Here is a 55,325-nt window from a genome sequence, read left to right on the forward strand (position 1 = left end):
CGCGCCCCCGCCCCCCCCCCCCCCGGGGGGGGGGCCCCCCCCCCCCCCCCGCCGGGGGGGGGGGGGGGGGGGGGGCGCCCCCCGGGGGGGGGGGGGGGGGGGGGGGGCCGCCCCCCCCCCCGCCTCCCGTCCGTCGATTCGTCCTTCGCTCACGGTCGTCTCCGCTCTGCGGGGCGGCCGACGATGGCGGCCCAGCGGTCGAGCTCGTCCTCGACGCGATCTGCGACTGCTGCGGGATCGTCGTGCTCCCACGAGCGGAGGACCCGCCAGCCCTCGGCCGTCAGGATGGCCTGGTTCCGGGCGTCGCGCTCCCGGTTCGCCAGCAGCTTCCGGCGCCACAGCTCGGCGTTCGCCTTCGGGAGCTGCACGTGTTCCTCGCAGTGGTGCCAGAAGCAGCCGTCGACGAAGACCGCGATCCGAGCACGAGGGAACACGAGGTCGGGGCGGACGCGGCACCGGCGGCTCACCTGCCGATCGACGAAGAACCGACGGCCACGGCGGTGCAGCTCCCGGCGCAGTGCGAGCTCGGGTGCCGTGTCACGCCTGCCGAAGCGGGCCATGTGGCGACGGCGTGCGTCGTCGGCTTCCCACTGTTCCACCGTGCGACGATCGCACGTCTTCACCGTCGTCGTGCGAACGACGACGTAGCGGTGGACGGTGCTCGGTGCCGGACATCCGGTGCAGGGGAGTGGACACCCCGCTCAGGCCGCTGCGGTGTCGAGCGTCGCGAGGTAGCGACGGACGCGGTCGAGGTTGCGGCGCAGCACCCCGAAGACGATCACACCGGTGACGATCAGCACCGCGACGAGGACGATGCGGAACCAGGACGAGGAGTCTGCAGACGCGAGGCCGATGACCTGCGACCCGATGAGCCCGCAGGAGAGGAGGGCGGACTGTGCCGTCGCCAGCGGAAGGATCGCTGCGAGCACGCGCGCTTGGTCCACAGCCGCCGGCTCGAGCTCGAGTGCGATCGACGCTCGCGACAGGATCGCTCCCTGGACCATGCGCTTCTCGCCGACGGTCAGTCCGGCCGTCGGCCCATTCGTCAGACTCCGCATCCGGAACTGCGACGCGAGGATCGTCAGTGTTGCTCCGAGACCACCGACCGCCATCGTGCCGCCCACGACGAGGAGGAGGACCTCGGCAGGCCGTTCGCCGAAGCTCAGCCAGAACCCGATGGCCGCTCCGGTCACGGCGCCGACCACGCCGACCCACGTCGCTCGGCGTGCGGAACGGCGGACGGCGTCGCGTAGTCCTGGGTCCACCAGCGCAACAGTACGGCGCGGCTGACGCGAGTGGTCGCTTGGGTACCATCGGCCGCGTGAGCAGCGACGTGACGCCTGGGCGCTACCGGCACTTCAAGGGTGGGGAGTACGAGGTGGTCCTCGTGGCGAAGGACGTCGAGACCGAGGAGCCGGTCGTCGTGTACCAGGCGCTGTACGGGGAGCGCGGGCACTGGGTGCGGTCACTCGCCGACTTCACGGCGCACGTGGCTCGGGACGAGTACGAGGGGCCGCGGTTCGTCTGTCTGGACTGAGCGTCAGCTCCGTCGATTCGCGGCGACGGCGCGGTGCTCGTGCTGGGTCTGGCGCCGCCGGACCACGAGCAGTTCGGCCGCGACGAGGGCGAGCGTGACGGCGACGAACCAGGCGGGGGTCGCATCGCCCGTCGACGCCGTCGCCAGCGCAGACCCATCGCCTGGCGTGGCGGTGATGAGACCGGGGACTGTGGTGGTCGCGCCGACGATCGCAGCGAGGGCCGTCGTCACGATCATCGCAGTGGCGAGTGTCACGACACTGCCCACCATCGATGCGACGACGACGAAGGTGAGGCGCAGTGGGTTCACGGGGGTCTCCTGGTGGTCAGTCTAGAGTCGTGGCCGTCGTCGGCATGGATCTCAGTTGTACAAGCTCACTCGTTGAACATCAAGACGCACGATCCGCCGTGCAGCCCTTGGTGGCCGTGCACCCACCGGCAACAATGGGGTCTGATGAGTCGGTACGTGGGAGAGGTGTTCGTCGTCCGTCGCGAGGGCGTTCTCGTCGCTGAGCCGACTGGTGGCGTCGCGCGACGAGATGCCGATGCTCCTCCGCAAACGTGGTTCGCGACCATCGACGAAGGAACGGAAGGCCTGTCGCTGGCCGGCAACGGCAGCGTCGCCGCTGAGATCGAGCTCGTGCAGCCTGTTCCCGACAGTGGGTCGATCGGGTGGGTCGTGCGGTTCCTGCAGGCGGCCCGGACCTCCGTGTCGGCCAGGGCGGTCGTGGCCGATCGGCGGGACGGCGCGATGGATCTCCTCGAGCTCATGCCCGAGGGGTGGCAGCCCTACGAGGTGCGAGCGGGCGAGCTCGACGCGCACGGGTGGGAGGCGTTCGTCGGCACGCTGTTCCCGGTGCCGGTCGAGGAGATCGACGCTGTGCTCGGGGCGGGTTGGGAGCAGCTCGTCCGGATCGAGCCGTGGCTCGTACCCCTCCAGACCGACGGCGGCAGTTCCGCGGCGACCTGAGCGATGACGGACGGGAGGCGCGGTGCCAGCTGGCACCGCGCCTCCCGTCCGTCACGTGGTTCCGTCAACCGCTCCGCAGTCGCAGTGAGCGCAGGCGCGGTCAGCTCATCCGCGTCGACGCGATTCCGCCGTCGACGTCGATGGTGCCGCCGGTGACGAACGCGGCCTGGTCGGAGACCACCCAGCGCACGGCGCGGGCGATGTCGACCGGCTGCACCGGGACGCCTGCAGGGGTGCCCTGCGTCATCGCGGCGAGGACGTCGGCCGAGTCGGCGTTGCCCGGGGTCGCCGTCGCTCCCGGGGCGACGGTGACGACCCGGATGCCGCGGTGGCCGTACTCGGCGGCCCAGGCGCGGGTGAGCTGTTCGACAGCGGCCTTCGTGGCGGGGTAGAGGGCCATGAAGGGGACGCCGACGCGGGCCATCCACGAGCCGATGTTGACGATGTGGCCGCTGCCGCGCTCTGCCATGCCGGGGGCGAGGGCCGCGACGAGGACGTGGGGTGCGCGGATGTTCGTGGCGAGGAGGGCATCGACGGTGTCGTCGTTGAGGGACTCGGTCGGGCCTCCCGGGTAGACGCCCGCGTTGTTGACGAGGTCGTCGACGTGGCCGCCGAGCTGGTCCCGGGCCTCGGCGGCGAGTGCGCGCACGACGTCGGGGCCCTGCGACAGGTCGGCGGTGAGGGCGACGGCGCGACCGCCCTGGCGCTCGATGTCCTCGGCGACGGCGCGGGTGCGCTGCTCGTCGCGGCCGTGGACAGCGACGGTCAGGCCGGCGGCGGCGAGTTCACGGGCGATGGCCTCGCCGATACCGCTCGAGGCGCCGGTGACGAGGGCGGTGCGGGGTTCGGTCTGGGCGGTGGGTGTGGTGGTCATGGGTCGATGGTCCGGTGCTCCGGGACCCCGCGGCTTGCCCGCTTCCGCGAGGTCCTTGCCGGATCCCGCAGCGGATCGTCAGGGGCGCTGTCGTGCGTGGTGTCGCCTCGGTAGGTTGGCGACGTGGACGACCGGATCGCGCAGCACCTCGACCGTGCAGCGGTAGTCGCGTCGGCGCACGCGGCGGTCCCCGGGAAGGACCGGCAGGACGCCATCGCCCGGGCAGGATCGGCGCACCACGCGGAGACCCTCGGGCTGACGGTGTCGAAGGTGCACGAGCAGACCGGGCTGTTCGACCGGCGCTACGAGCCGTCGTTGTCGGTCGTGCTGCGCGGGCGGAAGCGCTCGATCGTGGGGGACGACGACCAGGTGTGGGGGCGGGAGCGGTTCATCATCACGCCCGTCGACCTGCCCGTCGTCGCCGGGGTGGTGGACGCCGCGGGGGAGGACGGCTTCGTCGCTGTGGTGTGGAAGCTCGACCCTGCGGTGGTGGGGGAGGTCGTGGCGTCGATGACCGTGCCGGCTGCTGGGGCAGCAGCTGGTTCTGCGGCTGCTTCGGCTTCGTCGCGTGCGGGCGCGGTGTCGCCGTTGCCTCGGCTGGGGAGCTGGACGGAGCCGCTCGCGGACGCGTTCGCACGGCTGCTCGCACTGCTCGATGCGCCCGCGGACATCCCCGTGCTCTTCCCGCTCGTGTCGCGGGAGATCGTGCTGCGGTTGCTGCAGACCGAGCAGGCGCCGCGGATCACAGCAGCGCTCGACGGGACCGGGCCCTCGGTGGTCGCCGGAGCCACGACGCTGCTCACCGGGCGGATGGCCGAGGGGTGGTCGATGGAGCGGCTCGCGCGGGAGCTCCGGGTGAGCGAGTCGACGTTGTTCGCCCGGTTCAAGGAGGCGACGGGGATGACGCCGGCGCAGTACCTCAAGCGGACGCGATTGGGGGAGGCGCGGCGGCGGATGGTGGTGCACGGGGACACGGCGGCGCGGGCTGCGGCGGCGGTGGGGTTCCGGAGTGCGTCGCACTTCTCGCGGGACTACCGGGAGGCGTACGGGAGGCCGCCGGCGGCGGATGCGGTGATGGTGCGGGGGCAGTTGGCGGTGGCGGGGGCGGTCTGACCGCTTTCACTCGATCCGATCGGGGCTGCGTTGCGATCGCAGACAGTTGGTATATTACTCGTTCGCATTCTGTGTACCACTGCTACTTTTCTCGGGTCCGGTCATCCTGACCTCGAGAGAAGGAAAGAACACGATGCACATCCTCCGTCGCTCCGTCACCGCGCTGTCCCTCCCGGTCCTGCTGGCCGCACCACTGGTGGTGTCGCAGCCCGCCTCGGCAGCGACGCCGACCGAGGCCACCGGCCAGAGCACGATCGTCGACCCGGCGTTCAACCCCGCTGACGCGGTGCGGGTGGACGAGGACGGCAACCCGATCAGCCGCGGAAACCCGTGCCACGATCGTGCCTTCGCCGCGATCCCGACGATGCAGCTGTCCGTGCCGGGATGCGGCATCATCGGCGCCAGCAAGAACACCACGCTGACCTACAGCTGGTACCGCGACCGAGGGCAGGTCGGAGTGTGCGTGTGGGCGAAGGGCTTCAACTCGCGGGCTCAGACCACCTGGACCCAAGCCGGGTGTGGGACCGGCCGTCGCGGCGTCAGCGTCCACTGGGGCAACGTCTCCGCGACGAAGCAGATCAAGGGGATGACTGCGTCGGGTGTCGCCGGTGTGCAGTGGGGATGAGGAGGAGTGGAACCGGTCGGATCAGCGTGGTTCTGATCCTTCCCGCGCTCGCGGTCCTGTCCACAGCGGCCTGCGCGTCGCCAGCGACGGGATCGCCGACTCCCACTGCGAGTGCGACGCCGGTGGGGAGAGTCGAACCGGTCTCATGGCTCGACGACGTCGCTCGGGCCCTGGTCGACCAGGTGCCGTGCAACGACCGGGACGTGTACCGGGACGACCTGGTCTCCTGGGACACGATGCGTGGCTACGACTGCGTCGCAGGCACATCGACGACCTCGATCCGCGTCTACTCGCACAGCGAGGCCGTTGACCAACTGGTCGACGAGTGGTCCGACACTCTCGGCTCCGGGCGGGCCGGCAGACGAGGAGATCACTGGATCATCGTCGGGCCCGAGGAAGTGGTCTCCAAGATCTCGGCCCCTGCGGACGACCCCGAGATCGCATTCCTTGATCGTCACGGCGCTGAACCCACGCAGCGTGAGGAGTACCTCACCACCTGCGCGCGCTTCGCCGTCGACGAGATGTCGCGGCGGATCCGACGCGAGAAGACCGAGAAGGCTGATGCGCAGTACTACGAGCAGCTGTTTCCCTCGGTTGCTGGCGAGATCCGGTCGGTCGTTCCCGAGGACGAGATCGCCAAGGTACGAGCAGAGCGCGACGAGGACCGATGGCCCTCGATGCTCTCCCGGTTCGGACCGCAGGTGAAACACCTCTGCGCCGACGCGGCTCGGAGGCTCTCGCACTCCCCGACGAGTGTTGAGGAGCGCTGATGACCAGGGAAACCGGGTCACGGCTCGCGCTTGCCGCGGGCAGCATCGGGGTCGCGGTGCTCGCCGCCGAGGACCTGTGCAGGCTGACGGTCGGTGGCCTCTTCGTCGGATCGGTCCCACTCGTCGTCGCACTCGTGAGTGCCGTGCTGTTGAGCATCGGCCTGCTCACGCTGCGTCGCGGCAGTCGTGAGGTGCAACTGAGCACGGTTGTGCTGCTCCTGCACCTCGTCGTCCGTGTGGCCGGCCGGGGCCTCGTGGGCGCCTCCGAGGGAATCGTGGCCTGGGCGGTCACGGCGCTGGCGCTTGCCGTACCGCTCCTGGTGATCGTGGTCGGTGTCATCGCAGCGCGAACGATCAGACGTGCATCGTGGCGAGTGCTCGGCATCGGGCTCGTCGTCGGCGGCTTGCTCTGGCTCACGGGGAACTGGTACCCCATCCCGCTCCTGCTGCACGTCGTCGTCGAGTTCGTCTGCATCGCTCTGATCGCCGTCGTGCTGTGCCGGCCGGTCGGAGCCCGGGTTGCGGGAAGAGCGCGGCATCTGTGGGCGACGGCCGCGGTGCGGTGATCAGCGACGGACGGGAGGCGCGGTACCAGGGCGCAGCGTGCCTCCCGTCCGAGCCTGGTCAGTTCGTAGGCTCGCAGCGTGTCTGCGCACCGACCACCATTCGACCCGGCCGCACTGACGGTGCGGCAGCTCCTCGCCTCCTCGGTGGCGGTCATCGACGAACTGTTGCGGCGCGGGTTGATCCGGACACGGAACTCACCGCTCGGTGACCTCGCGGAGAGCCTGGCGCTCCGCGCCTACGGCGGGGAGCTCGCGCCGAACTCGGAGAAGAGCTTCGACCTGTGGACTGCCGACGGGCGGCGGCTGCAGGTGAAGGCACGACTTGTGCGGCCGGACGACAAGCGGTCGCAGACGTTCTCCGCGTTCCGGTCGTGGGACTTCGACGCGGCGCTGTTCCTGGTGTTCGACGCGTCGACCTACGACCTCGCGTGGGCACGCCAGGTCGGCCGGGCGGAGACGGAAGCACTCGGACGGCGTGTGGAGCACACGAACTCGTACGCGATCCTCGTGCGGCAGGTGCAGGGGGCTGGGGTCGACGTGACCGCCCAGGTCGCGGCCGCCTACGAGCGCATCGACGGTCCCGCCGACGATCGACCATTGGGTTGAACGCGGCGATAGTCCGGATCGTTCGGTCCCGACCAGCCGCGGAGATCAGCCTCGACTGGCGCCGAACACCCCGACCGCCTTCAGGGGATCGTGTCGTGTGCTCTGGAGCGCAACGCCGCCCGCGCCGCACGCAGCGCCGTCCGAGAAGTCGGTGCGTGCACGATGTTGAGCGGAGGATCCCAGTGTCGGATGACCCGCGATTCGACGTCCCCGAGGCGTATGCCCAGCCCCACAGGGAGCGCCCAGGTCGCGAGTTCGAGCCGGTCCTGCATCCACGTGGACAGGCGTCCCTCGTCCTCCGGATGCAGCGAGAAGCCCTTCGACGCGTCACTCGCAGTCTTGCCCCTCGGGACGGGCCGCAGCTCGAGTTCATCGGCGAGGAGCGCCGACAACGAGCGGCGGAGCGTCGACGAGCCGGACCGCACCTTCGCGCCGTCGACGCCGAAGTGGGCGCGGAGGTCACGGTCGCGCAGGCTCCGTTCTGCCTTGCCGATGTAGATCGGCGCTGCGCGGCCTTGCGAGCCGATGCCGAGCTGCTCGGTCGCGGCCCCGTCCGCCCAGATTGCGTAGAGCCCCGGCGCGTTCGGTACGTCCGCTGCGCCTGCCCGGCGAAGTTGCCCGTCCAGGACCTGGACCGCGTCCCCGACGGCTCGAGCGAGCACGTCCTCGGGCCGAGCGGCCGAGGGGAGCGCGCTCATTCTCCGTCGCTCTTCTTCTTGGACTTGAACAGCCCCGCGACTCGGCCTCCGACGGCGTCCGCGGCCCCCGCGACCTTGCCGCCGACGTTCTTCACCGCAGTGAGCGCCTGCGCCTCGTCCGGTTCGCCATCGCCGTCCCGGTCGACTCGGCGGAACACCCGCGTCGCACCACTCGCCGCGCTCGACACGCCGGAGCCGACGGCGCCCGCAGCCCCGCTGACCCACGTGCCGGTCGACCGAGCGGCGTCCTCGAGAGCGGCGAGGGCGCGGTTGTCGGACTCTTCGTCGTCACCGTCGGTCTTCACGGTCAGGGCGAGGTGATCCGGGAACTCCGCCGGCGGCTCGGGGAACGCAGTCTTCGCAGACTTGACCACGTCGCGTCCGAAGACGAAGCGCGCGACCCCACCAGTGACTGCGCCGACGCCGTACTCGATCGAGGCACGCTGCTTGCCCGTGAGCCCCTCTCGGACCGGATCGAGTTCACCGGTCTGGATCGTGCGCATCAGGCTCTGCGCGGCGCCGCCCGGGAGCGCATCCGACAACGTGGTCGCCCAATGCGACCAGTCGTCGCGACCAGCGGCGATCTTCTGGCCGGTCGAGACGGTGCCTTCGGATGTCACCTCGGCGACATCGGTCGCCATGGCTGCGATCTGCTGCTGGCTGACCCGCTCGTTGGTCAGGCCGAGGACGAGCGCCTGAGCCTGGTCCTTGTCGAGGTCCATGCCGTGCAGGTCAGCGACAGCGAGACCGAAGACGGCGGTGATCTCGAACTGCAGCTGCTGGTCACCGGCGGGGAGCAGTCGCGCCGCGGCGCCCTTGGCACCCGTGCGTGCCGCGTTCTTCGCGGCAGTCTTCAGGGCCACCTTCGTGCCCGTCTTCGCAGCCTGTGCGCCGGCGCTCTTCGCTCCGGCGACGGCAGGGCCGGCAATCGGGATCGACGCGATCGCGATGTCAGCGGCGATCGAGCCGACCGTGATCGCCGCACCAGCGGTGGTGATCGAGGTGACGTAGTGACGCTCGAGCATCTGCACGATCTCAGTCGGCGTCGCCGACGGGTTCCGTCGCCGGAGCCACTTCACGTACTGACGGGCGAGCGCGCGTCGGCCGGTGACGGCCTTGGCGATCTCCCGGGTCGCCTCCTCGGCTGGGACCTCTGCTTCGAGGGTCTCGTCAGGGGCGTCGATGTCGGTCATCGCGGGGTCCTTCGTCTTGAGCCGCGCTCGGGTACGCGGTGATGAAGCACATGGTTGCACGAACGAGAGACGTTACGGAGCCAGCCTTGAGTCATACGGCGCCGGCGCCGGCGCCCTCGTCAGCTCGCTCGGGAACCAGCTCCGAGACGTTGAGTCGCTCCCGCTCCTCTCGCAACACCTGCGCGATCAGCTTCGAGTCCGACACGTCCACCGCCTGCGCCGACGCCGAGGCCGTTTCGCTGACCGCCGCGAAGTCCTCGAACGTCTGCGCCTTCCGTGCAAGCATCCGCACCAGTGCGGCGTCGACGCCGTCCTCGGACAGCAACCGATGGACCTGCACCGACTGCAGCTGCCCCATCCGCCGCGACCGGGCGATTGCCTGCCATTCAGTGGTCGGCTTGAGCTGGGGCTCGCAGATCACGACGACCGATGCGGCCTGGATGTTGAGACCGACGCCGCCAGCCTCGATCTGCGCGACGAGCACCGCTCCTGGTTCGGCGGCGGCGAACTCGTCGACGAGGTCCTGGCGTGCCGCGGCGGGCGTGCTCCCGGTGAGGGGACCGAACACCGCGCCGCCGTCAGCAACGGCCTGGACAGCCGCGGCGAGGACGGAGCGGTAGTACGAGAAGACGAGCACCTTTCGGCCGTTGGCCCGCGCCTCGTCGACGATCTCCACGAGCGACTCGACCTTGCTCGACTGTGTGCCGCCGAGCATCGCGAGCTGACGCATCGCGTGGAAGTCGTCTGCGGCAACTGCGTCGGCGTACTGCGCTGCCTCGGTGTCCGTCAGGTCGGTCCACTCTTCGACCTCGACCAGCTCCGGGAGTTCGGTGAGCACGTCCTCCTGACGACGGCGCAGGTACACCGGCGCGATCTGCTTCCGGAACAGCATCGGGCTGTCGTCGGACTGGTCCACCACGAGGTCCGGTCGGATGTGGTCGATGAGCACCCGGAACTCGTCGACGCGGTTCTCGAGCGGTGTGCCCGACATCAGGATCGCTCGATCCGTTCGCCGGAGCAGCGCACGTGTGTTCATCGTGCGCTTCGCCTCGGGGTTCTTGACGTAGTGCGCCTCATCGACGATGACGGAGGCGAACCGCAGCTCCTCGGGCACACGGGTGCGGAGCCACTCGAGCGTCTCGTACGTCGTGACGCCGATGCCGCCCTCGTCCGTCCAGAGCCGCAGACCGAGCAGTCGAGCCGGACCGTGCAGCCGGAAGGCGCGGACGTCAGTGTGCCGCTCGGCCTCACGGACCCAGTTCGCGACGACGGCCGCCGGGCAGACCACGAGGAAGTGCGGAGTCCGACCGGGTGTCGTGCCGGCGACGTGTGCGATCGTCGCAAGTGCCTCGATGGTCTTGCCGAGGCCCATCTCGTCGCCGATGACGACCCGCTGCTGCACGAGCGCGAAGGCCGCCGCGAACCGCTGGTACCCGCGGAGTGACGCGGACAGCAGCGAGGTGTCGAGCGAGAAGCCCTCCACCTGTGCGATCAACTCGTCGCCCAGGTCGCCGCGGGCAGCAGCGCCCGCTGGCTTCGTCAGTCCGGCTTCGTCGAGCAGGGCGAAGAACGCGGCGGGCCGCTGCAGGAAGTCCTGCCACGGGTCGCCCGGTGTCGCCCGAGCACGCTCATCCACGCGCTGCGCACGGTGCCAGGCATCCTCGGCCGCCGCGAGGATCGTCTGACGGACTGCGGTCGGGTCCGCCGCGCGCTGGTCCGGGATGACGAGTGCGATCGATGCGCCGCGCTCGATCATCGTGGCCAGAGGTCGCAGTCCGTCGACGAGGTTCTGTTCGCGCGGGCCGACGACGGCCTTCGCGACCTCCCACTCGAGCAGGGCACGGACGAGCGCGAGCGACTGGTCGTCATGCCGTGCGGGGTCGATGCGGACGACCGCGTCCTCTCTCGCTGCCGCTTCCAGCGCGCGGGCGGCACCGTTGATTCGCGATGCCGTCGCCTCGCCGACCCCGGCGAACTGTCCGGGGAACACCGGGTTCCGCAGCACAGCACCGACGGTGCTCACCCCGGCGTCGCGCAGTGCTCCGAGACGCAGGCGGTCGCCGGTCGCATCGCGGAGCCGATCGATGTCCATGCGGTCGAGCTCGTACCGTGCTGCCGCTTCGCGGTCCGCTCGGCCCGCTTCGACGACGTCGGCGTGGGTGATGCGTTCGCGCGTGATCGCGTCAGCGAGTCGGGTCACGATCGCGGGAAGCTCCTCCATGCCGTCGAGTGCGAGTGGGGCGCCACCGCTCAGGTCGGGTGCGACCGTCGCCAGCGGCCCGCGTGGGTCGGTCAGCGCCTCCAGCGGCACGGCCGGCCTGGGGACGTGCCGGTCGTCGACGGACTGGAGGCGCTGCACGGCTCCGGTACGGTCCAACCACTCGAGCGTCTGGTCGAGGAACGCATCGCCTCGAGCGGCCGCTTCGCGGCGCTCACGGCCCGAGAACAGGGCGGTGAAGCCGGTTCCACGGCGCGCGTCTTCGAGAGCCTTCGGGACGTCATCAGACAGCACGCGCACGACCGAGCTCGCCTCGGCGTCGACCCGCGGCAACATCTGCCGGCGAACCAGGTCAGCTGCGAGGTCGGCATCCGACGGAACGAGCGGGACGAGATCGGCTCGAACGTCGTCGACGTGGACGGACGCTCGCCGTTGGCGGAGCGCCACGACGGCAGCATCGGCGGCTGCCTGCACGGCGGTCCGGTGTTCCGTGACGCCGATGGCTGCCTGGCTCAGGGCGTCGATCCGGTTGCGTGCTGCCTTGTCGGCCATGGCGTGCTCCGAGGTGTCGTTGGTTGGACGAGGGGATGCGGCGTGCTCCGACGGTACCGGGAGCCCGGCCGTCGGTCAGCGGCTCGCGCGGGTCTTCCCGAGCGATCCGACCCAGAGCCCGTCACGGGCCCGCGTCATCCCCACGTACAGCTCCCGTCGGTCGAGCTCGCGCCGTTCGCGATCTGCGACCGACTCGGTCTCCGGCGCATCCGTGAGGAGCTTCGCCGGGACGTGGGGCAGGAGCACCTGCTTGAACTCGAGGCCCTTCGCGCGCTTGATCGTGCCGACGCGGATCTGGTCCGAGCTCTTGCCGGCGTAGTACTTGAGCGACACCGAGGGCACGCCAGCGGCGTCGAGTACCGCCCGGACCTTGTCGGCCTGCGGGTTCGTCGCCGTCAGGATCCCGACGTCGCCGTGGCCCGTCCCGACGAGCCGGAGGACCTGCTCGACCCGCGCGAGCAACGCTGCGTCGTGCGCGTCACGATCGGCGAAGTGGTGGACTCCGGGCTGCTCGCCGGAGCGCGACACCGCAGACACCGCGTCACCGGCCCCGTCGATGCCCTCGATGTCCATGAACTGGTCGTCCGTCACCATCTGCTTCGCGAAGTCGAGGATCTCGGCGGTGTTGCGGTGGTTGACGTCGAGCACGACCCCGCGGCCCGTGAGGCTGATGCCGACCTCGCCGAGGGTGTAGCCGCCGGGGTAGATCGTCTGCTGCCCGTCACCGATCAGGGTCAGGCCGTCGGGGCGGTCGCCGACGAGGGCGTGCAGGAGCGAGACCATCGCGCACGACAGGTCCTGGGCCTCGTCGACGATGACCGCGTCGTAGCGGTCGAGGGGCAGTTCACGGAGCGCATCGCGCGCGAGGAGCACCGTGTCCTCGAAGTCGCAGACGCCCCGACGGCGGAGGTTCGACGAGTACGCCTCGTACAGGTCCCAGACCGCCTGGCGGACCTCGACGGGCAGCGCGTGCTTCCGGCCCACGCGGGCGAGGTCGGCGTACTCGTCGAAGCGCGTCAGACCGCGACCCTTGATGACGTAGGCGACCTCGTCCTCCCAGTAGCGGCGCGTGAAGCGCGCCGCCTTCAGCGGACTGGACGCGCTGATCACGTTCCACGCATCGGAGAACGCGCGCTGTGCCTCCAGGGTTTCGATCGCGAAGGTGACCCCGCGCTCCTTCAGGAGACGGTTGGCGAAGGCGTGGACGTTGACGAAGTCGACGCGGCCGACCATGTCGGGTGCGAGCCGCTCGAGCAGTGACTCGAGGACCGCGGGAAGAGTGCGGATGTAGGTGGTGAAGAGGACGCGACCACCGGTGGCGCGCGCGAGGTAGGCGGCGCGGTGCAGGCCGACCACGGTCTTGCCGGTGCCGGCGGCACCGCGGATGCGAGCGGGGCCGTTGAAGTTGCGGCGGACGAGCTTGGCCTGAGCGGGGTCGAGGAATGCCATCCAGTCCTCGATGGGTGCTTCGAGGACGCCGTCGAGGAGGTGGTCGACTGTTTCGTCGTCGAGCGTCGGAACCTGCTCACGGGGGAGTACCGGTGCGGGGACGACGAGCTGCTGCGCCGCCGCCGGTGCCTCGCCGATGACGGGGAAGTGCTCGAGGAGCGCGGCGAGGACCTCGTCGACGCGCTTCGCGGAGAGCCGTGCGCCGCGCTTCGTGATGTGTCCGATCAGGTCGTGTACGCCGACGATGTCGACGGAGGCAACCCTGGCGTGCATCTTCTTCTGGCCGGCGAGGGCGGCGACCGCGTGGACCTCGCCAGGCGCGAGACCGATGTCCACGAGGGCGGCCTCGGTGCTGTACGCGAGGTCGGCGAGGCGGGCGATGTCGTCGGTGACGTCCTCCTGGCCGCGGGTGATGCGGTCGTTGTGGACGGCGACGTCGCGCCATGCCTTGGTGTCGACGATGAAGACGCCGGAGCGGCCGACGACGACCATGTCGACCTGGGCGGTGCGGCTGCCGGGCCAGCGGCGGTCGGCGAGGAGGTGGTAGCCGATGCCGGCGAGTGGGGCGAGTATCCGAGCGGTCTCGCTCTCGGTGCGTTCGGCGATCTCGTAGCGGGAGGCGCGTTGCTCGGCGTCGTCAGCGCGGCGGCGGTGCTCGGCTGCGAGGCTTCGCTGGCGGCGGGCTTCAGCGCCTGCCGATTCTCCGGCCATCGTCATGGTGCGTTCCCCGGGGATCCTGTGCGTCGCAGCGCGCGTCGTCCCCTGGGCGTGCGGTGCTGAACCATCCTCGTGGATGTGGGGCGCGCGGGGTCAGTACCCGTTTGGGGTGCAAGTGAGTTGCGCTCTGGTGCTCAACGGAGATGCTGTCCGCGACGTCCGCGCTGCTACCGTCTCGGCATGGCCGAAGACGAACTCCAGGAAGAACTCCGCGCGTTCGTCCGAGAACGCGAATGGGCGCAGTTCCACACCTCGGAGAACCTCGCGAAGAGCATCTCGATCGAAGCGGCGGAGCTGCTCGAGTGCTTCCAATGGGATGCGGAGGGTGACGAGTCGCGGGTGCGCGGCGAGCTTGCGGACGTCCTCACGTACTGTTTTCTCTTGGCCGACCGGGTCGGTGTCTCGCCCGACGCTCTCATCCGGGAGAAGCTCGCCGTGACGCGGACCAAGTACCCGGTTGAGCGAGCTCGAGGGCGGAGCACCAAGTATGACCAGCTTTGACATCGAGAAGCTGCCCTTCACCGCCGAGCATCTTCGGTCTTGGCGAGACGTCGACCATCGCTTCATCAACTGGCCGGTCGTGTACATCCTCGACGACGGGAAACGGGTCTACGTCGGGGAGACGTTGAACACGGCCGCCCGCATGCGTCAGCACCTGGACTCCCCTGAGCGCGGAGCGCTGAAGGCGGTTCGCCTCGTGCTCGATGACACCTTCAACAAGTCCGTCTGCCTCGATCTTGAGTCGCAACTCATCGCTCTGCTCGCCGCAGACGGCAAGTACACGGTCTTGAACAGCAACAAGGGGATCGTCGACGCCGAGTACTACGACCGGCCTCGTTACCGCGAGACGTTCCGGGAAATCTTCCATGCCCTGCGGCGACAGGATGTGTTCACGCGGAGCTTGCCGGAGATCGAGAACCGGGAACTCTTCAAGCTGTCACCGTTCAAGGCCCTCAATCGTGATCAAGCGGTCGTGATGGAGGACATCCTCGAGGGCCTGTTCGACGATTGGGAGCTCGATGCAGCTGCGCCGATCGCAGTTCAGGGTGACCCCGGCACGGGCAAGACCATCGTCGCGGTCTACCTCCTCAAGCTCCTCCGTGACATCGCTGCAGGAAGGGGATTCGACGATCTCGAGAGCGACGCGCTGTTCTCCGACTTCTTCACCGAGGAGAATCGCAACCGCTTGAGCAGCGCGCGGCTCGGGCTCGTCGTGCCGCAGCAGGCACTGCGCGCATCGCTCAAACGCATCTTTGCGAAGACTCCGGGGCTCGACAAGGGGATGGTTCTGACACCGTTCGAGGTGGGGCAGAGCGATGAGCGATGGGACCTGCTCGTCGTGGACGAGTCTCATCGGTTGAATCATCGAGCCAACCAAGCTTCCGGCATGCAGAACAAGAACTTCGGCGAGATCAACCGGAAGCTCTTCGGTGAGGACGCGGACCACCTGACCCAGGCCGACTGGATCCGTAGACAGAGTCGGCACCAGATCTTCCTGATCGACTCCGACCAGAGTGTCCGACCGGCCGACCTCCCGCAGAGCACGCAGAGGGCACTCATCGCAGGGGCTCGCGAAGCGGATCGCCACTACCGGCTCTTCACACAGATGCGAGTGCGAGGTGGCTCGGATTACGTGTCGTTCGTTCGCGGGTTGCTCCGTGGTGAGCAGCGGGAGCGAGCGGACTTCGGCGACTACGAGCTGCGCTTCTTCGACGACCTGGGGGAGATGCACGAGGCAATCCGTGCACGCGACGCCGAGGTGGGGCTCGCACGCCTCGTGGCCGGGTACGCATGGGAATGGAAGAGCAAGAACGACGCGGACGCCTACGACATCGAAATCGACGGGCAACGCCTGAGGTGGAACCAGACGCAGAAGGACTGGATCACGTCAGCGGGCGCGTTGGAGCAAGTCGGTTCGATCCACACTGTGCAGGGCTACGACCTGAACTACGCGGGAGTCATCATCGGCCCGGACCTGCGCTTCGATCCGGAGACCCAGCGGATCGTGTTCGATCGGACGAACTACTTCGACAAGAAGGGCATGGAGAATAATCCGCGCCTCGGTATCGCGTACTCGGACGACGACATCCTTCGGTTCGTGTCCAACGTCTACGCGGTCCTCATGACGCGAGGAGTGCTCGGGACGTACGTTTACGTCGTGGACCCAGCTTTGCGCGAGCGGCTGCGAGAGGCCATGCGGGACGGGTGAGTCGAGCTCGCCGTCCACAGAACAAGCCACCAATGCTGGGGGCGGCTGAAGGGAGGCATGACTCACTATGGTGAGGTCGTGAGCAGTTCCCTCTACGCCGTCCCCAACGCCACGTGGCCAAATCTCGAGGTGGCAGGGGAGTCGCAGTACGAAGCGTCCATCCGTGCCCTACTTGGGCGCCTGGCCAAGGACCAGGACAAGGAGTTACAGACCGAGGCGCTCCTTGTTCCAGAGCCCGACAACCCCTATGATTCGCGCGCGATCAGCGTACGGGTCCAGGGCGCGGTAGTGGGGTACCTGACTCGCGCGGATGCCCGAGCATTCGCTCCGATCCTGCACCGACTTGCCGCGTCGGGAGTGACTGCGGTCGTTCCCGCAAGAGTTTGGGGCGTATTGCGCGATGACTGGGAGGGCAAGGGAACCCGCTTCCACTCGAATGTTCGAGTAGCGCTTCCAGAACCGCACCTCATCGTGCCGCTGAATGACGGCCCATCCGAGCCGTACTCGATCCTGCCCTGGGGGTCGGGGTTGCAGGTTACGGGCGAGGAAAAGCACTTTGACGTTCTCGCTCCATTTGCCGGTCAAGCGGACCGGTCTTTGTTGCTGGTAACGCTGCATCGAGGAAGCGAGGAGAAGGCGCGTGGTGGGCAGCGCGAGTTCATCGAAGTACGTGTGAACGGGCAGCGGGTTGGGGAGCTGAGTACTCAGTCGTCTCGGCACTACTTCGCGCTCGTTGACCACCACGCCGCGAAGGGCCTCACCGTCGCAGCATGGGCACACCTCAAAGGCTCAGCTCTTGCCGCGGAGGTCGTGCTGCAGGCTTCGAAGGCCAGCGAAGTTGAGAATTCATACTTGGATGGTGACGCCCGGACAATGGCACAACTCGTTGCACCCGCGGCCAGCTACGATGTTCCACCGTCCTACACTGGACTCCCTCGCTCGGCGTCTCCGCAACGGACCGAGGCGACCCCGAGGAAAGCGCCGGGAACCGCGCCGTCGGCCGGGAAGAAGCAAGTAGCTGCGGCAGCGAAATCGGGATGTGCCGTGGTAGGCGTGGGGCTCCTCAGCCTCGGTGGTGGCCTGGTGACCGCGGTCCATCAGTTTCTCAGCTGATCTCGCTCTGGTCATTGTCCGCCACGCTGTGGTCACGACCGCTTCCGCGGACTGTGCAGGCCGCGCCCTGGGCTGACCGGAACGTCAATTCCCCTCGGAGGTGCCGCTGCGTCTCGGACAAGCTCGCAACCGTGGCCGGTGTCCCTCGCCGTTCAGTCCGATGTGCTCGCTCTTCCTCGCTGCCGGCCTTTCACCGCTCGCGACGCTGCGGCTCGCCCGGTTACGCTGGCGCGGCGGAGCGAGCATCGAGTGGCGCATCGCGTTGGCGGCACACCGGCCGGTTCGGGGACCCGAAGGCGTCGAAAAAGCAGAGCAGTGCGACGCAGCGGAGCGCGGAAGCGGATCGGCGCTCGAGGGGTGATTCGCTCAAGCAAGTTCACACGTCAGCCGGCTGCCGAGCCCCGGTACGCGGACCACGCCGCCGCCGCCGCCGCCCGGGCGGCGGCGCTCAACGGCGTCTACGCGCAATGTCCGGTGAGCCCCATCTGGGGTTAGTCAAGGGGATAGCTTTCTTGGCGGCAGATGTCAGAGTGCAGGCCATCCAGCACGACCATTCTGATTGGAGAGCGCCCCGCGAGGTGCTCGACTTCGCTGCTAAGGGTCGGGTAGACATCGCCCGCCAATGCGAGGTGTTGAGGGAGGGGTGTCTCATCGGCTTCTGTGGCCGTTGATCGGTGACGCCCCGCTAGGACGTGGCAGACCAACGTTCCCATGCATCCTCCAGAGCCTTCCTGCTGGGCTGAAGCGGGAGATGGCTGAGGTTGCTCCGGATCACCCGCGACTTGCCCTTGTTTTGCTGAGCCCTGAACACAACCTCGGTTGTCAGGGGTTCGAAGGCGTACCATCCCGCGTCGTACATTCGGTGGTGATTGCTGCAGAGCGGGATCCCATTGCGGGCGTCATCGGAGCCCTGTAAGGCTTTAGCGCGGATGTGTGCGGCTTCGATGACGGGCTCCGCGTCGAGGTCGCACACAGCGCAACGAGCTCCGTACCTCTGCAGTACTGCAAATGCGAATCGCGCTTGGTTCGGTCTTGCTTTGCGTCGTTGCCAACGAGTCTCGACGTCATCGATGACGAGCTCGAACTCGTCGTTCTCATCATTCCCAGGCTCTGGCGGAAGCGGATCATCGTCCAGGAACGTGATGAGTACCGAACCCCGCGCAATGTCGACGCTCTCGACGACTGCGCGGCGGACCGATCGGGACGCCGGTCGGGCACCCGGCAGGATTACGAACACCGGCATCGCCAGCTCGTAAGCACGAACGGTGGCCGCAATTTCCGCCTGATCTCTACCTTCACGCGTGGTCCGCGGCAGCCGGTAGATGACTCCGTGTACATTGCGCTCGTTAGCGTAGGCCTGTCCGAGATCGAGAAAGGAGACTGCAACGCCAGCGGGGGCGATCGCACTTTTCGTTGTGGCCACGTCGACATAGATTCCGCGCCCACCCGCTCGCAGGTGTAACGGTTCCAGTGCCCTCGGGAGGATGTCGTCCGGGGCTCCAGCAGCCTTCGCGGCGACCCACATGTCCTCGCGACGTCGTATCTCAGCGTTCCGAGCTGCGAGTCGCGGCAGGTCTATGCGGGAGGGATCGAAGCCGTCGGCTAGCGCCCAGACGCCGTCCGAACGAGCCTGCAACACTCCGCGTTCCACCAGCCGTTGTCGTTCGAAGCTGACGCGATTTCGCCACTTTGTTTCGAACTGCCTGGTGTTCTGGGGTGAGATGTCCTCTGTTGTCCACTGGCCGGCGTAAAGCACGTCGAGTGCGTCGAGTGCTTGGGCCCTCGTCGAGGAGCCCCCTACTCCAGCAAGGTAGGTGAGGAGCCGATCCCGGAGTGTCGAGTGGGAAGTGAGCGTCACTTTTACATCTTGCCTGCTATGTCTAAGCGCGGCAGCAGGTTGGAAGCTGGCCTCGTGCGCGTGCCTGGGTGTCGCATGTAAGAAGGCGACTGCAAATGGCTGGTAGGACGCCAGCGTCCTGCTGCCGGGACCATCGTCGGCGAAGAGGATGGACGTCGTCCTGCAAGACAGTCTGGATAGACCGAGGTCCTCGCTGTCCGTGAAGTGCAGGAGCCGCAGGTCGGTGGGGCTCCGAGTGAGGTGCTCGTCGTGCGACCCTGGGAGACGCTGAGGTAGCTGCCGGCGGCCGGGCAGCGCAATCCGCTGACCTGTCGTCCTGGCGGCTTGACGCAGCGAAGCGGTCTTCTTCCTTAGTGATCCCGGTGAGAGACATTGATGTCCCTCTGGTCGGAGGCCGGCCTGTCGGGTCCCGCCCCTAGGCTCGGAGAGCACCAGACGACACGGGGGAGCGCATGCAGATCACTACCGACGGGCAGGCCCTCCTCAGCCCGAGCGACCTCAGCACGTGGGCGACCTGCGAGTGGGCGTTCCTCCGCCGCCTCGACGCCAAGCTCGGCCGCGGTGGCCCCCTGCCCGACGAGCACGACGACATGCTCGAGCGCACCGCGCGCCTGGGGGACCAGCACGAGCTCGACTACCTCGAGATCCTCAAGCAGACCCGCGACGTCGTCGAGTTCGAGCGACCCCAACCATCTGACTACGGATCAGAAGCTCGAAGAGCAATCAAGGCGTTCAAGGACGGCGCCGACGTCCTCTACCAACCCACCTTCCACGACCCGCCCACCCCCGACCGCCCGGGCTTCATCGGCTTCGCCGACTTCATCCTCCGCAACGACCAGGGCGCCTACGAGGTCTACGACACCAAGCTCGCCCGCCACGCCAAGATCAGCGCCCTCCTCCAGCTCGCCGCCTACGCCGAGCAGATGCAGGCGCACGGCATCCCCACCGGCGAGCAGGTCCACCTCGTCCTCGGCGACCGCACGACCACCACGCACGACCTCGCCGACATCGCTCCGGTGTACCGCACGCAGCGCGCCGAGCTCGAGCGGGTCATCGCCGAGCGGATGCGCGAGACCGAGGAACTGCAGTGGGGCGACCCTCGCTACTCCAGCTGCGGCCGCTGCACCATCTGCCAGACCCAGGTGCAGCAGCACCGCGACCTGGTCCTCGTCGCCGGCATGCGCCTCGACCAGCGGACGAAGCTGATCCGGCAGGGGGTGCGGACGATCGACGACCTGGCGGACCGCACCGCGGCCGTGCCCGGCATGTCGCGGTCGACGCAAGATCGGCTGGTCCGTCAGGCGCGCCTCCAGACCGAGAGCGAAGCCGAGCAGCAAGCAAGCCGAGCCCAGCAGGGACCGACCAAGCCGCGCTTCGAACTCCACGACCCCCGCGCCCTCGACGCGATCCCGGAGCCCGACCCGGGCGACGTCTTCTTCGACTTCGAGGGCGACCCCCTCCACACCGAGGACGGCGTGCACTGGGGCCTCGACTACCTGTTCGGCCTGGTCGACGACCGCGCCGACTTCACCGCCTTCTGGGCGCACACGATCCGCGACGAGCGGCAGGCGCTGGTCGACTTCCTCGCCTTCGTCAAGGAACGCCGCGCGCAGCACCCGGGCATGCACGTCTACCACTACGCCGCGTACGAGCGGACGCACCTGCTGTCCCTCGCCGCCCGGCACGGCGTGGGGGAGGACGACGTCGACGACCTGCTCCGCGCCGGCGTCCTCGTCGACCTGTACCCGATCGTCCGCAAGGCCCTGGTGGTCGGCAGCCACAGCTACTCGATCAAGAAGCTCGAGCCGCTGTACATGGGCGATGACCTCCGCCTCAGTGACGTCACGAACGCCGCCGACAGCATCACCGCCTACGTCGAGGCCATCGAGGAACTCCGGGGCGGCGACCCCGCGACCGGCCAGCGCATGCTCGACCAGGTCGCCGACTACAACGCCTACGACTGCCGCTCGACCCTGCGGCTCCGCGACTGGCTGCTGTCGCTCCGACCCCTGCGCACGGAGCCCGCGACCGAGGACACGGAACTCCTGCCGCCGATCCCCGTCGAGCGCGAGCCGAACCCCGTGTACACGGCACTCGCCGCGCAGATCGCGGACGTCGACCCCCTCGACCGAGACGCCGACCAGACCGCCCTGGCGCTCGCGGCCGCCGCGATCGACTACCACCGCCGCGAGGCCAAGACCTTCTGGCAGGACCACTTCGACCGCCTCCGCAACCCCGTCGACGACTGGGCGGACACCCGCGACGTCCTCGTCGTCGAGCGCGCGTCCGTCGAGCGGGACTGGGACACGCTGCCGCGTGCCCGTTCGCAGTCACGGGAGATCCGCCTGTCCGGGACGCTCGCGCCCGGTTCGCGCATCCGGCCGGGAGGCACGCCCCACCTCGTCTACGACGACCCACTCCCGCCGTCGGTCACCGCTCCGGCGCCGGGTTCGAAGGGCGCGTCGGCTCGCGCAGTCGTGCTGGACGCGGCCGACAACGGCGACGCGTTCGAGGTCCTGGTGAAGGAGAGCCTGCCGGTCGGCGGCGGCGAGCCGCACCACGACTACCCGGTCGCCCTCGCGCCGGCTGCTCCGCCACGGGCGAAGCCGCAGCCCGAGGCGATCGCCGAGTGGGGCCAGGAGGTCCTCGACGCCCTGCCGGCGATGCTGCCCGACCCGGCGCTCGACCTGCTCCGCCGGGTCCCGCCGCGCGGTGCACTCGCCCCGGTCGCCGGCGACGACACCGTCTCGGCGGTCGTCACGACGCTGCTCGGGCTCGACCGGTCGTACCTGGCGATCCAGGGCCCTCCCGGCACGGGCAAGACGTACGTCGGGTCGAACGTCGTCGCGCGGCTCGTCCGCGAGCACGGCTGGCGCGTCGGGGTCGTCGGACAGTCGCACGCGACTTCGGAGAACTTCCTGTCCTCGGTCGTTCGGGCCGGGGTGCCCGCCGACCGCGTGGTGAAGGTGCCGAAGTCCGGCGCGACCGAGGACGAGCTCGAGGCCGCCGCGTGGACCCCGGTGAAGAACAACGCCGCCGTCGCGGCCTTCCTGTCCTCGTGCGCGGAGACCGGCACCGGGGGAGTCGTCGGCGGCACCGCGTGGACGTTCGCGAACGAGGGCACGATCCCGCGGCGCTCCCTCGACCTGCTCGTGGTCGACGAGGCCGGGCAGTTCTCGCTCGCCCCGACCATCGCGTCCTCGATCGCCGCGCAGCGCCTGCTCCTGCTCGGCGATCCGCAGCAGCTGCCCCAGGTGTCGCAGGGGTCGCACCCCGAGCCGGTCGATCAGTCGGCGCTCGGGTGGCTGGCGGACGGCGAGCACGTGCTCCCGCCCGAGTTCGGCTACTTCCTCGCGCACACCCGGCGCATGGAGCCCGCGCTGACGGCATCGGTCTCGGGCCTGTCGTACGACGGGCAGCTGACGTCGATCGTGAGTGGTCGGCACCTGGACGACCTCGACCCCGGCGTCCACCCCGTGCCGGTCGTGCACAGCGGCAACACGACGTCGTCGGAAGAGGAGGCTGCACGGGTCGTCGAGCTCGCCCAGAACCTGATCGGCCGCCGGTGGGTCGACGGTGAGGTGTCACGGACACTCACGGACGAGGACGTCATCGTCGTCGCGCCGTACAACGCGCAGGGCGCCCTGATCCGCGAGGCCCTCGACCGCGCCGGACTCCGCGGCACGCAGGTCGGCACGGTCGACATGTTCCAGGGACGCGAAGCCGTGGTGTCCATCACGTCGCTCGCGGCCTCGAGCGCGGCGGACATCCCGCGCGGACTCGACTTCCTGCTCATGCCGAACCGGCTCAACGTGGCGCTGTCCCGGGCGCAGTGGGCGGCGTACCTCGTCTACTCGCCCGCGCTCACCACGGGGTTGCCGCCGTCGATCAGCGGGCTGTCGTTGCTCTCGCGGTTCATCGAGCTGACCCAAGTCGGCAGCGCGTAGCGCCAAGCCATCGGCTTCCTTCGGATGGACTGCACCTAAGCAAGAAGATCGTTCTCCCACAGACTCGAAACGGTAGCTACGGATCGCGTGAAGAAGTAGGCTTCCGGACATGGACTTGAGCGCGGTATTGATCCGAGCGACCCAGGTGTTACGAATTCTGGCGACCTATGACAGGCCCATACATTATGAGGGTGTCGTAGCGAATGCAGGCGCACGCGAGGCGACAGATCTGTCCGATACGGACAACAGGAATCTGTCTGTTCAAGCGATGAATCTCGTGGAGGAGATTGGATTTGCTCATCGACCTGAACCCTTCGGTGTTGAGCTGACGAAGGCTGGTCGAAGCTCAATTGCCAAGCGCCCTGACGCGCCCATCGATGATGAATCGAAGGAAGTCGTAGAGTGGTTCAACCAACAGCAGTTCAACGAGGCTCTCTCTAAGGGAGTTTGGACATCGACGAACACTTTTACTAGGCTGTCCCTACGCGATTGGCGCCAATTCGAGAATGTCGACATAATCTTCCATGACCGGCTCACGGTTCTAACGGGCGTCAATGCGGCCGGTAAGACGACTCTACTGAATCTTTTAGCGCCGCACTTCAGTTGGTCAAGTCAGATATTGACTGGCAGTAGGAAGGTGCAACAGAATCACCCTGCCGCTATTGGCAAACTGGTGTATAGCAACAATGCGGTCGCGTCACTGGTTGTGCCCGATGAAGGGCAATCCGGCGTAGCCGTGACCAGTCCGCACTTGATTGAGCAGCAGCAAGTGTCTGGTGTCTATATCTCGTCGCACCGATCAGTAAGTGGTTATATGCCGCTGCAGCATCTTCCGGCCCGCTTCTCTGAAGCGGACGCATTGCTGCAGGAATTCTCGTCCGAGATTCAGATGAGATACCAAGGGGCGCCATCGCAATTTTCGCCCCTATATCGAATGAAAGAGGGATTGGTATCAGCTGCGCTTTATGGGTACGGCAACGACGCGGTGCGCGCCAATGATGAAGCCCGTTCAGTTTGGGAGGGTTTCCAAGCGATCTTAAGGAAGATTCTGCCGTCGGAACTGCGCTTTCGTCGACTGATGGTGGTTGATGGTGAACTTTTCTTTGTTTGCGCCGACTACGACTTCCCTCTCGAGGCAGCGTCCGGCGGCATAAGCGCACTTCTGGAACTGGCTTGGCAGATATTCCTCCGTAGTAAAAAAGCTAAAGCTTTCACGGTTATCATCGACGAGCCCGAGAATCATTTGCATCCTGCCGTGCAGCGCTCCTTCATGCCAGCTCTTCTCAGGGCGTTCCCGCGAGTTCGCTTCATTGTCGCGACGCACAGTCCGTTCGTTGTTACGGCTGATGCTGAGGCTTACGTCTACACCCTGGAACGAGCCAAGTCCGGAAAGGTTGTATCGCGCAGACTAGATTCCGTTAATGCAGCGGCGACACCGGACGAGACTTTGACCCGAGTTCTTGGGTTGAAAAGCCCCTTAGCGATTTGGGTGGAACAAGGAGTTGCGCAAGCGCTGTCCGATGTTCCAAGGGAGCCAACGGTGGAAGATTTGCGTAAGTTGCGAGAGCGTTTTGAGGCGGTTGGGCTTGATCGGCAATTCCCGGCGGCTCTTGAAGCCTTGGAACGAAACAGCAGTCTGTGAGAACACTGGTGCGGGGCGAGGCTCCACAAGTGCTTGAGCGCGACAGGGAGCAGCTCGCTGCAGCCTTCAGGCGGAGAGGAAAAAGCTCCTGGCGCCACACCGAGATTGTCCGAGCACTGCAACGTGATGCCGAGAATAAGTGCATGTACTGCGAGTCGTTCATCGACGATGTCAGCTATGGAGCGGTTGAACACATTTTGCCGAAGTCGCGGTTCGAGCATCTGGCTCTCGAATGGAGCAATTTAGGCTACTGCTGTCCACGTTGCAATACGAACAAGGGTGCGTATTGGAGCGAGGACGACGAACTTCGTGTACTCGATCCATATACGGATGAAATTGAGAGTGCTCTGATGATTGTGGGGCCAGTCGTATTGCCCCGTAGTTGAAGCGTTCGTGGCTCGCTCACGCTCATGAAACTGAAATTCAAGGACAATCCCGGTCTAATCATGGGGCGCATGAGAGCTATTCAAGCTCTCGAGGAGCTTATCGTGCTCTGGGAACGTGAACACAGACCGGCCCATAAGCAATTTAAAGCCGAGTTGATCGACGATGCGTGCGGGACATCGGTCGAATACACCGCAGTATTGCGCGCGTACGCGACTTATCGCGGTTATCCTGTTTCGGCTTGATAGTCCAATGGGCGCCCGTCTTTAGCGGATGTCAGCGCCAATGAGAGACTCGAGCTTGCTGTCCCTGTTCCGCCTGTCCGATGCAGCGGGCGTCCCCATCCTCGTGCAGCCGCTGCTCGTCGTAGCGGCGGAACGCATAAGCTTCGGCAAGAAGCGTGCGCCCGTGGTCGTGCTGACCCCGGAGCAGGTGCGGCCGTGGATCGCCGGACTCGAGCGTGCTCACTCGGACGAGGCGGTCCGCTACCTCTCGATGCTCGCGGAGGACCGCCGGACGTGGCACGCGACCGCGGTCGTGCTCGACGACACGCTCCGTCTCGAACAGCGCTTCGATCGGCTGCTCCGCGAGATCGAGGACGCGCGTACCCGACGACGTCGGGCGACGCTCGCCGTGGTGCTCGGCGCCGTCACGCTACCCGCTGCCGGACTGATGGCCCTCTCGGGTCTGGCGACGATCCTGATGGGGAGCTGACGAGCGGACCGACCGCCGCGGGTACACCGTCGGTCCGGGACGTCGACGTGCAGCCGATCAGGACCCGACGTCGCTGAGCACGCCCGCGATGCCCGTGATCGTCGCGTTCGCGATGGCCCACACGAGCGGCGCGACCAGGACCGCGGCGATCAGCACGCCGAAGAGCAGCCCCGGCGACGATCGGTCGGCTGCGGGCAGGCGGTTCCGCCGGCGGATCAGGACGGCCGCCACGACCGCCGCCCCCACGACGTAGACGACCGCGACCATGAGTGCGACGAGCAGCAGCATCGGAGTTCCTCCCCGACTCGGTGCGAAGCGGTCAGCCTAGCGAGCTACCGCCCGCGCGGCCGCCGTCAGTCTTCGTCCTCGACCGGGATCTGCCCATGCATCTGCGCCCGGATCCCCGCGAGCACGTCGGCGTGCAGGAAGTTGGCGTCCTCGGTGCTGGTCGGGTCGACGACGATGCCGAACTCCTCGGGCACCGCGGTCACGAGCTCGGCCATGCGGACCGGGCGGGCCTCGGTGCCGGGGACGCCCTCGGTGAGTTCGGCGGGGTCGGTGAACACCGGGACGAACGGCAGGTCGCGGATCATCACGTGCGCGATGCTCCCGCCCTCGGGATCGCCCGCGGGCTTCCACGGCACCCACGCGGCACTGCCGAGGAATCCCTGCGCCGAGGATGCCATGCGGCGCCGCAGGGCTCCGGCGGGCGACTCGGTCTTGCCGGCACCGGGGCCGAACGCCGACCCGCTCGTGTCGTTGCTGCTCATGGGGTTCCCTCCGCCGTGGTCTGCCCGGCCATGCTCCCACGACGGAGGAGCGGAACCGAATGCGCACTCCGGCCACCGGTGTCGGCGCTCGCGTCTACAGTCCGAGCACGTCCGCACCTCCACGTCAGGAGCACCGTGCCACCACTGCAGTTGACCCGACGGTCGCTCCTCGCGGGCGCGCTCGGGCTCGGCGCGGCCACCGCCCTGAGCGGGTGCGTCGCGAACAACGGTCCGCAGCCGAGCTCGGCGGCTCCCGGGTCGAAGGCCGACATCGGCGAGGTTGAGGGCACGCTGCGCTTCGCGTTCTGGGGCGGCAGCGACGGCGAGAACAGCGGGTTCGCGCGCGCCAAGGCCGGGTTCGAGGAGCGACACCCGAAGGCGACGATCGAGCTGCAGACGCTGCCGTACGACGGGTTCTTCTCGGGCATCGACCGGGGCATCCTGTCGCGGACGGCCCCGGACGTGTTCCGGGTCGACTACACGAGCATCGGGAAGTACACCTCGCACGGGGTGCTGCTCGACATGACGCCGTACCTCAGCGCCTCCGAGGCGAAGGGGTTCCTGCCGGCGCTGTACGACGCCGTGCGCTTCGAGGGCCGGACGTACGGCGTGCCGCACCAGACCGACACCTCGGCGATCGCGTTCAGCCGGAAGGCCCTCGACGAAGCGGGCATCGGCGCCGTGCCGGACCGGCTCGACGACGCGTGGACGTGGGAGGAGTTCTCCGACGTCAGCACGAAGCTCCGGAAGGCCCTGCCCGACGACAAGTACCCGTTCGCCTACGACTGGACGGCCGCGGGCGCCTACCGCTGGGCGAGCTTCCTGTACCAGGCGGGCGGGTCGCTGCTGACGGAGGACCTGCAGCACTCGGCGGTCGACGGGGACCCGGCGCGGAAGGCGATGGCGTTCACGCAGCGGTTCTTCGACGAGCGGTGGGTGCCGGCGAACAACACCATCAAGACCACGGTCTACTCGGACAACTTCTTCCTCAACCAGACCGTGGCGATGACGTTCATCGGGGACTTCCTCGTGCCCGAGCTCGCGGACGGCGCGAACGGGTACCAGGGCGGGGAGTGGGCGACGACCTACATGCCACGGGACCGGGCGGCGGCGTCGGACCTCGGCGGCAACGCCATCGTCGCGACGCGGGACACCGAGAACCCCGAGCTCGCGGCCGCGTTCCTCAAGTTCGTGGTCGAGGAGGAGCAGATGCGGGACTTCTGCCAGCTCGCGAACGAGCTCCCGACGCTGCAGACCCTGGCCGACCAGACCCTCGACTACGCCGTCCGCCCGGACGTCATGGGCGTGTTCACGCAGCAGGCCACGACGATCACCGAGACGGCCGTGCGCGAGACCGTCGTGCCGGGCTTCGCCTCGATCAACACCGCGCTGCAGGACCAGCTCGAACTCGCGTTCCACGGGCGGAGCACCGAGCAGGCCATCCGCGCCATCGACGCCGCGGTCGACCAGGCGGTGTCCGCGTGACGGGCGCGACCGAGCGCATCGGCGGCGCCACGGCGGGTGGAGCCGTGCGGCGCGGACCGCGGCGGTCCGCCGGGGTCTTCCGTGCCTCCAGTACGGCGGCCGCGTCCGCGTTCCTGCTGCCGAACGTCGTGCTGATCGTCGTCTTCACGCTGCTGCCGCTCGTGTACGCGCTGGTGATCAGCTTCCAGGACCTCGACTCGCTCGGCGGGACGAGCTGGGCCGGCCTCGGCAACTACGCGAAGCTCGTCACCGATCCGGTGTTCTGGCAGTCGGTCTTAAATACCGGCGTGTTCACGCTGTTCACGGTGCCGGTGGGCATGGCGATCGGGCTCGGGATCGCGGTGCTGCTCAACGGCGTGCTGCCGGGCAGGACGGTGTTCCGGACGATCATCTTCCTACCGCTCGTCGTGTCGGGCGTCGCCACGGGCGTGCTCGGCGCGTGGATGTTCGACCAGAACAACGGGTTCATCGACAAGTTCCTCGCGACGCTCGGGCTGCCGCAGGTCGACTGGCAGTCGAGCGGCGGGTGGGCGATGACGGCGGTCATCCTCATGACGCTCTGGCAGCGCATCGGCTTCGACATGCTCATCTACCTCGCCGGGCTGCAGGGCGTCGACCCGGCGGTGCAGGAGGCCGCGTCGACCGACGGCGCGACCGGCTGGCAGCGCTTCCGGCTCATCACGTTCCCGCTGCTCGGCCCCTCGACGTTCTTCCTCCTCGTGATGAACCTCATCTACTCGTTCCAGGTGTTCGACACCGTCTGGGCGATGACCCGCGGCGGGCCCGGGTACGGCACGACGACGGTGGTGTCCTACGCCTACCGGGTCGCCTTCGACGAGCACGGGCCGCAGCTGCTCGGCTACGGCGCGGCGGTCGGCATCGTGATCTACCTCGTGACGCTCCTCATCACGGGACTGCAGTGGCGGTTCAACGCCGGACGGGACCAGACGGACTGATGACCTCATCGACGTGGGACACCGGCGCGACGGCGTCCGGTCGGTCCGCCGCAGCTGCGAGCACCACCGCCACCCGGTCGCCCCGGAAGCGCGGCGGCAAGCTGCTCTGGCTGCGGCTGACCGTCGCGGTGCTCGTCACCGTCGTGATGGCATTCCCGCTGTACTGGATGATCCTCACCGCCTTCTCGGCACGCGCCGACCTGTACGCACCAGGCCTGCAGCTCTGGCCGCAGCACCCCACCCTGCAGAACTTCGTCCGGCCGTTCCAGGAGTTCCCGGTCTGGCGGTGGTTCGCGAACTCGCTGCTCGTGGCGGTCGTCGTCACCGTGATCACGGTGTTCTGCAACCTGCTTGCCGGGTACGCGTTCGCGAAGCTCCGATTCCGCGGCCGGAACGCGCTGTTCCTGGTGCTGCTGTCGACGCTGATGATCCCGCCGCAGGCGATCATCGTGCCGCAGTTCTTCATCTCGATCGGTCTGCACCTGTACGGCGGGCTGTGGGCGGTGATCCTGCCCGAGGCCGCGGCGATCTTCGGGGTGTTCCTGGCCCGGCAGTTCTTCCTCGCCGTGCCCGACGAGCTCATCGAGGCGGCCCAGCTCGACGGCGCCGGACGCTTCCGCACGTTCGTGTCCGTCGTGCTGCCGCAGTGCCGGCCGCTCCTCGCGGTGCTCGTGCTGCTGACGTTCATGGGGGAGTGGAACGCGTTCGGCTGGCCGCTCGTGGCGCTGTCCGGCAACCAGGACCTGTTCACGGTGCCGATCGGCATCGTCGGGACCCTGCAGGGGCAGTACACGTCGGACTACGGCGCGATCATGGCCGTCAACCTGCTCATGATCCTGCCGATCGTCGCGATCTTCCTCGCCTTCCAGCGGTACTTCGTCGAGGGCCTGTCACGGAGCGGCCTCCGGTGACGCCGGGCCCCCGTCCGACGTCCGACGACGCCCGTCGCTGGGTCACGGAGGACTTCGGCGTGCATGCGGTCTCCGTCGACGAGGTCACCGGCGGGACGGACACCTCGGCCGCCGTCTGGCGGATCACCGACCGCGAGGGCACCGCCTGGGCGGCGAAGTGGACCTCGCGCCCGAGCCGGACCGGGACGCGGCTGGTGTCCTCGATGGCCGGCGCCGGCCTCGACGGGACCCCCGCGGTGCGCGCGACGATCGACGGACGGCGCCGCAGCCGCCGGGCCGGCGGCAAGCTGGCGCTCACCCGGTGGTCGGACGGCGAGGACGCCGCCACCGTCGGGCTCGGCCTGGAGGCATGGCGTGCGTACGGCGCGCTCCTCGCGGACGTGCACGCCCACGCCTTCCCCGTGCCGCCCCGCCGGCAGGGTGCACGTCGGGGCATCCGTCGCCGCCGGCGCCGTTACCGCGCCGAGATTCGCGCCCTCGACGCCGCCGCCGTGTCCGGCTCCGACCCGGTGCTCGACCTGTGGCGGGACGCGCGGGACCGCGTCGACCTGCTGCTGCGCGGGACACAGCTCGAACCGGCCGCGGTGGGAGCCCCCGTGCCCTGTCACGGCGACCCGCACCTCGGCAACGTGCTCGTCGAACCCGACGGCTCGCTCCGGCTGGTCGATTGGGACGAGGCCGTCGTCGGACCGCGCGAGATCGACCTGCACCTGGTCGAGTTCAGCGTGCTGTTCGCACCCGCGACACCGGAGCAGCTCGCGGCCTTCCGCACCGGGTACGGCCCCGTCGAGCTCGACGAGTGCCGGCTCGTGCGGTACGCCTGCATCCGGGCGCTCGAGGACCTGACCTCGACGATGACGGCCGCCCTGGCGAGCACCGGAGCCGACCGGGACGAAGCACTCCGGGTGTCCACGGGCATCCTGGCGCCGACGGGCTCGGCGTCGCTCGTCGAGCCACGGCTGTGGGAGGCCCTCGTCTCGCAGGGCGTCTGACGACGACGGCGCCCGAGCCACGAGGTGGGCCGGGCGCCGGACGGACCACGCTCAGTACTTGGCCGACTGCCCGCCGTCGATCGGGACGACCGTCGCGTTGACGTACGAGGCGTCGTCGGACAGCAGGAAGGCGACGACGGCGGCGATCTCGGGGGCCTCACCGTAGCGCTTCGTGGGGTTGACCTGGATGAACTCCTCGGCGGCCTTCCGCGGGTTCTCCGCGTCGATCTGCTTCATCGAGTTCTCGACCATCGGCGTCCAGATCGCACCGGGGGCGATGGCGTTGATGCGGATGCCGTACTGGCCGTACTCCACGGCGGAGTTGCGGGTGAGGCCGACGACACCGTGCTTGGCGGCCGCGTAGCCGGACTGGTTGCCGATGCCGCGGATGCCACCGACGCTCGCGGTGTTCACGACCATGCCCGAGCCCTGCTCGCGCATGACCCGCAGCACCTTCTCGAGCCCGAGGAACACGCCACGGAGGTTGATCGACACGACCTTGTCGAACTCGGCGGCGGTGAAGGACTCGGTGGGGTTCTGCTTGCCCTCGATGCCGGCGTTGTTGAAGAAGCCGTCGATGCGGCCGAAGCGCTCGGTGGTGGCGGTGACGTAGGCGTCGACCTGGGCCTCGTCGGAGACGTCGGCGACGGTGGTGAGCACCTGGGCGTCGGGGGTCGCCTCGAGGACGGCCTCCTTCGTGGCCTCGAGTCCCTCGCTGGAGACGTCGACGAGTGAGAGCTGCGCGCCCTCGGCGGCCAGGCGGACGGCGGTCGCGCGGCCGAGGCCGGAGCCGCCGCCGGTGATGAGGACGACGCGGTCGGTGAAGCGGGTGGTGGATGTCATGGATGGCCTCCTGCGGTCTTCGACGATGAAGGGCTCGGGTCCAGCGGTGGGTCGACGAGTCCGTTCGATGCATCTGCATCGATAGCTCTAGGCTACACCTGTCGTTTTGCTCGGTCGGTCAGTCGCTCAGCAGCGCGCGAGCACCCGCTCCATCGCGTCGCGCTCCGCGGGCGCCACCCAGAGCCGGTACGTCGTCTTCACCGTGATCTGGTGCTCGACGTAGGTGCAGCGGAACGCCGTGTCCGCGGGCAGCCACGTCGCCGCGTCGCCCGAGCGCTTCTGCGCGTTCGAGTGGCCGTCGACGGCGAACAGGTTCGCGGGGTCGTTCGCCAGGGCTTCGCGCTGCTCCTGCGTCAGCTGCTGTGCGCCGGTGCGCCACGCGTTCTCGAGCGCGACGACGTGGTCGATCTGCACGAGGGTCGACGTCCGGTTCCCGCGGACGAAGTCCACCCGCTCGCCGGTGTAGGGGGAGACCAGCGTGCCGCGCAGGACCTTGCAGGGCCCCTGCCGCTCGATGTTCGTCAGGTCGCGGGCGAGCACGTCGTTCCGGGTGTCGCAGCCGTTGTGGTCGACGTCGAGCCAGGCGGTGCCGAAGCGGGCCTCGCGGTCGTAGCCGGTCGCGGCGGCCTTGCCCTTCACGGGCAGGGCAGCGAGCTCGCGGCGGGCGGTCGCGGCTGGGGTCGCGTCGGTCGGGCTGGTCGCCTCGGTCGGGCTGGTCGGCTCGGTCGCGTCGACGGTCGGCCGGGAGGCGCTGCCCGCCTCGGGCCCACCGCCCGCGTCGGCCGTCGGTGCGGTGGTGATCGTCGGTGCGGCCGTCGACGAGGACGTCCCGTCCGCGGCGGCGTCGGCGTCCGCGTCGGTCACTCCGGTGGTGTGCAGCAGCCATCCGGCGAGGGCGACGACCGCGACGAGGCCGAGCGACGTCAGCGATGCCCGAGCCCTGCGGCGCGAGGAGGTGGAACGGGCGGAACGCGGACGGCGTCGACGGGACGTCATGGGGAGGCCTTCGGTGGTGCGGTGGAGCGGGCCCGGGTGGACCGTCCACGATCATCCCGTGCGGCACCGACGAACCAGGGCGTAGACACGGGGCATGACCGATCACGCGAACCCCTCCGTGCCCGTCACCGGTGGATCGATGCCGCTCCTCGGCTTCGGCACCTGGCAGATCCCCGACGCCGACGCCCCCGCCGCCGTGGGCGCTGCGCTCGAGGCCGGCTACCGCCACATCGACACCGCCACGGGCTACTCGAACCAGCGCGGCGTGGGGAAGGCGCTCGCCGACGCCGGCCTGGCCCGCGACGACGTCTTCGTCACCACGAAGCTCCCGCCGGACAACGCCGACCGGGTGCGCCAGACCATCGAGGAGAGCCTCGAGCAGCTCGGGCTCGACCACCTCGACCTGTGGCTCGTGCACTGGCCGCCGAACGGCGAGGCCCGACCCGACGTGTGGGAGCAGGTCGTCCAGGCGCAGGCCGACGGGCTGACCCGGGCGGTGGGCGTGAGCAACTACTCGCTCGCGCAGATCGACGAGCTGACCGACGCGACCGGGACGACCCCGGCCGTGAACCAGATCCGGTGGAGCCCCGCCGAGTACGACGCCGAGGTCGCCGCGGGGCTGCACGAACGTGGCGTGGTGCTCGAGGGCTACAGCCCGTTCAAGGCGAGCAACCTGCAGGACCCGACGCTCGTCGAGATCGCGGAGGCGCACGACGCCGACAGCGCGCAGGTCGTCGTCGCGTGGCACGTGGCGCACGGGTTCGTCGTGATCCCGAAGTCGTCCAACCCGGAGCGCATCCGGTCGAACGCACTCGGGGCGCACCTCGAGCTGACCGCCGACGAGGTGTCGCGGATCGACGGTCTCGCCGGCTGACCCGGTCGTGACGGCGGGCTCAGGTCGGGAACGGCCAGGGCCCGCCGTCGTCGTACGGCTCGGCGAGGTCGAGGCCCTCGGCCTGAGCGATGCGGCGGAGCTTCCGGTCGAAGGTGGCGAGCTGGCCGTGCACGGCCTGCGCCGTGACGAGGACGACCGCATCCGGCGTGCCGAGTCGGCGGCTGGCGCGCATGTCCGCCGCCTGCCGTGCGGTACGGCCCGTGACCGGGACGACCGACACGCCGAGTCGTTCGATGGTGCCGCGCTCACGGTCGGCGTGCCCCCGGGACGCCGGTCGCACGAGCATCTCGGCGAGGGTCAGGGCCGAGGTGCAGAACTCGTCCCACGCGTGGTCCTCGACCAGGTCGTACGCGCGCTCGTGCAGGCCGTCGCCCTCGTCGAGCAGCGCGATCACGACGTTCGCGTCGAGGACCATCACCGTGCCGGCCGCCTCCGCCGATGCCCCTCGGACGCGCTCGACCAGACGCCTCGGCTGCCGCCGAAGGAGCCGCCGAGCGTGACCTCGGTGCCGTTGCGCAGCCGGAAGGTGGACGGTGCCGTGGTGCCGTTGCGCCGGACCACTCCTGTTCGCGGCGGCGCGGGATCGGCGTGGGACTCGAGATCGGCGTGCGGCTCGACGTCCGGTCCAGCTCCAGCTGGAGTCGGTGTCAGCAGGCTCGCGACGGGGATCTGCGGAGCGGGACGGGGCTGGGCGGAGCGGCTGGTCTCGACGAACATGCGGCGACGGTACCGACGCGGGCGTCCGGACGCGAAGGAGTTCGTATGTCGCGGCTCAGGCGAGCAGCGAGCGGATGTCCTCGGCGGTCAGGTCGTCGGCGAACAGGGCGTCGTCGTCGATCATGGTCGCGAAGAGTTCGGCCTTCTTGGCGGCGAGGGCGAGGACCTTCTCCTCGATGGTGTCCTCGGCGATGAAGCGCTGCACGTTCACGGAGCGGGTCTGCCCGATGCGGTGCGTCCGGTCGACCGCCTGGGACTCGGCGGCCGGGTTCCACCAGGGATCGAGCACGAAGACGGTGTCCGCCTCGGTCAGCGTCAGCCCGAAGCCGCCGGCCTTGAGGGAGATGAGGAACGCCGGTGCCGCGCCGGTCCGGAAGCGGTCGATGACCTGCGGGCGCTTCCGGGTCGAGCCGTCGAGGTACTCGTACCCGATGCCTCGGGCGTCGAGTGCCTGGGCGACCATGCGCAGGAACGTGGTGAACTGGCTGAAGACCAGGGCGCGGCGGCCCTCGGCGGCGAGCTGCTCGAGCTCGTCGAGCAGCAGGTCGAGCTTCGCCGAGGGAATGGGATCCGCACCGGCAGCGTCGTCGTCGTCGGCGTCGTGGTCCGTCTGCTGCACGAGTGCCGGCGACAGGGCGAGCATCCGGAGGAGGGTCAGCGACCGGAAGACGATCATCCGGTTGCGCGCCAGGTCGTCGATGAGGTCGAGGACCTTCAGGCGCTCCCGGTTGAGGGTCCGCTCGTACAGCGCGCGGTGCGCGGGGTCGAGCGTCACCCGGACGACCTGCTCCTGCTTCGGCGGCAGATCGGCGGCGACGCTCTCCTTCGTCCGGCGGAGCATGAGCGGTCGGATCCGACGCCGGAGCCGGTCGGTGAGCTCCTTGCGGGCGTCCCCGCGCAGGTCGGGGGAGCCGAGCGGCTTCACGTAGTCGTCACCGAACCGGGACCACGACGACAGCAGCCCGGGCGCGACGACGTGGAACAGCGCCCAGAGGTCGGTCAGCCCGTTCTCGAGCGGGGTCCCCGTGACCGCGAACTTCACCGGCGCGGGCAGCTCGGCCGCGACCCGGTGCGTCTGCGACTGCGGGTTCTTCACGAACTGCGCCTCGTCGAGCACGAGCGCCGACCAGGACACTCCGGTGTACTCGGCGGCGTCGAGCCGGAGCAGTGCGTACGAGGTCACGACGACGTCGGACTCCGCCGCCGCTCGGGCGACCCGGGCGTGGTCCTTGAGCGAGGTCGCGGTGACGGCGGTCACCCGCAGGGAGGGGGTGAAGCGGGCTGCCTCGTCCGCCCAGTTGCCGACGACCGAGGTCGGCGCGACGACGAGGAACGGCGGAGCATCGGGCTCGGACCGGCGGGCGGCGGCGATCATGGACAGCACCTGCAGCGTCTTGCCGAGGCCCATGTCGTCGGCGAGCACCCCGCCGATGCCGTGCTCCCGCAGGAACCGGAGCCAGGCGTAGCCGGCGTGCTGGTAGGGGCGGAGCTCGGCGTGCACGGTGTCCGGCACGGGGACCTCGTCCTGCGGTGCGGCGTCGAGCAGACCCGCTGCGATCCGCTGCCAGCGCTCGTCGTGCTCGGTCTCGTCGGCCAGCTGGTCGAACTCCGACCACAGTCCGGCCTGCAGCGGGGTCACCGTCAGGGCCTGGTCGGGTTCCCACTCGTCGAGCTCGCGCGCTTCCTCGATGAGTTCCTTGAGCCGGTCGAACGTCGGGTCGGCCAGCGACAGGTACGACCCGTCGATGAGCTTCATGCGGCGGTCACGCTTCGCCAGCGCCCGGAGCAGCGGGGTGAACGGGATCTGCCGCCCGTTCACGGTGACGAAGATGCCGAGGTCGAACCAGTCGTGCTTCTCGGACGGCATCGTCGTGACGCGGATGTGCGGTCGCCCGGTCAGCCGCTCGTGGTCGCCGGGCTCGCCCTGCACGACCGTCCGGACACCGAGTGCGGGCAGGGCCGGCAGGAGTTCGGTCGCGAAGACGGCGACGTCCGCACCGTCGACCGTGCCGTCCTCGAACCAGGCGAGACCGCCGCCGGGGCCGGGAGGCGCGGATCGCCCGCCGTCGTCGGCCTGCGTCGACGGATCGGCCGGGTCGTCCGCGGCGCGCATCCCCGACAGGTCGGGGAGCGGGCCGTGCAGCGTGACCGGGTCCTTCCGTCCGTCGACGTGCCACCGCCACTGCAGGTGCAGGCGGTCGTCGGTCCGGGGTGCCCGGGCGGGTTCGAACGTCGCGGTCAGGACGAGCTCGGGCGGTGTCCGCTCGGGGAGTTCGACCGAGCCGTCGGAGCTGACGAGGCCGAGCGCGCCGCGGAGTCGCGGCGACCAGTCGGCCAGGAACTCGTCGACGGCATCGGCCGGCACGGTGATGCGCGCGCCCTCGACGAGCATGCGGCGCTGGTCCTCGGGGACCGGAGCCGGGGTCGGCGCGAGGGTGACGTGGAACTCGGGGCTCTCGCGGAAGGCGTAGACACCGTGGTCGCCGATCGTGCGCGCCGAGCCGTCGGGCACCGGGCGCCCGTCGACGACCGCACTCGCACCGATGACGAGCGTGCCGTCGTGCCGGGCTGCGTCGAGGAGTACGCGCGCGTCGCCGCCGAGGACCGCGCCGCCCTCGCGCTTGCCCGTCACGAAGGCGATCCCGAGTTCGGCTGCCTGCCGGAGCAGCGGCCAGAGCAGGGGGCTGCCGAAGTCGTCGAGGTGCACCCAGTCGCTCTCGCCGGGGAGTCCCGCGAGCTGCCCGGCGCGGTGCAGCGCGGAGAACTGCAGGAACCAGGCGTGCTGTTCGGGCGCGATGCCGAGCCGGTTCATCGAGTAGGGGAGCGTGCCCCAGGTGAGCTGCCCGCGGACCCAGTTGCCGGCGGCGCTGCGGGTCACCGGGCGGACGCCGAGCCGGACGCTGCGGGCACGGGACGGCAGCGCCCGGCCGGCGGCGCGCGCACGGGAGGCGAGCGCGGCGGGGACCGCGTCGCGCAACTCGAACTGCAGACCCGTGGGGGTGCCCTGCGGGGCGACCGCCCGGTCGTCGTCACCGGCGAGGCGGGCGAGGTCGAGCCTCCAGTCCGGGGCAGGCGGTGGGGCGAGGGGACCCGCTGCTCGGGGTTCGGCGGCGAGGGCACGCGCGTTGATGGTGAGGAGCGCGGCGGCGACGTGCTTGCAGTCGCCGCCGAGGGGGCAGGAACACGTGCTGCGGACGGGGCGGACGAACTCGCCGCGGGCGACGGTGGTCTCGACGCGGAGCTCGTAGGGGTCGTCGGCGGAGCCGGAGACGGTCGCGGTGACCGTGCCGTCGTCGTCGTGCCAGGTGGCGTCCTCGACCAGGCCGGCGCGGACGACGTCGCGCGCACGGCCGAAGGTCTGCGGCCCGACGAACCGGATGACGTCCACGGCGTCGATCATCGGGGCGGAGGGCACGGGTCCATCGTGCCAGGCGCCACCGACCTCCGCTGCTGGCCCTCCGCTGCTAGCGTGGGCGGGCGCCGGAGGGCGCGCGACACGAGGGGGATCGCATGGGGAACGCAGCGCGCGGCGCAGTCGTGGTGGCAGGGGCGGTGGCGACGGTGGTCGCCCTGTCGGGGTGCAGTGTGCTCGGGGCGGGGACACGGACGGCCGAGGCGCCGGCTCCGAGCGCGAGCGCGACGACGGCGGCGACGCCCGGCACGGCGTCGTGTGACCTGGCCTCCGGGACCGGTTCGGTGTCGATCGAGGAGACCGCGGACGCCTACCGCGTCGAGTGGTCCGGCGTGCCGACGGACGACGACGGGGCGCGGCAGGAGTACCAGGTGCAGCTCGGCACCGCGTCGCAGGACGACCACATCACGATGTACATCGAGTTCGACAGCATCACCGGGGCGACCACCTACGGATGGTTCGACCCGGACACCCTCGACGTCGATCCGGTGCCCGGTGACCCGGACACGTCGGCCGGCACCGTGGTCGGTGTCTTCCCGAAGCAGCGGGACATCGACGCTTCGTACTGGTCGCCGTCGTGGTCGAAGACCACCACCGAGGACTCGGACACGACGTACTGCACCGAGGACGGTCAGGTCCTCGACTGGACGCCGCTCGACTGACGTGACTTGTCCGCGTCCCGTTCTGGGGGCGTCGCTGACAGCAGCTCAGGTGCAGGATCGATGCGTGCTGCAGTCACTGGTGTACATGAGTTCCGCCACCGAGCCCTTCGACGAGGGTGACCTCGAGGCGGTGCTCGACCACGCCCGGACACGGAACACCGCCGACGGGCTGACCGGCATGCTCGTGCACCGCGGCGGGCGCTTCATGCAGCTGCTCGAGGGGCCGTACGACGCGGTGATGGCGACGTACGCGCGCATCGTCGCGGACGAGCGGCACGACGACGTCCGGCTGCTCGTCGAGGAGTCCATCCACACGCGACGGTTCCCGGAGTGGTCGATGGCGTACGACCGCGAGACCGACGGCGTCGAGGTGCCCGAGGGCTTCAGCACCTTCCTCGACCGCGGAGACGACAGCGCCGACCAGAGCCGCCCCCGCGAGCTGCTGCGGTGGTTCCGCAACCACCCGATGGCGGACCCTACGGCGGCGAAGGGCAAGCACCGGCGCGACGCCTGACGCCCTGCCGCCGTCGCGCTCGGAGACCCGGATCGATCGGGTCATACTGGTTCGGTGACGACACTGCGAGGCATGATCCGCTCGACCGAGACGCGCGAGGCCGAGGGCTACGCGGACTCCGTCGTGGCGGCCAAGGAGGCAGCCGTCGCCGCACTCGACCTGGACGGGTTCGCGCTGCTGCAGACGAACGCGGTCGAGAGCAAGGCGACGGGGGAAACCACGATCAAGGCGACCGCGCGGTCGACCGCGACGCGGGAGCACGAGGCGTCGGGGCCGAACTACGTGGCGGCGCTGGCGGCGTACCGGAACACGGTGCCGGAGGGGTGGCAGGCGCAGCACGTGTGGGTGGTGGCGGAGTAGCCGCGACGGTGGGCCGTCCTCGCGTCCACCGACTGACGATCCCGGTTCATCATCTCCGGGATTCGCGCACCGGGATCGTCATCGACTGGGCGACAGCGCAGCGTGACCGCGCCGCGGATTGTTGCCTGCAGACGTTCCTCCCTACCGTCCCCGGCCAATTCCAGTCCCCGCCAGAGCTCTGAGCCGCTACCGCCCACAGTGAGTCGGTAGGGGCCCGGGCGCGCGGTCGCAGCGCCAGGAGACGGGGTTTGGACCTCCGTGCCGTTGCAGGAATGGAGATGAATCACCGGCCTAGGATCTCATCGTGTGTGATTGGTCAATCGACTGGGGTGACGCTCCGGGATGGGTCGGGGCGATCGGTACCGTTCTCGCGCTCCTGTGGGCCGTTTTTCTCTACAGCCGCAGCCTGTCGGACCAACGTCGATCTCAGGCGCGACTCCTTGCGCCGATCGGAGGAACTGCCCCGGTGCAGGTCTTACCGGGAGAGTTGCAGAAGAATCCTTCGGTAGCGATGCCCGGGCTCGTTGAGTTCGATCCGAACGCAGGTCTCCGGTTTGTTCGTGCCGCCGATTCGGCACGTGTTCGACTCGTATCTACGAGCGAAGAAGCCTTCTCCAACCTCGTCGTCCATCTTGTCCTCGCTGATGGTCGCAGGATTCCCTTCGCGCTGGGATTCGATGAGATGGGCCCGAACGAGGACCGGCAGTTCACGGTGTATTACCCCGAGGGTACGATTTCAGGCCCGATGAAGGTGAACCTGGTCTTCCAAGACGCTAACGGTCGCTGGTGGGAGCGAACCAACGGAGAGCCAGTGCGGTCAATCCGCGGCCGAAGGACTCAGCCAGCGTTGACGTTGGATGAAGAGCCCGCAGGCGCTGGGCGATGGGTGAAGTCGGACCGGAATCGTCGTTGAGTGCGGAGGAGCCTTCGATTCAAGGTCGACGGACTCGCGGTTGTGATCCTTTCAGTTGCTGACCCTGACGGGGTCGGGACCGCATGTAGGACGGATCATCGAGCGGGCCGGGTGGTTCGACCAGCGCCAGGCATACGCAGTGGTCCCGTCGCATTCGAGTTTGTCCCATACGTGGGCCGAGTCACAGTTCGGTAGGAATCGCGGGGCGAGGAGCCTCAGCGCTGCTCTGCGGCCAGCTTGCTGTGCTTCCGCGAGTACCCGAAGTACACCCCGAGCCCGATCGCGAACCAGATCGCGAACCGCACCCAGGTCTCCCACTGCAGGAACGTGACGAGCCACAGCGAGGCGACGACCCCGATGATCGGCACGACGGGCATGAACGGGAGCCGGAACTGCCGGTCGAGGTCGGGCTGCCGGTAGCGCAGCACGATCACCGCCGAGCAGACGACGACGAACGCGAGCAGGATCCCGATGTTCGTCAGCTCCGCGACGACGCCGATCGGCAGCAGCCCCGCGAGCACCGCCGATGCGATGCCGAGGATCCACGTCACCCGCGTGGGCACGTGCCGCTTCGGGTCGGTCTTCGCGAACCACTTCGGCATGAGCCCGTCGCGGCTCATCGAGAACCAGACGCGCGAGGCCCCGAGCATGAAGGTGACCAGCACGGTCACGATGCCGACGATCGCCCCGATCGCGATGACGTTGGCGATCCCGCCGAGCCCGACCGACGCGAACGCCGACGAGAAGCCCGAGGCGGGGTCGATGTCGGTGTACTTCTGCATGCCGGTGAGCACGAGCGTCGCCAGGACGTAGAGCACCATCGCGATGCCGAGCGACAGCAGGATCGCCTTCGGCATGTGCTTCCGCGCGTCGGTGGACTCCTCGGCGGCGGTGGACATCGCGTCGTAGCCGAACACGGCGAAGAACACCGTGGCGGCGCCGGTCATCACGCCGCCGAAGCCGAACGGGAAGTACGGCGAGTAGTTCGCGCTGTTGATGTGGAAGACCCCGAGCACGACGATGAGCACGACGAGGGCGACCTTGATCGCGACGGCCACGAGCTCGAAGCGCGCCGCGCTCCGGATGCCCCGGGTCAGCACGAAGGCGGTGAGCAGGCAGAGGACGATCGCGAACACGTCCACGACGTGGCCGTCACCGGTCCCGGGCGCGCCGAGCATCCACGCGGGCAGCTCGATGCCGAACTGGCCGACCAGGAACCCGACGTAGCCCGAGATGCCGATCGCGACGACGGCGACGATCGCGGTGTACTCGAGCAGCAGGTCCCAGCCGATGAACCACCCGACGACCTCGCCGAGCACGGCGTACCCGTACGTGTAGGCGCTGCCGGCCTTCGGGATCATCCCGGCGAACTCGGCGTACGACAGCGCGGCGGCGGCACTGGCGACACCGGCGATCAGGAAGCTGATGAGGACGGCGGGGCCGGCGACGCCGTTCGCGACGGTGCCGGCGAGGGTGAAGATGCCCGCGCCGATGATGCCGCCGATGCCGATGGCCGTGAGCTGCCAGAGCCCGAGGTGCCGTTTCAGGCCGCCCTCGCCCTCGGGGTCGTCGTCGATCGTGTCGATGGGCTTCCGCCGGAAGATCCCCTGTGTCGTCGTCGTCACGCACCCACTCTGCTCCTTCTGCGGCGGCGGTGGTAGACCCGGTTGCATGCATCGTGCTGCTCGTGTCGAACCCGGTCCCGGCCAGGAGTCCGTCTGGGACTACCCGCGTCCTCCCGCGGTCGAGGCGGTCCCCGACCGCGTCGTCGTGCGGCTCGGCGGGACGGTCGTGGTCGACACGACCGACGCCGTCCGGGTGCTCGAGACCTCGCACCCGCCGGTGTACTACGTCCCGATGGCGGGGCTCGAGCTGCGTCCGGCGCAGGGGTCGAGCATGTGCGAGTTCAAGGGGCGTGCGCGCTACTTCGACGTGGTCGGCGGGGACGGCGTCGTCGCGCCCCGGGCGGCGTGGAACTACCCGACGCCGGAGCCCGGGTACGAGGACCTCCGCGACCGGGTGGCGATCTACCCGTCGGCGATGGACTCGTGCGAGGTCGGCGGCGAGGTCGTGCAGGCGCAGGAGGGTGACTTCTACGGCGGGTGGATCACCTCGCGGGTGGTCGGACCCTTCAAGGGCGGGCCGGGCACGCTCGGCTGGTGACCGCCCGCCCGGCGGCGGCGACGGGGCGGAGGTCCGCCGCGCCTCCAGGCCGTCGACCGGTGGTGGATGACCGCGGTCAGCGGCGCGCGTAGGGCGACCAGAACGGCGGCGGGAAGCCTCCGTCGGTCGCGAAGGTGAGGAGCTGCCAGGCCGTCATCACCAGGCCGAGGCCACCGAGCACCATCCCGATCCACGCCCAGACGCGCACGGCGCGACGCCGACCGGCGATCCGGACCGCGCGGACGCCGCAGAGCACGCAGACGATGCCGAACACGGCCTCGAGGAGCACGTGCCGCGCCATGTCGGCGGCGGGCACGATGATGCCCATCCAGAGCGAGAGGGGAGCGAGCAGCACGGCGACGGTCGCGAGGACGGCGGGCGGTTCGTGGTCGCGAGCGACGGCTGCCATGGGTCCGAACGTACCGACCCGTGGCCCGTTGCGCTCGCCTCCGGGGACGGCCGGTCGGCGCATCGCCGCGCGACGCGCCGGACGGACACTGCGCGAGCGAGCACGATGAGGGCATGCGTTCCTTCGTCCGTGTCCTCCTCGGTGCTGCGCTCGTCTTCGCGGGCACCAGCCACCTCACCTTCGCCCGTCGTGACTTCCGCGCTCAGGTGCCGGACTTCGTGCCGCTCGACACGGACACGACCGTGCTGGCCTCCGGTGTGGCGGAGATCGGACTCGGCAGCGCGCTGCTCTTCACGCCGCGCAGCCGCCGGAAGACCGTCGGCACGGTCGCGGCCCTGTTCTTCACGGTGATCTTCCCGGGCAACCTGTCGCAGTGGGTGAACCGCCGCGACGCGTTCGGCCTCGACTCCGACGAGAAGCGCGTCGCCCGTCTGTTCGGGCAGCCGCTGCTCATCTGGGCGGCGCTCTGGTCGACCCGCGGGTCCGGTACGGGGCGCTGATGGCTGCCCCGGCGGCGTCGCAGGACCCGGACGTGTCGTCCGGGTCCGTCGGCGTGGCCGGGTCGGACGGGGCGGTCGCGTCGGCTGCAGGGGTCGGGTCGGGCCCGGTGGTCGCGTCGGCTGCCGGGGTCGGGTCGGACGGGGCGGTCGCGTCGGCTGCCGCGGTCGGCCGGGAGGCACGGCTCGCCGCCGGCACGCACCGCCGCGTCGCGGACGTGGTCGCCACGGTGCTGCTGCTCGTCCTGCTGGCCGTCGAGTCGGTGGCCGTCGGCGGCGGCATCGTCTTCCTGTCGATGGCCTTCCACTCGTGCGCGGCGCCGGGGAACACCTGCGACGTCGGGCTCGGTGGCGGGGTGGTGACCATCGGGCCGGTGCTCGTCGTGCTGGTGCTCGTCGGGACGGTCGTCGGCTGTGTCCTGCGGCTCGTCCGGCGACGGCTCGCGTGGCCCCTGGTGCTGGTCGGCATCGCCGCGCAGGTCGTCGTGTTCTTCGCTGCCCTGCTGCTCGTCGACTCCGCTGTGCAGCACGGGTTCTGACGCTCGTCCTGCTGGGGACCTGCGGGGCACCTGCCGGGCATCCGCCGGGCTCCTGCCGGTCTTCCTGCACAGGGTGCGGTCTCGGCATCGTCGTCCACAGATCGTCGGTGGACGCTGCTGCCCGCCGGGCACGGGCCGCAGGCTCGGAGCATGTCAGGAACCGAAGTGCTCGACCAGCTGTTCACCACGTCCGCCCGGACCGACGCCGACGTCGTCGCCCTCGTCTCCGGGGTCGTCGGACCGCCGATCCGGCGGCAGTGCTGGGTGCTCTTCCTCGACGAACGGGCGCTGCCGATCCCGTTCCTGTTGCCCGTGTCGGACCTGCCGCTGCAGCCGGACGAGCACGTCGAGGACTTCGCCACGCTGGTCGCGGAGGTCTGCGTCGACAACGCTGCGTCCGAGGTCGTGCTCGCGTGGGAACGGCCGGGTGAGACGCAGTTGTTCCCGGTCGACTGGGAGTGGATCGACGCCTGCGCGTGCGCCTTCGCCGAGCGGGCGGTGCGGCTGCGGGGTCAGGTCGTCGTGAACGCCACGGGGGCGTCGATGGTCGAGCTCCACGACGCCGAGGAGCTCGGGCCGGTGCTGCGGTGACCTCAGCCCTGGGGAGCGGTGTCCGGCACCGACTGCCCCGTCAGACCCTCGACGACGGCCTTCGCCTCCGGCCAGAACTTCGCGTAGTGGTCCGGGTCCGAATTGATCTGCACCGCGTGCGCCATCTGGGTCGGGGTCATCGTCTTCCACCCCGGCGTCTTCACGAGCTTCGCGTAGAACATCGTCGCCGCCGTGTACGGGTCCATCCGCTGCTCGTACGTGCCCCACGCGCCGTTGTCGCGCTGCTGGAAGAGCCCGCGGCTGTCCGGCCCCGCGGCGTCCCCGTGGTCGAGGTTCACCAGGCTCGACTCGCCGATCGCGGTCATCACGCCGACGGCCTGGGTGTGCGGGCCGATGCCGAGTGCCTGAGCGGCCTCGATCACGTACGCGGCGTTCACCAGGCGGTCCTGGCAGAAGCCGGCGACCGGGCCTGCGGGCACCACGATGCCGCCGATCGTGCGCGAGGCGACGTCGGGACAGGCGGGCGCCGCGGTCACGGACTTCGCTGCGCCGGTCAGCGAGTGCACCGCGATGACGACGACGACCACCACGCCGATGACGGCCGCGACCACGCCTGCCCCGAACACCGAGGCGATGGTGATGCCGGCGCGGCGCATGTCGGGGTCCTTCCGGGCGGGCGGTCCGTCGCGAGTACCGGACGGTCGGTTGCAGGGCACGACGAGCGTACGGGCGTCGGCTGGGAACCGCAGCCGCCCGATCGGGGGTGTCGGCGGCCCCGTGCTCACGGTCGGTCGCGTCGCCGGCGCCCGCCTCTGGTCGGTCGCAACGGCGGCGCCCGCCTCCGGTCAGTCGCGTCGGCGGCCGGACCGGAACGCAGCCGACAGCGAGAGCAGGACGATCGTCCCGATGGAGATCGCGAAGATGACCTCGGACGCCTCCATCAGCCGTCCCGGCGGTGGCCGTCCGCGTCGCTGTGTCCGCCGTCGCCGTCCTCGTGGTGCCGGTGGCCGGTGCCCGGACGGACCACCGCGGTCGGCTCGGTGACGAGTCCGGTGGGCGCCTTCTCGGTCTGCTTCCGGCCGTGCGTGAACCACGTGAGGAGCCAGAGCAGGACGCCGAGCCCCAGCAGTGCGCCGGCGATCTGGTACTGCTGCGGGTCGCGACCGGACGAGAAGGGGAGGACGAGCCACAGGCAGGTGACCACGCCGATGACGGGGATCACGACACCGGCCCGGAAGTGCTTGTGCCCGACGCGGTCGCGACGGAGCACCAGCACCGAGAGGTTCACGACCGTGAAGACCGAGAGCAGGAGCAACGAGGTCGTGCCGCCGAGGACCACGACGATGGGGGAGTCCGGGTCGAGCGAGACCCAGCCGATGAGCAGCAGCGAGATGACGGTGGTGAAGACGATCGCGGTCGACGGCGTGCGACGCGCCGGCGACACCCGCGAGAGGAAGCCGGGCAGCACGCCCTGCTTGCTCATGCCGTAGAGCAGCCGGGACGCCATCATCATGTTGATCAGCGCGGTGTTGGCGACCGCGAACATCGAGATGAACGGCAGCAGGTCGGCGATGGGGAAGTCCGGCGCGGCGGTCTGCACGACCGTGACGAGCGGCGTCTCGTTGCCGGCGAGCTCACCGATCGGCACGACCGCGACGGCGCAGATCGACACGAGCACGTAGATGACCGCCGTGATGCCGAGGCCGGTGAGCATCACCTTCGGGAAGATCCGCGACGGGTCCTTGGTCTCCTCGGCCATGTTCACCGAGTCCTCGAAGCCGACCATCGCGAAGAAGGCCAGCGAGGTCGCGGTCGACACCGACAGCAGCAGCGTCTTGTCCTCGGGGGTGTCGAACATCACCACGCGCGAGAAGTCCGCGTTGCCACCGGCGATCGCCCAGAACCCGATGAGGATCACCATCACCAGACCGGACAGCTCGACCAGGGTGAGCACCACGTTCGTCTTGACGCTCTCACTGACCCCGCGGAAGTTGACCGCCATCACCGCGAGCATGAACCCCATCGCGATGAGCATCACGACGCCGTTCGGCAGCTCGAGGCCGAAGCCGGCGCCGAGGTTCGCCGCGAACGCCCGCGAAGCCGTGCTCGCCGACGTGATGCCCGAGCACATCACGATGAACGTGACGATGAAGGTGACGAAGTGGATGCCGAACGCCTTGTGCACGTAGAGCGCAGCGCCCGCCGTCTGGGGGTACTTCGTCACGAGCTCGAGGTACGAGAACGCCGTGAGCAGGGCGACCGCGAAGGCGATGAGGAAGGGGAGCCATGCGGCACCGCCGACCTCGGCGGCGACCTGGCCGGTGAGCGCGTAGACGCCCGTCCCCAGGATGTCGCCGACGATGAAGAGCAGCAGCAGCTTGGGACCGATGACGCGCTTGAGCGTGGGCTGCTCCTGCTGCGTCGCGTCCGACTTGGTGGTGGTCATACGTCAGCCTTTCCCGAGGGATGGCACTCTGTCTACTCTCACAGGAAGATCGACGCCGGCTGCAACACGCCCGTGATCCGATCGCGCGGTCGCTCACGGGCTCCGGTGGCTACGCTCCGGGGCATGCACGACGATTCCGACACCACCGAAGAGCCCGTCGAGTTCGCCGACTTCAATGCCAAGCTGCTCGTGCTCGACGTCCTCTGCTACGACCTCGACGTGCTGGAGCCCTACGACGGCGACGAGGACGAGGACGCCGGTGAGGACCTCGACGTCGAGGGACAGGACGACCGCGCTCGCGAGTACTACGACGACCTCGACCTGCTGCCGTCGCACTTGGCGCTGGTGACCGAGCTCACCGTCGACTCCGACCTCGAAGTCCTGCAGGACGTCCACCCCGGGTGGGACGGGTCCGACGACCGCTACGACCCGCAGAACTGGGACGACGTGCTCGACCTCCCCGCGCTGACGACCGTGTACGCCGCCGCGCCGCTGCCCGCGCACGTGACCGAGCGCCTGGCAGCCAAGGGCGTCGAGGTCCGCTCCGCCTGAGCCCGCGACGCTCGGGCGCCGAGGCATCGCAGCCGCACAGTGCGCGCGGGCCCGCGCGACACCGGGGTTGTCGTCCGACAGCGGCATCGTCGTTCCGCCCGCACGGCGAGCGTGCGCGCACACCCGCCCAGGACCGCAGCGCGACATTGCACGCGTCGATCGACACGCGGAACGTCGACCCATGTGGAGGCACCTGGTGCGTGCGCATGGTGCGACACCGCACCCGTCGATCGACGGGTGCGGTGTCGAAGTCCGCGTGTGCACGCCCTGCCCCAGCGCAACGGCCGCCCGGCGGGGACCGCGCTACCCCTGCAGCGCCCGCACCTGCTCCGTGAACTGCGCCGCGCCGCCCTGCGCCGGGTGCCGCACCGCCACGGCGTCGATGCCCGCCAGCGCGAGCGCCCCCTGTGCCTTCCGCCCGACCGCGACGACCCGCACGTCCCGGCGGCGACCGGCACGATCGGCGGCACGAGCGTCCCGCAGCGCCTCGAGCAGCGCGAGTGCGACCGGAGCACCGTCGCGGACCTCGGCCGGACGCGGGGTCCGGTTCGTCTGCCGGTCGCTCGCGACGAAGGGGTGGTGCGGGAAGATCGCCCAGGCGAGGGGGAGCGGACCCGACCAGTCCTGCAACGCCGCGTGCACGACCCGGGACGACGCCTCCCACGGCGCGGTCGGCTCCGGCGGCACGAGGACGTCGAAGCCGAGCGTGCCGAGCTCCCGCATGCTCGTGAAGGGGATGCCCGTGTTGGTCATGCCGCGCCAGCCGGGGGCCTCGGCGACGAGCACGGTGTCGGCCGCTGCCCCGACGTGGGACAGGTAGGCCGACAGGTTCGCCCGTCGCAGTCGACCCTCGGCCGAGTCGGTCGAGTAGAGCGCTTCGGCGTCCTCGGCCACCGGCACGGCGTCGAGCGCAGCCCAGAAGCCCGAGAGGTCGAGCGCGCCAGCAGACCCGGACAGGTCGATCCCGCCAGCCGACCCCGGCCGGCCGATCCCCGCGCCTCCGGCCGTCACGAGCGTCCGAGCACCCGCCGGTACACGTCCTCGAGTCCGGCCGCCGAGCGCTCCCAGCTCAGGCGTTCGGCGTGCTCCCGACCCGCGGCGGCGAGCCCGGCCGCGTACGTCCGATCGGTCAGGATCCGTTCGATCTCCGCAGCCCAGTCGCCCGGGTCGCGGGACTCGAGCACGACCCCGGTCTCCCCGTCGACCACGGCCTCCCGCAGCCCACCGGCAGCCGCCGCGACGACGGGTACCCCGGAGGCGGAGCCCTCGAGCGCCACGAGTCCGTAGGTCTCCGAGTGCGACGGTACGAGCACGGCCGCTGCGCCACGGAACAGGAACGCCAGGTCGGCACGCGACTGCGGACCGACGAAGGTCACGCGGTCGGCGATGCCGTGCGCGGCGGCGAGCCGACGCAGTTCGTCCACGTAGTCGCCTGCCTCGCTCGAGGCGTCGCCCGCGATGACGAGGGTGGGGCGGACCTCCTCGCCGATGCCCGCGACCGCCTCGATCGCCAGGTCGAGCCCCTTCAGCGGCTGCACGCGTGCCGCCGCGACGACGTACGGCGTCTCCGCACGGCGCGCGCCGGCGCCGGCGGGGCGGAAGACGGACCCGTCGACGCCCGGCGGGACGATCCACGTCCGCGACTCGTCGCCGCCGAGACGCGTGCGGACCGTCGACGCCTCGGCGGACGACACGACGACGACGGCGTCGGAGTCGCGCGCCAGCATCCGCTCACCCGCGGGACGGCCAGCGGACTCGGGACGCTCGCCCTCGGACAGGGGAGTGTTCGACTCGGCTGCGATGGAGTGGAAGGACTGCACGTGCGGGATGCCCCGCTCGCGGGCGACGGGCAGGGCGGCGACGCCGGAGAACCAGTGGTGCGAGTGCAGCACGTCGTAGGGGCCGAGTTCCTCGAGGCCCGCCCGGAACGGCTCGATGAACGCGTCGTGCTCGCCCTTCGGCACCGGCTCCGCTGGCCCGGCGGACAGGAACCGCAGGCACACGCCCGGCACGAGCGAGACGCTGTCCGGCTGCGTGGGCGCCGACCGCCGCGTGATGATCTCCACCTGGTGGCCGCGGTCGGCCAGGGCCTCGGCCTGGTGTCGGACCACGACGTTCATGCCGCCGACCTCGCCGGAGCCGGGCTCGTCGCCGGGGGAGGTGTGCAGCGACACCAGCCCGATGCGCAGGGGTTCGCTCGTGGTGCTCACGGCGTCGAGCCTAGCCGCGCGGCCGCCGCTGCGACCCACGCGCGGGTGCCACCACGACGGGCTGGCGGCCCGCCTCGTCCGGTGGGTCGGACGGGAGGCCCGGATCACCTCCCAGCACCTGCACCCGTTCGTCGCCGTGCCGCTCCCAGAACGCGGCGGTCCAGGCGCACAGGGCTCCGTCGAGCAGGTCCTCCCGGTGCTTGTGTGTCGGCCCGTGCAGCACCGACGGGTCGGCGAGCCCGGCCGTCAGGGGATGGGAGTCGAGCAGCAGCGGCGGGTCGAGCGGGGTCGTGCGCAGCCGGTGCACGAGGTCGTCGAACGCCTCGGCGCGCCGCTGTCGGGCGACGACGGCCGGGAGCTTCAGGTCGAGGCGCTTGTACCGCGGACGCTCGTCGTCGTAGCCGAGCTCCTCGACCCCCACGAGGGTCGTGTACGGGTAGCACTCGAAGGCCGCCGGCCCGGTGCGCTCCCGCATCGCCGCGGTGTCGCTGACGTAGCCGATCCCGAGTTGCGTCAGCCGGTCGAGCAGCCGTGCGCCGGCGCTCGCCGCCGAGGCCAGGTTCGTCGGGTTCGCCGCGACCTTCCACCGGCCGTAGCGTTGCCCGACCTGCCGCTCGGCCTCGCGGATGCCGCTCGGGTTCGTCACCACCAGCGAGGCGTCGACGGCGACCAGGGTCCGTTGCCCGAGGTGCTCCGCGATCCAGTCCGTCACGGCGTCGACCCCGCGGGCCCACCCGGCGTCCGTGATCGTGCCGTCGTCGGCCATCGCGACGAGACCGGTCTCGTTCGCGGGCTTCCGGGCGCTGCCGAGGCCCCACGCCAGGTCCACCCCGAGGTACGCCGTCACCGGTCCATCGTGCCCGGCGTCGCTCGGTCGACGCTCCACGCCCGTTGCCGTGCCGCTCGCCGGCCCTCCACAGCCGCGCCTGAGCGGGCAGGACACGCCGCGCGTGGCGCGCCGAGTGGGCGGAACTCGTCGGCCGACGGCGGCGAACGTGGCGGAACTGGCCCGTTCGGCGTGCCGGGGGTGCCGGGCGGGGCGGGGCGGGGTGGGCGCGGGCGCGGGTGACGGCGGGCAGGCGTACTGCCGTCGTCGTGGTCGAGGGTTCATCCGCTGGGCGCGGAGCCCCGTTCGGGGGTCTCGCGAGGACGCTGAGGGGTCGTCACCATCGACTCCGACCAGCCGGAAGGGGCAGATGGCATGCGGTGGGCAGCACTGAGGACGAAGACGAAGGCGACGATCGTCGTCGCGGTCGCGGCGACGATCTGGCTCGGGGGAGTGGGCTCGGCCGGAGCCCTCGTCGGGGCGGTCGCGTCGAACGCCGCCGACGCACGGCCAGTGACGGCCGTGGCGGCCGCCGAGACCGCGCGCCCCGAGACCACTCGCACGCCGACACCGACACCGACGCCGACTCCGGTCGTCGCCGTCTCGGAGGAGACCGAGGAGACGGCGATCCCGTTCGAACGGACCTCGGTCGACGACCCTGCGCTGCCGAAGGGGCAGTCGAAGGTCACGACGCCGGGCATCGACGGGGTCGAGACCACGACCTGGCGGGTCACCACGACGGACGGCGTGGAGACCGACCGCGTGGAGGTCGGCAAGGAGGTCACGAAGACGCCCGTCGCCGAGGTGACGGCGATCGGTTCGTACGTCGCTCCTGCTGCACCCGCACCTGCCCCGGTCCAGCAGGCTCCGGCCGCTCCGGCGCCCGTGCAGCAGGCACCGGCGCAGGACACGATCACCCCAGGGGCGTTCTGCTCCAGCGCGCAGAACGGCACCGTCGCCCAGGCGGCCAACGGTCGCTCCTACCAGTGCGGAGGCAAGGGCCCCGACGCCAGCGGCCACCTGCACTGGAACACCATGTGACCCGACGCCGCCCGTGGTGCGCCGAGCGGGCGGAACTCGTCGGCCGACGGCGGTGAGCGTGACAGATCTGGCCCGCTCGGCGGGGAGAGCTCGGCGGAAAGGGCGGGGCCGAGGGCAGGCCGGGGCCGGGGGCGCCCGGAGCGCCGGCCGTGTACGGTCCGCTGCATGGCGAGCGAGGCGACGACGCTGACGGTCCCGGGTCCGGACGGCGACCGGGAGGTGCGGATCAGCAGCCCGTCCCGCGTGCTCTTCCCCGAGGTCGGGATCACGAAGCTCGACCTCGCCGAGTACCTGGTCGCCGTCGGGGAGCCCTTCGTCCGGGCCAACGGGGACCGGCCGATCTCGCTGCAGCGGTTCGGGTCGGGCATCGGCGGGGATTCGTTCTTCTCGAAGAACCCGCCGAAGGGTGCTCCCGAGTACGTGCGCGACGTCGTCGTCACCTACCCGAGCGGCCGGTCACACCCGCAGCTCGTGGTCGACGAGCCGGCGGTCGCGGTGTGGGCAGCGCAGATGAACACCGTCGTGTTCCACCCGTGGGCGAGCCGCGCCGAGGACTCCGACCACCCCGACCAGCTGCGCATCGACCTCGACCCGCAGCCGGGCACCGACTTCCACGACACGGTGCCGGTCGCGCACGAGCTCCGGAAGGTGCTCGACGAGGTCGGGCTCACGGCGTGGATCAAGACCAGCGGCAACCGCGGCCTGCACGTGTTCGCACCGATCCGGCCCGAGCACGAGTTCCTCGACGTCCGTCACGCGGTGATCGCGGCGGCGCGGGAGCTCGAGCGGCGGATGCCCGACCGTGTGACGACGGCGTGGTGGAAGGAGGAGCGCGGGCAGCGCGTCTTCGTCGACTTCAACCAGGCGAACCGCGACCGCACGATGGCCGGCGCCTACAGCCCGCGAGCCCTGGCACACGCGAGCGTCTCGACGCCGATCACCTGGGACGAGGTCGACAGTGTGGACCCGACGACCCTGACGGTGATCACCGTCCCGGAACGGCTGCGGACCCTCGGCGATCCGTGGGAGTCGATGCACGCGGAGCCGGGGGACATCGCTCCGTTGCTCGGGTGGTGGGAACGGGACATGTCGTCCGGGCTCGGCGAGCTGCCGTTCCCGCCCGACTTCCCGAAGATGCCGGGGGAGCCGCCGCGCGTCCAGCCGTCCCGGGCCAAGAAGGCCTGAAGCGCGGAACGGACCGTGCGAGACGGACCGGCCCTGACCGGGCCGGCTCAGGCCGCGGCGACGTCCTCGGCGCGGTGCTCGGGCTTCGCGACCCGGCTGGTGTGCATCGGCAGCGTGACGCTCGCCGTGTGCAGTCGCGTCAGGCGGGACCAGGTGCCTCGGTTGGCGTCGCTGATGCCGTCGATGATCATGTCCCGCTCCCGTCTCCACCGTGCCCCCGGATCCCCGTCCGAAAGTCACTAGTTAGCCTAACTACTGCGAGCATATTGACGCGCGGCGGCCGGTGCAAGCGCTAGGACAACACGTCGCGCAGGTCGTACGCAGATGGGACATCGAGCTGCTCGAACCCGCACGACCGGGCGTCGCGGTCGGGCCGCCAGCGCTCGAACTGCACGGTGTGCCGGAACCGGTCGCCCTCCATCTGGTCGTACCGCACCTCGAGCACGCGTTCCGGCGCGAGCCGGACGAACGAGGTGTCGCGACCCGACGAGAACCGCGACCGTTCCCCGTCACCGGTGACGGGCCTCCCGTCCGCATCGCGGAGCACGACGGGCTCGAGCTCCTCCACCAACTGCTGCCGCCGGCGGTCGGTGAAGGCGGAGACGCCGCCGACCTGGCGGAGGTCACCGTCCGCGTCGTACAGCCCGACGAGCAGCGAGCCGACGCCGCTGCCGCTCTTGTGCACGCGGTACCCGATCGCGACGACGTCGGCGGTCCGGTGGTGCTTCACCTTGAGCATGGTGCGCTTGTTCGGCTCGTACGCCTTCGCCCGGGGCTTGGCCACGACGCCGTCCAGGCCGGCGCCCTCGAACGTGGTGAGCCACTCGCGGGCGAGGTCGACGTCGAGCGTGGTGCGGGTGACGAACAGCGGGTCGGTCATGCCGTCGGCGAGTGCCTCCAGCCGCTCGCGCCGCTCGTCGAACGGCAGGTCCAGCAGCTCCGTCCCGTCGACGGCGAGGAGGTCGAACGCGACGAACTGTGCGGGGGTCTCGACGCTCAGCGTGCGGATGCGCGACTCCGCCGGGTGGATCCGCTGGGAGAGGGCCTCCCAGTCCAGGTGCTCACTCCCCGGCTCGCCGCTCCGCAGGACCACCTCGCCGTCGAGCACGACGGGGTGGTCGCGTCCGCCGAACTGCGCGCGGAAGGCCTCCACGAGCTCCGGGAAGTACCGGGTGAGCGGCTTCGCCCCGCGGCTGCCGATGGTGACGTCGTCGCCGTCGACCGTCACGATCCCCCGGAAGCCGTCCCACTTCGGCTCGTACCGCAGCCCGCCGCGGACGCTGTCGGGGTCGGGCACGGTGGCGACGGCCTTGGCGAGCATCGGTGCGATCTCCATGTGGCCTGTCTACTCGCGGTCGCTCCCGCGGACGGGAGGCTCGGCTCGGCTCGGTCCGTCCGTCGCGACGCGCACGGGTCCCGACCGGGAGGCACGGCCCACCCCGGCGCGCGGGCGTCGTCACTATGGTGGTCGCGTGACGACCGTGCCCCCGCCGGCAGCGCCGGCACCGGAACCGATCAGCCCCGTGCAGGCCGCCGCGCTCCGCGACGGCGTCCTGCCGCCCGTCGAGCAGGTGCGCCCCGGCGTCTGGACCCTCGCGGTGCCGTTCCGCGGGGGCGTGCCGGACGCGACCCTGTCCTACGTGGTGGAGGGGACCGACGGGTCCCTCGCCGTGATCGACCCCGGATGGGCGGAGGACGACGAGCTCGCGGTGCTCCGCGCCGGTCTCGCGGCGGTCGGGCGCTCGGTCGACCAGGTCGGACTCGTCGTCGTGACGCACCTGCACGCCGACCACCTCGGTGCTGCCGCTGCGCTCCGGCGTGCGAGCGGGGCCCGGATCGCGATGCACCGGCTCGAGGTCGAGGCCCTGCGGCGGGAGCGCGAGGACGCCGCCGCGAACGACGCCGACATCGCCGGGTGGGGGCTGCCCGCGGAGCTGGTCGCCGGCGTGGTCGCCGCGTGGGGGAGCGGACGACGGATCGGCCTCGGTCGCGCCGTCGAGCCCTTCGCGGACCTGCTCGTGGCGGACGGCGACGTGCTGCCGATCCCCGGGCGCGAGGTCCGGGCGCTGTGGACTCCGGGGCACACCGCCGGGCACCTGTGCCTCGTCGACGAGGGCGACGGGCTGCTCTTCACCGGCGACCACGTGCTGCCGCGCATCAACTCCGGGATCGGACTCGGCGGGCGGACGACCACGAACCCGCTCGGCGACCTCCTGTCCTCCCTCGCACGGCTCGACGGGTACGGCGACCTCGAGGTCTGTCCGGGGCACGAGTACCGCTTCCGCGACGTCGTCACGCGTGCCCGGACGCTCGCCCGGCACCGAGCGGAGCGTTCGCACCACGTCGCCGCGGCGCTCGACACCCTGACGTCCCCGACCCTGTTCGAGGTCGCCTCGCGCGTGCCGTTCAGCGGGGGGATCGACTCGATGACGGGGTTCCTGCTCGCGAGCGCGCTGACGCAGACGGCCTTCCACGCGGACCTGCTCGGCCGGGCGGACGAGATCCGGCGAGACTGAGATCGGTCCGGCTGACGCCGGTCCGGCTGCCTCCGGTCCGGCTCAGACGACCGTCGCGGCGAGTCGTTCGAGCGTGGTCCGGGCGTCGGCGAACTCGGCCGACGCGTGCTCGGCGAGCGGTGCGAGGTCCGGGATCCGGTCCGCGAGGGTGGCGCTGACGGTCACCGGGTACAGCTTCATGCCGAGCGCCGTCCCGAGGATCAGGTGCA

At 69.9% G+C, this 55,325-nt stretch carries 57 protein-coding genes (1 of these 57 running past the window's edge); 32 read left to right on the top strand and 25 right to left on the bottom strand.

The window, feature by feature from the left end:
- Window positions 1-149: 149 nt before the first annotated feature.
- The gene (gene vsr / locus ACIQFY_RS00005) at window positions 150-599 is read right to left on the bottom strand and encodes a DNA mismatch endonuclease Vsr (RefSeq protein ID WP_400337592.1); all 450 of its coding nucleotides are present in this window, start codon (window positions 597-599) and stop codon (window positions 150-152) included.
- A gap of 102 nt (window positions 600-701) precedes the next feature.
- Window positions 702-1,265: a hypothetical protein gene (locus ACIQFY_RS00010; RefSeq protein WP_400337595.1), complete on the bottom strand. Its 564-nt coding sequence runs from the start codon at window positions 1,263-1,265 to the stop codon at window positions 702-704.
- A 56-nt stretch (window positions 1,266-1,321) separates the two neighbouring features.
- Here ACIQFY_RS00010 and ACIQFY_RS00015 point away from each other — a divergent pair, with 56 nt between their 5' ends.
- Window positions 1,322-1,537, top strand: coding sequence for a DUF1653 domain-containing protein (locus ACIQFY_RS00015; RefSeq protein WP_400337597.1), 216 nt, complete (start codon window positions 1,322-1,324; stop codon window positions 1,535-1,537).
- Between the two features lie 3 nt (window positions 1,538-1,540).
- On the opposite strand, the gene ACIQFY_RS00020 is transcribed toward ACIQFY_RS00015, so the two are convergent.
- Window positions 1,541-1,846: a hypothetical protein gene (locus ACIQFY_RS00020; RefSeq protein WP_400337600.1), complete on the bottom strand. Its 306-nt coding sequence runs from the start codon at window positions 1,844-1,846 to the stop codon at window positions 1,541-1,543.
- 144 nt (window positions 1,847-1,990) lie between these two features.
- Here ACIQFY_RS00020 and ACIQFY_RS00025 point away from each other — a divergent pair, with 144 nt between their 5' ends.
- Window positions 1,991-2,506: a hypothetical protein gene (locus ACIQFY_RS00025; protein ID WP_400337601.1), complete on the top strand. Its 516-nt coding sequence runs from the start codon at window positions 1,991-1,993 to the stop codon at window positions 2,504-2,506.
- Window positions 2,507-2,606: 100 nt separating this feature from the next.
- Here ACIQFY_RS00025 and ACIQFY_RS00030 read toward each other — a convergent pair whose 3' ends face one another.
- Window positions 2,607-3,380, bottom strand: coding sequence for an SDR family NAD(P)-dependent oxidoreductase (locus tag ACIQFY_RS00030; protein ID WP_400337603.1), 774 nt, complete (start codon window positions 3,378-3,380; stop codon window positions 2,607-2,609).
- Window positions 3,381-3,503: 123 nt separating this feature from the next.
- On the opposite strand from ACIQFY_RS00030, the gene ACIQFY_RS00035 reads away from it, so the two are divergent.
- The 5 genes from ACIQFY_RS00035 (at window position 3,504) to ACIQFY_RS00055 (ending at window position 7,060) form a co-directional block, all read left to right on the top strand.
- Window positions 3,504-4,493, top strand: coding sequence for an AraC family transcriptional regulator N-terminal domain-containing protein (locus ACIQFY_RS00035; protein WP_400337605.1), 990 nt, complete (start codon window positions 3,504-3,506; stop codon window positions 4,491-4,493).
- Window positions 4,494-4,626: 133 nt separating this feature from the next.
- The gene (locus ACIQFY_RS00040) at window positions 4,627-5,118 is read left to right on the top strand and encodes a hypothetical protein (protein ID WP_066653513.1); all 492 of its coding nucleotides are present in this window, start codon (window positions 4,627-4,629) and stop codon (window positions 5,116-5,118) included.
- 26 nt (window positions 5,119-5,144) lie between these two features.
- Window positions 5,145-5,888 (top strand): hypothetical protein, encoded by a 744-nt coding sequence (locus ACIQFY_RS00045; protein WP_311205213.1) that lies wholly within the window; start codon window positions 5,145-5,147, stop codon window positions 5,886-5,888.
- Window positions 5,889-5,944: 56 nt separating this feature from the next.
- Entirely contained in the window at window positions 5,945-6,454 is a 510-nt protein-coding gene (locus tag ACIQFY_RS00050; protein WP_400337608.1) for a hypothetical protein, read from the top strand.
- A 78-nt stretch (window positions 6,455-6,532) separates the two neighbouring features.
- Window positions 6,533-7,060 (top strand): DUF6998 domain-containing protein, encoded by a 528-nt coding sequence (locus tag ACIQFY_RS00055; RefSeq protein ID WP_400337611.1) that lies wholly within the window; start codon window positions 6,533-6,535, stop codon window positions 7,058-7,060.
- Between the two features lie 80 nt (window positions 7,061-7,140).
- Here the strand turns inward: ACIQFY_RS00055 and ACIQFY_RS00060 are convergent, their stop codons facing one another.
- The 4 genes from ACIQFY_RS00060 to ACIQFY_RS00075 all read right to left on the bottom strand — a co-directional run bounded on the left by ACIQFY_RS00060 (window position 7,141) and on the right by ACIQFY_RS00075 (window position 13,887).
- Window positions 7,141-7,758 carry a GIY-YIG nuclease family protein gene (locus ACIQFY_RS00060; protein WP_400337613.1) on the bottom strand — a complete coding sequence of 206 codons (618 nt, stop codon included), beginning with the start codon at window positions 7,756-7,758 and terminating at the stop codon, window positions 7,141-7,143.
- Window positions 7,755-8,951, bottom strand: a complete 1,197-nt coding sequence (locus ACIQFY_RS00065; RefSeq protein WP_311205216.1) for a hypothetical protein — start codon at window positions 8,949-8,951, stop codon at window positions 7,755-7,757. The genes ACIQFY_RS00060 and ACIQFY_RS00065 overlap by 4 nt, the downstream gene beginning before the upstream one ends.
- Window positions 8,952-9,042: 91 nt before the next feature.
- Window positions 9,043-11,721, bottom strand: coding sequence for a DEAD/DEAH box helicase (locus tag ACIQFY_RS00070; protein WP_400337617.1), 2,679 nt, complete (start codon window positions 11,719-11,721; stop codon window positions 9,043-9,045).
- Window positions 11,722-11,796: 75 nt separating this feature from the next.
- Window positions 11,797-13,887 (bottom strand): UvrD-helicase domain-containing protein, encoded by a 2,091-nt coding sequence (locus ACIQFY_RS00075; RefSeq protein ID WP_400337620.1) that lies wholly within the window; start codon window positions 13,885-13,887, stop codon window positions 11,797-11,799.
- 180 nt (window positions 13,888-14,067) lie between these two features.
- Here ACIQFY_RS00075 and ACIQFY_RS00080 point away from each other — a divergent pair, with 180 nt between their 5' ends.
- The 3 genes from ACIQFY_RS00080 to ACIQFY_RS00090 all read left to right on the top strand — a co-directional run bounded on the left by ACIQFY_RS00080 (window position 14,068) and on the right by ACIQFY_RS00090 (window position 17,209).
- Entirely contained in the window at window positions 14,068-14,388 is a 321-nt protein-coding gene (locus ACIQFY_RS00080) for a nucleotide pyrophosphohydrolase (RefSeq protein WP_400337622.1), read from the top strand.
- Window positions 14,375-16,096, top strand: coding sequence for a DNA/RNA helicase domain-containing protein (locus ACIQFY_RS00085; RefSeq protein ID WP_400337625.1), 1,722 nt, complete (start codon window positions 14,375-14,377; stop codon window positions 16,094-16,096). The genes ACIQFY_RS00080 and ACIQFY_RS00085 overlap by 14 nt, the downstream gene beginning before the upstream one ends.
- A 78-nt stretch (window positions 16,097-16,174) precedes the next feature.
- A complete protein-coding gene (locus ACIQFY_RS00090) occupies window positions 16,175-17,209 on the top strand; it encodes an HIRAN domain-containing protein (RefSeq protein ID WP_400337628.1) in 1,035 nt (344 codons plus the stop codon).
- Window positions 17,210-17,894: 685 nt separating this feature from the next.
- Here ACIQFY_RS00090 and ACIQFY_RS00095 read toward each other — a convergent pair.
- Window positions 17,895-19,067, bottom strand: a complete 1,173-nt coding sequence (locus ACIQFY_RS00095) for an HNH endonuclease (protein WP_400337631.1) — start codon at window positions 19,065-19,067, stop codon at window positions 17,895-17,897.
- Between the two features lie 452 nt (window positions 19,068-19,519).
- Here ACIQFY_RS00095 and ACIQFY_RS00100 point away from each other — a divergent pair, with 452 nt between their 5' ends.
- The 5 genes from ACIQFY_RS00100 (at window position 19,520) to ACIQFY_RS00120 (ending at window position 25,754) form a co-directional block, all read left to right on the top strand.
- A complete protein-coding gene (locus ACIQFY_RS00100) occupies window positions 19,520-23,014 on the top strand; it encodes a TM0106 family RecB-like putative nuclease (RefSeq protein WP_400337634.1) in 3,495 nt (1,164 codons plus the stop codon).
- A gap of 109 nt (window positions 23,015-23,123) precedes the next feature.
- The gene (locus ACIQFY_RS00105) at window positions 23,124-24,656 is read left to right on the top strand and encodes an AAA family ATPase (protein WP_400337637.1); all 1,533 of its coding nucleotides are present in this window, start codon (window positions 23,124-23,126) and stop codon (window positions 24,654-24,656) included.
- Window positions 24,657-24,685: 29 nt separating this feature from the next.
- Entirely contained in the window at window positions 24,686-25,042 is a 357-nt protein-coding gene (locus tag ACIQFY_RS00110) for an HNH endonuclease (protein ID WP_400337639.1), read from the top strand.
- Window positions 25,043-25,066: 24 nt separating this feature from the next.
- Window positions 25,067-25,285, top strand: coding sequence for a hypothetical protein (locus ACIQFY_RS00115; protein WP_400337642.1), 219 nt, complete (start codon window positions 25,067-25,069; stop codon window positions 25,283-25,285).
- Window positions 25,286-25,340: 55 nt separating this feature from the next.
- Entirely contained in the window at window positions 25,341-25,754 is a 414-nt protein-coding gene (locus tag ACIQFY_RS00120; protein WP_400337645.1) for a hypothetical protein, read from the top strand.
- A 57-nt stretch (window positions 25,755-25,811) separates the two neighbouring features.
- On the opposite strand, the gene ACIQFY_RS00125 is transcribed toward ACIQFY_RS00120, so the two are convergent.
- Both ACIQFY_RS00125 and ACIQFY_RS00130 read right to left on the bottom strand, forming a co-directional pair.
- Window positions 25,812-26,042 (bottom strand): hypothetical protein, encoded by a 231-nt coding sequence (locus tag ACIQFY_RS00125; RefSeq protein ID WP_400337648.1) that lies wholly within the window; start codon window positions 26,040-26,042, stop codon window positions 25,812-25,814.
- Between the two features lie 65 nt (window positions 26,043-26,107).
- Window positions 26,108-26,524: an SseB family protein gene (locus ACIQFY_RS00130; protein WP_400337651.1), complete on the bottom strand. Its 417-nt coding sequence runs from the start codon at window positions 26,522-26,524 to the stop codon at window positions 26,108-26,110.
- Between the two features lie 135 nt (window positions 26,525-26,659).
- Here ACIQFY_RS00130 and ACIQFY_RS00135 point away from each other — a divergent pair, with 135 nt between their 5' ends.
- Genes ACIQFY_RS00135 through ACIQFY_RS00150 form a run of 4 tightly spaced genes read left to right on the top strand, consistent with a single transcriptional unit; the run spans window position 26,660 to window position 30,868 of the window.
- A complete protein-coding gene (locus tag ACIQFY_RS00135; RefSeq protein ID WP_400337653.1) occupies window positions 26,660-28,009 on the top strand; it encodes an ABC transporter substrate-binding protein in 1,350 nt (449 codons plus the stop codon).
- On the top strand, window positions 28,006-28,965 hold the full coding sequence (locus tag ACIQFY_RS00140; RefSeq protein WP_400337656.1) for a carbohydrate ABC transporter permease: 960 nt from the start codon (window positions 28,006-28,008) through the stop codon (window positions 28,963-28,965). The genes ACIQFY_RS00135 and ACIQFY_RS00140 overlap by 4 nt, the downstream gene beginning before the upstream one ends.
- On the top strand, window positions 28,965-29,876 hold the full coding sequence (locus ACIQFY_RS00145) for a carbohydrate ABC transporter permease (RefSeq protein WP_400337659.1): 912 nt from the start codon (window positions 28,965-28,967) through the stop codon (window positions 29,874-29,876). Before ACIQFY_RS00140 ends, ACIQFY_RS00145 begins: the two co-directional genes overlap by 1 nt.
- Window positions 29,873-30,868 carry a phosphotransferase gene (locus tag ACIQFY_RS00150; protein ID WP_400337662.1) on the top strand — a complete coding sequence of 332 codons (996 nt, stop codon included), beginning with the start codon at window positions 29,873-29,875 and terminating at the stop codon, window positions 30,866-30,868. Before ACIQFY_RS00145 ends, ACIQFY_RS00150 begins: the two co-directional genes overlap by 4 nt.
- 51 nt (window positions 30,869-30,919) lie before the next feature.
- Here the strand turns inward: ACIQFY_RS00150 and ACIQFY_RS00155 are convergent, their stop codons facing one another.
- Together ACIQFY_RS00155 and ACIQFY_RS00160 are read right to left on the bottom strand one after the other, a co-directional pair.
- Entirely contained in the window at window positions 30,920-31,711 is a 792-nt protein-coding gene (locus ACIQFY_RS00155; RefSeq protein ID WP_400337665.1) for an SDR family oxidoreductase, read from the bottom strand.
- A gap of 126 nt (window positions 31,712-31,837) precedes the next feature.
- On the bottom strand, window positions 31,838-32,707 hold the full coding sequence (locus ACIQFY_RS00160) for a DUF1524 domain-containing protein (RefSeq protein ID WP_400337668.1): 870 nt from the start codon (window positions 32,705-32,707) through the stop codon (window positions 31,838-31,840).
- A gap of 94 nt (window positions 32,708-32,801) precedes the next feature.
- Between ACIQFY_RS00160 and ACIQFY_RS00165 the strand changes: the two genes are divergently transcribed.
- On the top strand, window positions 32,802-33,581 hold the full coding sequence (locus ACIQFY_RS00165) for an aldo/keto reductase (RefSeq protein WP_400337671.1): 780 nt from the start codon (window positions 32,802-32,804) through the stop codon (window positions 33,579-33,581).
- 19 nt (window positions 33,582-33,600) lie between these two features.
- Here the strand turns inward: ACIQFY_RS00165 and ACIQFY_RS00170 are convergent, their stop codons facing one another.
- The gene (locus ACIQFY_RS00170) at window positions 33,601-34,017 is read right to left on the bottom strand and encodes a type II toxin-antitoxin system VapC family toxin (protein WP_400338382.1); all 417 of its coding nucleotides are present in this window, start codon (window positions 34,015-34,017) and stop codon (window positions 33,601-33,603) included.
- Window positions 34,018-34,374: 357 nt separating this feature from the next.
- On the bottom strand, window positions 34,375-37,734 hold the full coding sequence (locus ACIQFY_RS00175) for an SNF2-related protein (protein ID WP_400337674.1): 3,360 nt from the start codon (window positions 37,732-37,734) through the stop codon (window positions 34,375-34,377).
- 95 nt (window positions 37,735-37,829) lie between these two features.
- Between ACIQFY_RS00175 and ACIQFY_RS00180 the strand changes: the two genes are divergently transcribed.
- The 4 genes from ACIQFY_RS00180 to ACIQFY_RS00195 all read left to right on the top strand — a co-directional run bounded on the left by ACIQFY_RS00180 (window position 37,830) and on the right by ACIQFY_RS00195 (window position 40,180).
- Complete coding sequence (locus ACIQFY_RS00180) at window positions 37,830-38,393, top strand: hypothetical protein (RefSeq protein ID WP_311205251.1); 564 nt, start codon at window positions 37,830-37,832, stop codon at window positions 38,391-38,393.
- Window positions 38,394-38,457: 64 nt separating this feature from the next.
- Window positions 38,458-38,907: a BLUF domain-containing protein gene (locus tag ACIQFY_RS00185; RefSeq protein WP_235426535.1), complete on the top strand. Its 450-nt coding sequence runs from the start codon at window positions 38,458-38,460 to the stop codon at window positions 38,905-38,907.
- Between the two features lie 54 nt (window positions 38,908-38,961).
- A complete protein-coding gene (locus tag ACIQFY_RS00190; protein ID WP_144411274.1) occupies window positions 38,962-39,267 on the top strand; it encodes a hypothetical protein in 306 nt (101 codons plus the stop codon).
- 304 nt (window positions 39,268-39,571) lie between these two features.
- A complete protein-coding gene (locus ACIQFY_RS00195) occupies window positions 39,572-40,180 on the top strand; it encodes a hypothetical protein (protein WP_400337679.1) in 609 nt (202 codons plus the stop codon).
- Between the two features lie 215 nt (window positions 40,181-40,395).
- On the opposite strand, the gene ACIQFY_RS00200 is transcribed toward ACIQFY_RS00195, so the two are convergent.
- Complete coding sequence (locus tag ACIQFY_RS00200; protein ID WP_400337681.1) at window positions 40,396-41,805, bottom strand: amino acid permease; 1,410 nt, start codon at window positions 41,803-41,805, stop codon at window positions 40,396-40,398.
- Window positions 41,806-41,851: 46 nt separating this feature from the next.
- Here ACIQFY_RS00200 and ACIQFY_RS00205 point away from each other — a divergent pair, with 46 nt between their 5' ends.
- Window positions 41,852-42,343, top strand: a complete 492-nt coding sequence (locus ACIQFY_RS00205) for a DUF427 domain-containing protein (protein ID WP_400337683.1) — start codon at window positions 41,852-41,854, stop codon at window positions 42,341-42,343.
- Window positions 42,344-42,419: 76 nt separating this feature from the next.
- Here the strand turns inward: ACIQFY_RS00205 and ACIQFY_RS00210 are convergent, their stop codons facing one another.
- Entirely contained in the window at window positions 42,420-42,752 is a 333-nt protein-coding gene (locus ACIQFY_RS00210) for a hypothetical protein (protein WP_066653595.1), read from the bottom strand.
- Window positions 42,753-42,865: 113 nt separating this feature from the next.
- On the opposite strand from ACIQFY_RS00210, the gene ACIQFY_RS00215 reads away from it, so the two are divergent.
- The 3 genes from ACIQFY_RS00215 (at window position 42,866) to ACIQFY_RS00225 (ending at window position 44,379) form a co-directional block, all read left to right on the top strand.
- Complete coding sequence (locus ACIQFY_RS00215) at window positions 42,866-43,252, top strand: hypothetical protein (protein WP_066653598.1); 387 nt, start codon at window positions 42,866-42,868, stop codon at window positions 43,250-43,252.
- Complete coding sequence (locus tag ACIQFY_RS00220; protein ID WP_400337686.1) at window positions 43,252-43,788, top strand: hypothetical protein; 537 nt, start codon at window positions 43,252-43,254, stop codon at window positions 43,786-43,788. The genes ACIQFY_RS00215 and ACIQFY_RS00220 overlap by 1 nt, the downstream gene beginning before the upstream one ends.
- A gap of 150 nt (window positions 43,789-43,938) precedes the next feature.
- On the top strand, window positions 43,939-44,379 hold the full coding sequence (locus tag ACIQFY_RS00225; protein WP_144411277.1) for a hypothetical protein: 441 nt from the start codon (window positions 43,939-43,941) through the stop codon (window positions 44,377-44,379).
- Between the two features lie 2 nt (window positions 44,380-44,381).
- On the opposite strand, the gene ACIQFY_RS00230 is transcribed toward ACIQFY_RS00225, so the two are convergent.
- Both ACIQFY_RS00230 and ACIQFY_RS00235 read right to left on the bottom strand, forming a co-directional pair.
- Window positions 44,382-44,996 (bottom strand): hypothetical protein, encoded by a 615-nt coding sequence (locus tag ACIQFY_RS00230; RefSeq protein WP_400337689.1) that lies wholly within the window; start codon window positions 44,994-44,996, stop codon window positions 44,382-44,384.
- A 284-nt stretch (window positions 44,997-45,280) separates the two neighbouring features.
- Window positions 45,281-46,786: an APC family permease gene (locus tag ACIQFY_RS00235; RefSeq protein WP_251160158.1), complete on the bottom strand. Its 1,506-nt coding sequence runs from the start codon at window positions 46,784-46,786 to the stop codon at window positions 45,281-45,283.
- 123 nt (window positions 46,787-46,909) lie between these two features.
- Between ACIQFY_RS00235 and ACIQFY_RS00240 the strand changes: the two genes are divergently transcribed.
- Window positions 46,910-47,338, top strand: a complete 429-nt coding sequence (locus ACIQFY_RS00240) for a DUF6892 domain-containing protein (RefSeq protein ID WP_209683174.1) — start codon at window positions 46,910-46,912, stop codon at window positions 47,336-47,338.
- Window positions 47,339-47,641: 303 nt separating this feature from the next.
- On the opposite strand, the gene ACIQFY_RS00245 is transcribed toward ACIQFY_RS00240, so the two are convergent.
- From ACIQFY_RS00245 to ACIQFY_RS00255, 3 genes are read right to left on the bottom strand one after another with little or no spacing between them, the layout of a single operon-like run.
- Complete coding sequence (locus ACIQFY_RS00245) at window positions 47,642-48,349, bottom strand: hypothetical protein (protein ID WP_400337692.1); 708 nt, start codon at window positions 48,347-48,349, stop codon at window positions 47,642-47,644.
- Entirely contained in the window at window positions 48,346-49,548 is a 1,203-nt protein-coding gene (locus ACIQFY_RS00250) for a glycosyltransferase (RefSeq protein ID WP_400337695.1), read from the bottom strand. Before ACIQFY_RS00250 ends, ACIQFY_RS00245 begins: the two co-directional genes overlap by 4 nt.
- A gap of 10 nt (window positions 49,549-49,558) precedes the next feature.
- Entirely contained in the window at window positions 49,559-50,395 is an 837-nt protein-coding gene (locus ACIQFY_RS00255) for a DUF429 domain-containing protein (protein ID WP_400337698.1), read from the bottom strand.
- Between the two features lie 354 nt (window positions 50,396-50,749).
- Between ACIQFY_RS00255 and ACIQFY_RS00260 the strand changes: the two genes are divergently transcribed.
- Window positions 50,750-51,415, top strand: coding sequence for a G5 domain-containing protein (locus ACIQFY_RS00260; protein ID WP_400337701.1), 666 nt, complete (start codon window positions 50,750-50,752; stop codon window positions 51,413-51,415).
- Between the two features lie 165 nt (window positions 51,416-51,580).
- Window positions 51,581-52,600, top strand: a complete 1,020-nt coding sequence (gene ligD, locus ACIQFY_RS00265; RefSeq protein ID WP_400337704.1) for a non-homologous end-joining DNA ligase — start codon at window positions 51,581-51,583, stop codon at window positions 52,598-52,600.
- 47 nt (window positions 52,601-52,647) lie between these two features.
- Here ligD and ACIQFY_RS00270 read toward each other — a convergent pair whose 3' ends face one another.
- Entirely contained in the window at window positions 52,648-52,791 is a 144-nt protein-coding gene (locus ACIQFY_RS00270; protein WP_153257421.1) for a hypothetical protein, read from the bottom strand.
- Window positions 52,792-52,892: 101 nt separating this feature from the next.
- Window positions 52,893-53,936, bottom strand: coding sequence for an ATP-dependent DNA ligase (locus tag ACIQFY_RS00275; RefSeq protein WP_066653615.1), 1,044 nt, complete (start codon window positions 53,934-53,936; stop codon window positions 52,893-52,895).
- Window positions 53,937-54,072: 136 nt separating this feature from the next.
- Between ACIQFY_RS00275 and ACIQFY_RS00280 the strand changes: the two genes are divergently transcribed.
- A complete protein-coding gene (locus ACIQFY_RS00280; protein WP_400337707.1) occupies window positions 54,073-55,116 on the top strand; it encodes an MBL fold metallo-hydrolase in 1,044 nt (347 codons plus the stop codon).
- A gap of 42 nt (window positions 55,117-55,158) precedes the next feature.
- Here the strand turns inward: ACIQFY_RS00280 and ACIQFY_RS00285 are convergent, their stop codons facing one another.
- Window positions 55,159-55,325 carry the end of an FMN-dependent NADH-azoreductase gene (locus ACIQFY_RS00285; protein WP_066653625.1) on the bottom strand. Its footprint extends 466 nt past the window's final position, so only the last 167 of its 633 coding nucleotides appear in the window; the start codon falls outside the window, past its right edge; the stop codon is at window positions 55,159-55,161.

The sequence above is a fragment of the Curtobacterium sp. NPDC092190 genome (genome assembly GCF_044755625.1).
Classification (GTDB): Bacteria; Actinomycetota; Actinomycetes; order Actinomycetales; family Microbacteriaceae; genus Curtobacterium.

Excerpts from the sequence above, each read along its gene's own strand:
- ACIQFY_RS00105 (WP_400337637.1), top strand. The coding sequence starts at position 23,124 with ATGGACTTGAGCGCGGTATTGATCCGAGCGACCCAGGTGTTACGAATT.
- ACIQFY_RS00165 (WP_400337671.1), top strand. The coding sequence starts at position 32,802 with ATGACCGATCACGCGAACCCCTCCGTGCCCGTCACCGGTGGATCGATG.
- ACIQFY_RS00160 (WP_400337668.1), bottom strand. The coding sequence starts at position 32,707 with ATGACGTCCCGTCGACGCCGTCCGCGTTCCGCCCGTTCCACCTCCTCG.
- ACIQFY_RS00210 (WP_066653595.1), bottom strand. The coding sequence starts at position 42,752 with ATGGCAGCCGTCGCTCGCGACCACGAACCGCCCGCCGTCCTCGCGACC.
- ACIQFY_RS00025 (WP_400337601.1), top strand. The coding sequence starts at position 1,991 with ATGAGTCGGTACGTGGGAGAGGTGTTCGTCGTCCGTCGCGAGGGCGTT.
- ACIQFY_RS00275 (WP_066653615.1), bottom strand. The coding sequence starts at position 53,936 with ATGGAGATCGCACCGATGCTCGCCAAGGCCGTCGCCACCGTGCCCGAC.
- ACIQFY_RS00030 (WP_400337603.1), bottom strand. The coding sequence starts at position 3,380 with ATGACCACCACACCCACCGCCCAGACCGAACCCCGCACCGCCCTCGTC.
- ACIQFY_RS00130 (WP_400337651.1), bottom strand. The coding sequence starts at position 26,524 with ATGAGCAGCAACGACACGAGCGGGTCGGCGTTCGGCCCCGGTGCCGGC.
- ACIQFY_RS00180 (WP_311205251.1), top strand. The coding sequence starts at position 37,830 with ATGGGGAACGCAGCGCGCGGCGCAGTCGTGGTGGCAGGGGCGGTGGCG.
- ACIQFY_RS00145 (WP_400337659.1), top strand. The coding sequence starts at position 28,965 with ATGACCTCATCGACGTGGGACACCGGCGCGACGGCGTCCGGTCGGTCC.
- ACIQFY_RS00235 (WP_251160158.1), bottom strand. The coding sequence starts at position 46,786 with ATGACCACCACCAAGTCGGACGCGACGCAGCAGGAGCAGCCCACGCTC.
- ACIQFY_RS00205 (WP_400337683.1), top strand. The coding sequence starts at position 41,852 with ATGCATCGTGCTGCTCGTGTCGAACCCGGTCCCGGCCAGGAGTCCGTC.
- ACIQFY_RS00260 (WP_400337701.1), top strand. The coding sequence starts at position 50,750 with ATGCGGTGGGCAGCACTGAGGACGAAGACGAAGGCGACGATCGTCGTC.
- ACIQFY_RS00220 (WP_400337686.1), top strand. The coding sequence starts at position 43,252 with ATGGCTGCCCCGGCGGCGTCGCAGGACCCGGACGTGTCGTCCGGGTCC.
- ACIQFY_RS00065 (WP_311205216.1), bottom strand. The coding sequence starts at position 8,951 with ATGACCGACATCGACGCCCCTGACGAGACCCTCGAAGCAGAGGTCCCA.
- ACIQFY_RS00155 (WP_400337665.1), bottom strand. The coding sequence starts at position 31,711 with ATGACATCCACCACCCGCTTCACCGACCGCGTCGTCCTCATCACCGGC.
- ACIQFY_RS00170 (WP_400338382.1), bottom strand. The coding sequence starts at position 34,017 with ATGGTCCTCGACGCGAACGTCGTGATCGCGCTGCTCGACGAGGGCGAC.
- ACIQFY_RS00215 (WP_066653598.1), top strand. The coding sequence starts at position 42,866 with ATGCGTTCCTTCGTCCGTGTCCTCCTCGGTGCTGCGCTCGTCTTCGCG.
- ACIQFY_RS00070 (WP_400337617.1), bottom strand. The coding sequence starts at position 11,721 with ATGGCCGACAAGGCAGCACGCAACCGGATCGACGCCCTGAGCCAGGCA.
- ACIQFY_RS00075 (WP_400337620.1), bottom strand. The coding sequence starts at position 13,887 with ATGACGATGGCCGGAGAATCGGCAGGCGCTGAAGCCCGCCGCCAGCGA.
- ACIQFY_RS00225 (WP_144411277.1), top strand. The coding sequence starts at position 43,939 with ATGTCAGGAACCGAAGTGCTCGACCAGCTGTTCACCACGTCCGCCCGG.
- ACIQFY_RS00085 (WP_400337625.1), top strand. The coding sequence starts at position 14,375 with ATGACCAGCTTTGACATCGAGAAGCTGCCCTTCACCGCCGAGCATCTT.
- ACIQFY_RS00270 (WP_153257421.1), bottom strand. The coding sequence starts at position 52,791 with ATGATCATCGACGGCATCAGCGACGCCAACCGAGGCACCTGGTCCCGC.
- ligD (WP_400337704.1), top strand. The coding sequence starts at position 51,581 with ATGGCGAGCGAGGCGACGACGCTGACGGTCCCGGGTCCGGACGGCGAC.
- ACIQFY_RS00060 (WP_400337613.1), bottom strand. The coding sequence starts at position 7,758 with ATGAGCGCGCTCCCCTCGGCCGCTCGGCCCGAGGACGTGCTCGCTCGA.
- ACIQFY_RS00080 (WP_400337622.1), top strand. The coding sequence starts at position 14,068 with ATGGCCGAAGACGAACTCCAGGAAGAACTCCGCGCGTTCGTCCGAGAA.
- ACIQFY_RS00115 (WP_400337642.1), top strand. The coding sequence starts at position 25,067 with ATGAAACTGAAATTCAAGGACAATCCCGGTCTAATCATGGGGCGCATG.
- ACIQFY_RS00040 (WP_066653513.1), top strand. The coding sequence starts at position 4,627 with ATGCACATCCTCCGTCGCTCCGTCACCGCGCTGTCCCTCCCGGTCCTG.
- ACIQFY_RS00230 (WP_400337689.1), bottom strand. The coding sequence starts at position 44,996 with ATGCGCCGCGCCGGCATCACCATCGCCTCGGTGTTCGGGGCAGGCGTG.
- ACIQFY_RS00240 (WP_209683174.1), top strand. The coding sequence starts at position 46,910 with ATGCACGACGATTCCGACACCACCGAAGAGCCCGTCGAGTTCGCCGAC.
- ACIQFY_RS00125 (WP_400337648.1), bottom strand. The coding sequence starts at position 26,042 with ATGCTGCTGCTCGTCGCACTCATGGTCGCGGTCGTCTACGTCGTGGGG.
- ACIQFY_RS00100 (WP_400337634.1), top strand. The coding sequence starts at position 19,520 with ATGCAGATCACTACCGACGGGCAGGCCCTCCTCAGCCCGAGCGACCTC.